Below are 57,671 nucleotides of genomic sequence, written 5' to 3' on the forward strand. Positions count from 1 at the left end.
TTCGATCGCGACCTGCGCTCCACCCAGATGTGGACCTTCACCGAAGTGCCGTTCGACAAGAGTGGCCGCTTCATCCTGCCCCCGCGCTTCTGCAAGGTTGGCGGCATTGGCGAGAACATCTGCTTCCTGGGTGGTGGCCAGTTCCTGACGATGTGGGACCTGGACCGGCTGGGCGAAATGGGCGGCGGCTGGGAAGACCAGTACGAGCTGTGCCTGGCAGAGGCTGAGGATGCCCGCGCCAAGTCTGCCGCAAAGGCGAAGCGATCATGACCGGCGCTGCACCCCATATCCCCGTGCTGCTGGATGAAGTGATCGACGCACTCGATCCGCAGCCCGGCGATGTCATCATCGATGCGACATTCGGTGCAGGCGGATATACGCGCGCCATTCTGGATCGCGGGGCGACGGTGCACGCTTTCGATCGTGATCCCGATGCGATTTCAGCGGGCAGCCAGTGGGCGGAGACGAAGGCCGATCCGCCGCGCCTCGTGCTGCATCAGCGCCGCTTTTCCGAAATGGCGCAATCCATGGCTGAGGCTGGCATCGCGCAGGTGGACGGCATCGCGATGGATATCGGCGTATCGTCCATGCAACTGGATCAGCCGGAGCGTGGCTTTGCCTTCTCCAGCAATGGCAAGCTGGACATGACGATGAGCCAGTCCGGCCCCAACGCCGCCGATTTCGTGAACGAGGCTGCGGAAAAGGACATTGCCGACGTTCTTTACCAATACGGGGAAGAGCGCCAGTCGCGCCGCGTGGCCCGCGCCATCGTGGCAGCGCGCCCGCTTACCACCACCGGCGAACTGGCTGCTGTGGTGCGCAAGGCGCTGGGCCATCGGCCGGGCGACAAAAAGGATCCTGCCACCCGGTCCTTCCAGGCCATCCGCATCCATGTGAACGGAGAGCTGGACGAGCTGGAGCAGGGGCTGGCAGCCGCCGAGCAATTGCTGGGCGAGGGCGGCCGGCTGGCCGTGGTCAGTTTCCATTCCCTAGAAGACCGGATCGTGAAGAAATTCCTGCGCGACGCCGCGAACGCCAATCCGCGCGTATCGCGCCATCTGCCCGACGTGCAGGACGATGGCACCGCGCGTTTTGCCAAGCTGTCCAAGGCGATCCGCCCCTCTCAGGCGGAAATTGACCGTAACCCACGGGCGCGCTCCTCCACGCTGCGCGCCGCCGTACGTACCAATGCACCTGCAAGAAAGGATGTCGCATGACACCGCAAAGCCGCATCCGCCGCATCGGCTGGCTCGCCGCTCTGGGCACCTGCATCGTCCTTTATATCCTGCTGCATGTGAAGGTGAACGCGGTGCATGCCGAGGTCATCCGGGCAGAGCGGGAGATCGTTCGGCTTGAAAACCAGAACATGCTGCTGGAAACGGAATTTCTCACCCGGTCCAGCCAGGTGCAGCTGGCCGCGTGGAACCGTGTGGACTTCGGTTTTGAAGCGCCGCGCGCGGAACAGTTCATCGACAGCCCGATCCAGCTGGCAAGCTTTGGCAGCCCGCGCAGCGCAGACGCCCCGGCCCCCATCTTGCTGGCGGGCATGACATCGGGCGAGGATATGCCCGATTTCCCGCAACTGGTATCCCCGCTCACCGGGAAGCCGGTGGATGAGCGTGTGCTGGCAGGCGATGAACCGACAGAGGGGCATCTGGCCGTTACACTTGCACCGGGGCCGCTGCGCGTTCCCATCGTCACATCCGTCGGCGCACCCCTGGCCAGCGTGGCCATCGCGGGGGCTGGCCAGCGGTGAGCACCTACGCCGCCCCGCACACTTTTATCACCGGGCAGACGCGGCGTGTCGATCATCGACGCCGCGCCTTGCTGGTGGCGCGCCTGCGGCTGTTGCTGATTGCGTTCGTCTTCGTGCTGGTTGCTGCGGCGGCGCTTGTCCGCATCGCCTGGATCGGCACGATAGAACCCGGCCCCAAGGAACTGTCCATGGCCGACGCGCTGCTGCCGCCGCGCGGAGAGATCACGGATCGCAACGGAGTGCCGCTGGCGCGCGCCTTCCCGGCCTATGCCCTGTGGTTCAATCCCGCCGCGATGACAGAGGGCGGTGACGGCGGCCCGCCGCTGGTGAAAACGCCGGACGAGGTGGCCGACGAACTGATCGCGATCTTCCCCGATCTGGACCGGCACGAAATTACCGAGAAACTGCGGTCCGGCAGGCCCGGCTATCTTCGCCGGCGCGTTCTGCCTGAAGATGCGAACCGCGTGATCGCCATCGGCGAACTGGCGCTGGAACTGCCGCGCGAGGCGGATCGCCATTATCCGCAAGGCTCTCTTGCTGCGCATATCCTCGGCTATGTGGGTGCGGACGGGAATGGCCGCGTGGGCATGGAAGCTGTGCTGAACGAACAGCTGCTGGATCCCGTGCGCCGCGCAGAACCCGTGGCATTGTCCATCGACATGCGCGTGCAGGGTGCGTTGGAGGATGAGCTGCGCAGCGGGATGAAGGCCGTGAATGCCGTGGGCGCGGCGGGCATCGTGCTGGATGTGGATACAGGAGAGGTGATGGCGCTTGCCTCCCTGCCGGAATTTGATCCCAACGAAGTGCAATCCTCCGACGTTCGCGTGACGCAGGAACAGTATGAGCGCGGCATCGTGGCGCCTGCGTTCAACCGCGTGACCAATCAGGTTTACGAGCTGGGCAGCACGTTCAAGCCGCTGACCGTTGCCGCCGCAATCGACAGCGGATCGATCACCAACCTGGCGCGCCGTTACGATGCAAAGCCGTATAAGGTGCAGGGCCACACGGTGCGCGATTCCCATGAAATGGGCGCTTCGCTGAACGCGCCTGAAATGCTGATCCATTCCTCCAACGTGGTGACCGGCCACATCGTGGACGAGATGGGCGCGGCCACCTTGCGCAAGTACATGGTGGATCTGGGCATGAACGAGCGGCCCTATATCGAATTGCCGGCGCGCGGTTTCCCGCTGTGGGCGTCTGGCGAATGGTCGCGCATCAGGGGCATCACCGTTGGCTATGGCCACGGCGTTTCCGTCACCCCGCTGCATCTGGCCAGCGCCTATGCCGCGATGGTGAACGGCGGCATCTGGCGTCCGGCCACATTGCAGCGGCTGAAGCCGGGCGGTGCTCCACGTGGACGCCGCGTGTTCAAGGCCAGCACCAGCGCGCGCATGAACCAGCTGCTGCGCATGATCGCCGTCTATGGCACGGGCCGTAATGCCAATGCGCCGGGCTTCCGCGTGGGCGGCAAGACGGGCAGCGCGGAAAAGCCCGGCAACGGCGGATATCGCCAGACGACGCTGGTTTCCACATTTGCCGCCGCCTTCCCCATGGACAATCCGCGCTTCGTTGTGATTGCCATGCTGGATGAACCAAAAGGCACGGTCGCCAGCTCTTTCCAGCGGACGGCTGCGTGGAACGCGGCGCCTATCGTGGGCCGCCTGGTGCCACGCATCGGCCCGCAACTGGGTGTGTTGCCCGATGCCAATCGCGATATTGATCTGACGGACCTGCGCCCGTTGGTGGGGGACTGAGCCATGCGAATTGCCGAACTTGCCAGCCAGATGGGTATCGACGCCGGAGAAGCCGCAGATACCCGCGTCACCGGTTTTGCCATCGATCATCGCAAGGTCGCGCCGGGCAATGTCTTCGGCGCGTTCCAAGGTGCGGCGGTAAACGGGGAGGACTATATCCCCGCCGCCATCGCCAGCGGTGCCATCGCGATCGTTGCCCGGCCAGAGGCCAAGGTGGAAGGCGCCGTGCATCTGGCGGATGACAATCCCCGCCGCGCCTTTGCCCGCGCGGCATCGCTGTTCTTCCAGCCCACGCCCGAAACCGTGGTTGCCGTCACCGGCACCAACGGCAAGACCAGCTGCGTGGAGATGACGCGCCAGATCTGGCGCATGTGCGGCGAACGTGCGGCCAGCATCGGCACGCTGGGCGTAACCACGCCCGATGAAAGCGTATCCACCGGGCTGACCACGCCCGATATCGTCACCTTCCTTTCGAACATGACGGGCCTTTCGCGCGAAGGCGTGACGCATGTGGCCTATGAAGCATCCAGCCACGGCCTGTCCCAGTACCGTAACGAGGGATTGTCCGTGCAGGCGGGCGCATTCACCAATCTCAGCCGCGATCACCTCGATTATCACAAGGACATGGACGATTACTTCGCGGCCAAGATGCGCCTGTTCACCGAAGTGGTGGATGACGGCGGCACCGCAGTAATCTGGGCCGATGATGAATGGTCCGCCAAGGTGATAGAGATTGCCAAGGAGCGCGGGCTGACGCCGTTCACCGTGGGAGAGCAGGGCAAGGGTATCAACCTGATTGCTCGCAATCCCAGCCCATTGGGGCAGGAACTGAAATTTGTTCACGGCGGCAAGGCCTATGCCATCCGTCTGCCGCTGATCGGTGCGTATCAGGTTGCCAATGCGCTGACCTCTGCCGGTCTGGCGCTGGCTACAGGAGCGGAGGCGGACCGGGTTTTCGATGCGGTTTCGCGGTTGCAGCCCGTGCGCGGCCGGCTGGAGCGGGCGGTGATTTGTGCCAGCGGAGCGCCGGTTTATGTGGATTACGCCCACACCCCCGATGCCCTTGCCGCTGCAATTGCTGCATTACGCCCACACGTGAATGGTCGCCTCATCACAGTTTTCGGCGCGGGCGGGGACCGCGATACCGGCAAGCGCGCACCCATGGGGGAGGCAGCGGCTGCGGGCAGCGATCTTGTGTTCGTGACGGATGACAATCCGCGCGGCGAGGACGCGGCCAGCATCCGCAGCGAAGTGATGCGCGGTGCGGGGGACAAGGCCAGGAATATCGGCGGCAGGCGCGATGCCATCACCGCCGCCATTACAGAGGCGAACAGTGACGACATCGTGCTGATCGCGGGCAAGGGACATGAGCAGGGACAGATCGTGGGATCGGGAGAGAACATGAAGGTATTGCCGTTCGACGATGTGGACGTTGCTCGTGAATGTGCAGCAGCGCTTTCATCGGGTGGCGCACGATGAGCGCGGCACTGGATCTGCTGCGCTGGCCCCGCCGCAAAAGCGACCCTGCGCGTCTTGCCCTGTGGACGGCTGACGAGATCGCGGCCGCTACAGGCGGGACTGCTTATGGTGAATTTCAGGTTAGCGGCGTTGAGATGGACAGCCGCGACGTGCGCGGCGGGGACCTGTTTGTAGCGCTGAAGGGCGAGGCCATGGACGGCCATCGTTTCCTTGAAAAAGCCTTTGCCAATGGCGCGGCGGCAGCCCTGGTGGATCGGGAAGTCGATTACCCCCATGTTCGCGTGGAAGATACGACCAAGGCTTTGGAAGCATTGGCAAAAGAGGCGCGGCGGCGTAGCATTTCCAGGATCGTCGGGGTGACGGGTTCTGTCGGCAAGACCGGCGTGAAGGAAGCCATTTTCGCCGCGCTGGAACGCACCAGCCGCGGTGCCGCCCATCGCAGCGTGCGCAGTTATAACAACCACGTCGGCGTTCCGCTCAGCATGGCGCGCATGGCACCGCGCAGCCGCTATGGTGTGTTCGAGATGGGCATGAACCACGCGGGAGAGATTTCAGGCCTTACCGCGATGGTGCGCCCGCACGTGGCCGTCATCACCACGATTGCGCCCGCCCACATCGAAAATCTTGGTTCGATGGAAGGGATTGCCGCTGCCAAGGCAGAAATTTTCGAGGGGCTGGAAAAAGGCGGCACCGCCGTCATCCCCGCCGATATTGAGCAATTTGCCCAATTGCGCGATGCGGCAAAGGCTGCCGGCGCAAAGGTGATTGCCTTTGGTCGCAGTGAACAGGCAGACCTGCGCCTGCTGGACGCTATTCCCGATGGCACCGGCGGCTCTCTGGTGACGGCGGCGATGGGCGAAACGCGGCTTTGCTTTACCGTGGCGGAACCGGGCGAACACTGGATCGACAATGCATTGTGCGTGATGGCCGCTGTCTACGCGGCAGGCGGCGATCTGGGTGCGGCAGGGCTGGCGCTGGCCGAAATGGGCGGCCTGAAGGGGCGCGGTGCGCGTGTGCGGGCGAAGGTGCCCGGCGGCTATGCATTGGTGATAGACGAGAGTTACAATGCCAATCCCGCTTCCATGCGCGCCACGCTGGCGCAGCTGGGGCAAACGCCTGCCACGCGGCGGATCGCGGTGCTGGGCAGCATGAAGGAACTGGGCGATTTCGCGCCCGCTTTCCACGCCCAGCTGGCCGAGCCGGTGGAAGCTGCCCGCATCGATCACGCCATCCTGGTGGGTGAAGAGATGACTGCCCTTGCACGTGAGATGGGGAAAGACGCGAATCGGGCGCTTGGCAACGCCCCAAGCTTTGCCCATTGCGATAATGCGGGCGAGGCAATCGCAGCCTTGCAGGAATTCGGCCTTGCCGGTGGAGACGCCGTGCTGGTGAAGGGTTCCAACTCGGTAGGGCTTGCCCGCGTTGTGGCCCACTTCACGGCCAGGGAAGGCTGACGCGCGAACACATGCTGTATTTTCTTGCCGAGATGATGAATTTCGAAGGGGCGTTCAACCTCGTCCGCTATCAGACCTTCCGTGCTGGTGCGGCGATGATGACGGCCCTTTTCATCGGACTGATCATCGGCCCCAAGTTCATCAACATGCTGCGCGTGCGCCAGGGCAAGGGTCAGCCGATCCGTGCAGACGGCCCTGAATCGCATCAGAAGAAGGTGGGCACCCCCACCATGGGCGGCCTGATGATCCTGACCGCGCTGACCATTTCCATGCTGTTGTGGATGGATCTTTCCAACCCGTTCCTGTGGGCATGCCTGGCCGTGACGCTGGGCTTTGGCCTGATCGGTTTTCTGGATGATTACGACAAGGTGACGAAGCGTAGTCATAAGGGCGTTTCGGGCAAGGTCCGCCTGCTGGCGGAATTCTTCGTTGCCGGGATCGCCACCTACATCATCGTGCAGGAGGTGGGGTCTACCGCGCTATACCTGCCCTTCCTTTCCGACACCGGGCTGGAACTGGGCTGGCTGTTCTATCCCTTTGCCGCCACGGTAATCGTGGGCGCGGGCAATGCCGTAAACCTTACAGACGGGCTGGATGGCCTTGCCACCATGCCGGTGGTGATCGCCGCCGGTGCCTTTGCGTTGATCTGCTACCTTGTGGGCCGCGCCGACTTTTCTGCATATCTTGGCATTCCGCATGTTCTGTCTGCAGGTGAGCTGGCTATCATGTGCACCGCCATCATGGGCGCAGGGCTGGCCTTCCTCTGGTACAACGCCCCGCCTGCAGCCGTGTTCATGGGTGACACCGGTTCGCTGGCCCTTGGCGGCGCGCTGGGCGCGATTGCCGTTGCCAGTCATCACGAGATCGTGCTTGCCATCATAGGCGGCCTGTTCGTGCTGGAGGCTGTCAGCGTGATCATTCAGGTTTTCTGGTTTAAACGCACTGGCCGGCGGATTTTCCGCATGGCTCCTATCCACCACCATTTCGAACAGCTCGGCTGGAGCGAGAGCAAGGTCGTGATCCGTTTCTGGATCATTGCCCTGGTCCTCGCCGTCATCGGGCTGGCCACGTTGAAGCTCAGGTGATCACGGCAAAGGCCTTCTCCGGGAAAAATTACTGTGTGCTGGGCCTTGCGCGTTCGGGCCTGGCCACGGTGGAAACGCTGCTGGCCAGCGGCGCGCGCATAACCGCGTGGGATCGCCGTAACGAGCCGAAGCAAAAGCTGGCCAGCCGTTGCACCATTGCCGATCCGCTGGAGATTGACCTTACTGGCTTCGATGCCATCGTCGTTTCACCAGGCGTGCCGCTCAACACCCATCCCATCGCGGACAGGGCGCGCGCGGCGGGTGTGCCCATTATCGGCGATATCGAATTGTTTGCGCTGGCCCGGCCAGAACTGCCGCCCCACCGCGTGGTGGGCATCACCGGCACAAATGGCAAATCCACCACCACCGCGCTGGTCCATCACCTGCTGCGCGAGGCCGGAGTGCCAACGCGCATGGGCGGCAATATCGGCCTTCCCGTGCTGGGGCAGGAGCCGCTGGAGGAAGGCGGCGTCTATGTGTTCGAACTGTCGAGCTATCAGATTGACCTGACCCGTTCGCTGGCGTGCGAGGCGGCGGCGCTGATCAATATCACGCCCGATCACCTCGACAGGTATGACGATTTTACCGCCTATGCCTTTGCCAAAGGGCGGCTGTTCACCATGCAGGGCGCAGGCCAATACGCCGTGTTCGGTTGCGAGGATGCGCCCACCAGAGCCATCCAGCAGGCCGAGGCTGCGCGCCGTCCCGATGGTCTTGCGCATTGCGTGGATGCCTGGGCGTGGGAGCCGTTCCAGAAGGAATGGCCCAGCCTGCAAGGGCCGCACAATCTACAGAACGCGGCAATCGCTGCGGCACTGGTGCAGCGCCTTGGCGTTTCGCGCGATGCCGTGTTGACGGGTTTTGCCAGCTTTGCCGGATTGCCGCACCGGATGGAGCGCATGGGCGAGGCAGGCGGCGTGTTGTTCGTGAATGACAGCAAGGCCACCAATCCCGCTTCCACCGCGCCTGCCCTGGCGGCTTATCCGCCGGTTGACGGCAAACCGCGCGTTCACTGGATTTGCGGCGGACTGGCGAAGGAAGACAATCTGAACGATTGCGCGCCCTATTTCGGCAATGTCGCCTGCGCCTACACTATCGGAGAGGCCGGCCCGATGTTTTCGGACCTGCTGGAATCCGTTGTTCGGGTGGAGCGGTGCGAGCTGCTGGCCGAGGCGGTATCGCGCAGCATCGCCGCTGCGCAGCCCGGCGAAGTCATCCTGTTCAGCCCGGCTTGCGCCAGTTTCGATCAGTTTCGCGATTACGAGGCTCGGGGCGATACCTTCCGCGATCTTGCCGCCAGCATCGGCTGCGATGCGACCCCGGCTGAATGCGGGTTCGATTCAAGGTCTGCTGCATGAACACGCCGCCGATCTATATTCCGCGCGGCGGGCAAGAGAGCGAGAAACGCACCCCGCGCTACCAGCAGGATCGCAAGCGCGAACTGCGCATCTGGTGGCGGGAGATCGATCGCTGGCTGCTGTTCTTCGTGCTGCTGCTGATGGCGGTTGGCACGCTGGCCGTGGCCGCGGCATCGCCTGCCAGCGCCCACCGCCTTTCCACCAGCGAAGAAAGCTTGCCCGATCTCTATTTCTTCTGGGCGCATATCCGCTGGCAGGCTCTGGGTCTGCTGGTTCTGATCGGCACATCGCTGTTGCCGCGTGAACTGATGCGCCGGGGTGCCATCGTCATGGCGGGCTTCATGCTGCTGCTCCTGTTCCTTGTACCCTTCGTCGGGTACGAGGTGAACGGTGCCAAGCGCTGGATCAGGTTTGGCATGGGCGTGCAGCCCAGCGAATTCTTGAAGCCCGCATTCGCCGTGACGCTGGCCTGGATCCTGTCCTGGAAGCTGCGCGATCCGAAACTGCCGGTGATCGGCATATCGGGCGCGCTGGTGGGATTGGTGACCGTGCTGCTGATGGCGCAGCCCAATCTGGGCGCGGCCATCCTGTTTATCGGCACGTGGCTGGTGATGGTGATGCTGGCAGGCCTGCCCTTGCAGCGCATCGGCATGCTGCTGGGCGCGGGCGTTGCCGGGATGCTGGCCGCCTATCTGTTTTATGACAATGCGCGCCACCGCATCGATTCCTTTTTCGGTGGCCCCACCGCCTATGATCACGTGGACCTGGCCAATCGCACGCTGACCGCAGGCGGCTGGACCGGCAGCGGTTTCTGGCTGGGCGAGAACAAGCTGCGCCTGCCCGAAGCGCACACCGACTATATCTTCTCCGTCATCGGGGAAGAGCTGGGCCTGATCATCTGCGCGCTGATCGTGCTGCTGTATCTCGCCATCATCCTGCGCGTGCTGATCCGGCTGGTGGATGAGGACAGGCTGTTCATCATCCTTGCCGCCAGCGGGCTGATCGCTTTTTTCGGCGGGCAGGCTTTCATCAATATTCTCGTCAATCTGCAGCTTTTCCCCAGCAAGGGCATGACCTTGCCCTTGGTGAGCTATGGCGGATCGTCAACAATAGCGCAGTGTTTCACGATAGGCCTTCTGCTGGCGGTAACGCGGCGCAATCCTTTCCTCGCGCGGGAACCTTTCGATGTGCGTGACGCACTGGAGAAGGAGGACGATTTATGACCAGCTCTACGCGCCACTTCGTTTTGGCTGCCGGTGGCACCGGCGGACATCTGACGCCTGCCTTTGCCCTTGCGCATGAATTGGAACGGCGCGGCCATCACGTCGCGCTGATTACCGATGAACGCGGGGAAGCCATTCCCGGCAAGCCCGATTTCCTCACCGCGCATGTTCTGCCCGCAGGCCGCTTCGGCAAGAACCCCTTGCGCTGGCCCGCCGCGATCAAGGCCGTGCTGCAAGGGCGCACCATGTCGCAGCGGCTTTATGAAACGGTGCAGCCCACGGCCGTGATCGGATTTGGCGGCTATCCCGCCCTGCCTGCCTTGCTGGGCGCACAGGCCATGGAAATTCCTACCATCGTGCATGAACAGAACGCCGTGCTGGGCCGGGTCAACCGGTTGCTGGCGGGCAGGGTGGATGCCATTGCGCTGTCCTATCCTGATGTCGATCGGCTGAAGGCGAAATACGAGAAGAAGACGCACCTTGTCGGCAATCCGGTGCGCCCCGCTGTGCTGTCGTTGCGGGATCAGGAATTTCCTGCCTTCACCGAAGAAGGGCTGTTTCGCGTATTGGTAACAGGCGGCAGCCAGGGCGCGCGCGTGCTTTCCGAAGTGGTGCCCGATGGCCTTTCCATGCTGCCACCCGCGCTGCGAAATCGCCTGCAGGTAACGCAGCAATGCCGGCCAGAAGATCTGGACGCGGTCCGCGCGCGCTATGCCAATCACGAGATTCCGGCAGAGCTGGCCACCTATTTCGAGAACATGTCCGCGCGCCTTGCCGATACGCACCTGTTTATCGGGCGCGCAGGCGCATCCACCATCGCCGAACTCACCGCCGTGGGCCGCCCTGCCATTCTGGTGCCGCTGCCCATTGCAACGGACGATCATCAGGCGGCCAACACGCGCGAAATCGTGAAGGCCGGGGGCGCGCGCTCTATTCGGCAGACGGGTTTCACGGCGAAGGAACTGGCCAAGCAGATCGCCGCCATGGCGCAGCGACCGGAAACGCTGGCTAACGCCGCGCATGCCGCGTGGAATTGCGGCAGGCCCGATGCGGCCAGCGATCTTGCCGATCTGGTGGAAAGCTTTGGCGGGGCAGACATGATGGATGTGATCCGCGTGGGCGAAAACAATGCGCGCGGCGCTTCGCAGGAAGCCGCGCCCAACCGCGCAACGCGCGATACGCCAAGGGGTAAGGGCGCATGAAAGGCGTAGGTACGGATATCGGAACGATCCATTTTGTCGGCATTGGCGGCATCGGCATGTCCGGCATTGCAGAGGTGATGGATAACCTTGGCTACAGCGTACAGGGATCGGACCTGAGCGACAGCGCCCGCGTGCAGGCATTGCGCGACAATGGCATCACCGTGTTCATCGGCCATGATGCCGCCAATATCGGCGATGCTGCCGTGGTGGTGACGTCCACCGCCGTGAAACGCACCAATCCCGAAGTCGCCGCCGCGCTGGATGCGCGCATTCCCGTGGTGCGCCGTGCGGAAATGCTGGCGGAACTGATGCGGTTGAAACGCACGGTGGCCGTTGCCGGCACGCATGGGAAAACCACCACCACCAGCATGGTTGCCACACTGCTGGATGCGGGCGGCGTTGATCCCACCGTCATCAATGGCGGCATCATCGAAAGCTACGGCTCCAACGCGCGGCTGGGCGACAGCGAGTGGATGGTGGTGGAAGCGGACGAGAGCGACGGCAGCTTCCTGCGCCTCGATGGCACCATCGCTGTTGTCACCAATATCGATCCCGAACATCTGGATCATTACGGCAGTTTTGACGCGGTGAAGGATGCCTTCGTCCAGTTTATCGAGAATGTGCCGTTTTATGGCGCGGCGGTTCTCTGCATCGATCATCCCGAAGTGCAGAATGTGATCGCCAAGGTGCGCGATCGCCGCGTGATCACCTATGGCTTTTCTCCCCATGCCGATGTGCGGGCGGAGAATGTGACGCCCGACGGCGGCGTGACGCGCTTCGATGCGATCCAGCGCCTGCGCGATGGCAGCGAGCTGCGGGTGGACGATATCGCCTTGCCCATGCCGGGTCGCCACAACGTGCAGAATGCCTGCGCGGCAATTGCCGTGGCGCTGGAAATGGGCTGCTCTGCCGATGCCATTCGCGATGGCTTTTCCCGCTTTGGCGGGGTGCGGCGGCGTTTCAGCCATGTCGGCACCATCGGTTCCGATATCAGGGTGATTGACGATTACGCCCATCACCCCGTGGAAATCCGCGCCGTATTGTCCGCTGCGCGCGACGCGGCGAGTGGGCGCGTGGTGGCTGTGATGCAGCCGCACCGCTATACCCGCCTGCGCGATCTGCTGGCGGATTTCCAAGGCGCGTTCGGCGATGCAGACCTAGTGTATGCAGCGCCAGTCTACCCCGCCGGCGAAGAACCAATCACCGGGGTGGACGAACATGCACTGGTGGAAGGGTTGAAGGCGCGCGGGCATCGCCACGCTGTTGCGGTGGAAGGCCCGGCTGACCTTGCGGCCCGGTTGGCTGAGGACATTTCGCCCGGCGATATCATCGTGTGCCTTGGTGCTGGCGATATCACCAAATGGGCTGCCAGCCTTGCGAAGGACGTTTCGAATTACCGCGCCGCGGAGGGCGCAAGAAAATCATGATGCAACCCGGCGAACAGATGCACGGCGACGAAGCGCCCGGCGCTGACGAGGCCCCCGGCGTAACGGCAAATGTGCCGCGCAACGTGCGCGGCGAACTGACGGCGCGTGCGCCGCTGGCCAAGCTGGTATGGTTCAAAAGCGGCGGCGCGGCAGACTGGTTGTTCGAGCCTGCCGATCTTGAAGATCTTGTCACCTTTCTGGGCCAGCTCGGCAGCTCTACCCCGGTGATGGCGCTGGGGCTGGGGTCCAACCTCATCATCCGCGATGGCGGGGTGCCGGGCGTGGTGGTGCGCCTGGGCAAGCCATTCTCCAGCGTGGAGGCAAAGCGCGGCGAAGTTGTGGAATGCGGCGGCGGCGCGCCGGGCATACTGGTCGCCTCCACCGCGCGCGATGCGGGTATTGCGGGGCTTGAATTTCTGCGGGGTATTCCCGGCACGGTGGGCGGCTTCGTGCGCATGAACGGCGGCGCCTATGGCCGCGAAGTGGCTGATGTTCTGGTGGATTGCGACGTGGTGCTGCCCGGCGGCAATCTGGTGACGCTGCCGGTGCAGGACCTGGATTATTCCTATCGCCACTCGCGCCTGCCCGAAGGTGCCATCGTGGTTGCCGCGCGTTTCAAGGGCACTCCGGGCGATCCGCACGAAATCGGCGCGGAGATGGACCGGATTGCAGAGGAGCGCGAGAATTCGCAGCCGCTGCGCACCAAGACAGGCGGCTCCACCTTCAAGAATCCGGAAGGCACCAGCGCCTGGAAACTGGTAGACGAGGCCGGGTGCCGCGGCCTTACCATGGGCGGCGCGCAGGTGAGTGAGAAGCATACCAATTTCCTCATCAACACCGGTGATGCAACCAGCGCCGATATCGAAGGGCTGGGCGAGGAAGTGCGCCGCCGCGTGGCGGAAAAGACCGGCAGGGCGCTGGAATGGGAAATCAAACGAGTGGGACGTCCATGACAACGAACTTGCCAGCAGACCTGCACATTCTTGTCCTGATGGGCGGCTGGGCGAATGAGCGTGACGTATCGCTGATGTCTGGCAACGGCGTGGCCGATGCGCTGGAAAGCGCGGGCCACCGCGTTACGCGGCTGGATATGGGACGCGATGTCGCGGCAAAGATTGCCGAGGCTGCGCCCGATGTGGTGTTCAACGCCTTGCACGGCGCTCCGGGCGAAGATGGCACGGTGCAAGGCATGCTGGATCTGATGGGCATCCCCTATACCCACGCCGGCCTTGCCACGTCTGTTATCGCGATCGACAAGGAATTGACCAAGCACGCACTGGTGCCGCACGGCATCCCCATGCCCGGCGGGCGCGTGGTGCGATCGGAAGAATTGTACAATGGCGATCCAATTGCCCGGCCATATGTCCTGAAGCCCGTTAACGAGGGGTCTTCCGTTGGCGTTGCCATCGTGACGGATGAGAGCAATTGCGGAAACCCCATCAGCCGGGAGGCCAAGGGCCCGTGGCAGGATTTTGCCACCTTGCTGGCCGAACCTTTCATTCGCGGCCGGGAACTGACCACCGCCGTGATCGATACGCCCAGCGGCCTGCGCGCGCTTGGCGTGACGGAGCTTGTGGTGGAAAGCGGGTTCTACGATTACGAAAACAAATATACCGACGGGAAGACGCAGCATATCTTCCCCGCGCAACTGCCGGACGAGATTGAGCGCCTGTGCATGGAATATGCGGTGCAGGCCCATCGGCGGCTGGGCTGCCGCGGCGTATCCCGCTCCGATTATCGCTGGGATGACGAGCGCGGGGAAGAAGGGCTGTTTCTGCTGGAAACCAACACCCAGCCGGGCATGACGCCGCTCAGCCTGGTGCCCGAACAGGCGCGGCATTGCGGGATCGAATATCCGCAGCTTTGCGAGATGATCGTCGAGGATGCCCTGCGCCGCGCAGGCAGGCTGGATGATGGCAGGTCGGGTGATGGCCAGAACTAACTCCCGCAATACCAAAGGCGTGCGCCGGCAGGCGCGCGCGCAGGGCACCAGCCGCAAGGTCCGCTCTGCGCGCAAGCAGGGCCAGTCCATCCTTGGACGCATGCTGGGGATGCTGCCGTTCACCGAAGAACAGCTGCAAAAGACCTTCACCGTCCTGATTCTGGGCGGCGTGGTGGTAGCACTGGCATGGCTGGCGCAGATTTCGGGCGCGACGGCGGTTGCGTCAGACCGTTTTGCCCATGTGGCCAGCAACGCAGGCTTCAAGCTTGCCCGCGTGGAAGTGCGCGGCACCGAACGCATGAATTCCATGCTGGTGCACGAACGCGCCTTCGGCCAGCGTGATCTGGCGATGACGCGCGTGGACATGCACGGCCTGCGCGAAGATCTGCTGCAATTGCCATGGGTGAAAGATGCGCGCGTTTCGCGCCAATTGCCTGATTTGCTGGTGGTGAACGTGGTGGAGCGTGATCCGCACGCCGTATTGCGCCGGGCGGATCGGCTGATGCTGATCGATCCCACGGGCGTTGAGCTGGAGCCGATTGCGGCAGCCGATGCCAAGGATTACCTGCTGATCGAAGGGCCGGGCGCGCAAGGCCAGGTGGAAGCCCTGGACATGCTGCTGGATTCAGCGCCCGCCCTGAAGGGCAAGGTTACCGGGGCCGAGTGGGTGGGCAACCGCCGCTGGAACCTCACCTTCGATACCGATCAGCGGCTGGCCCTGCCGCAGGGTGACGATCGCTCTGCCGCCGCGTTGATCAGCTTTGCCCAGGCCGATGGCGTGCATCGCCTGATCGGCGGGGAAGTGGCCAGTTTCGACATGCGCAATCCGCCGCGCATGTACATGCATGTGCCGGGGCGTGCCGAACGGCAGGAATTATCCATGCGCGAACAGCAAAAGGGGGAAGAAACCTGATGGCCTCCAACCAGAGAATTGCGCGTGTATTCGGCGCGGTAAATGTCGGTTCGTTCAGCGTGTCTGCCATGATCGCCGCCTTGACCGAGGACGGCGAGATGCAGGTGCTGGGCAGCGGTCATCGCGCCAGCCAAGGAATAAAGCGCGGCTATGTGGTGGATATGGCGGCGGCAACCTATGCCGTGCGCGATGCACTGGAGCGGGCTGAGAAGCTGGCGGGCACCAGTGTCGACAGCGTGTGGATCGGATGTTCGGGCGCGGGCCTGGCGAGCGAAATTCGACCCGTGGAAATCGGCATCGGTGGCCGCCGTGTTGAGGAGGAGGATATCGAGGCGCTGCTGATCGCCGCGCGAGAGAGCCTTGGCCCCGATGGTCGCACCGTTCTGCACGCGCAGCCGGCCTGCTACTTCCTCGATGGCGCGCATGGCGTTTCCAACCCCAAGGGCCTGCATGCAGACAGGCTGGGCGTGGATGTGCACGTGATGCTGGCCGATGGCGCGCCTGTCCGCAATGTGACGGAAGCGGTGCAGAATGCGCACCTCGATGTGGAAGGGTTGGTGGCATCGCCGCTGGCCACGGGTTATGCCTGCCTGTCCGAGGAAGAGCGCGATCTTGGCGTTGCGCTGGTGGAACTTGGCGGGGAAGTGACCAATGTTTCCGTCTATGCTGGCGGCATGCTGGTTGGCCTAACGGCATTTCCCCGCGGCTCTGCCGATATCACCGATGCCATCGCGTCGGCCTTTTCGATCCGGCGGTTTCAGGCAGAGCGGCTGAAATGCGTGTGCGGCTCTGCCATTGCCAGCCCGGCGGACCATCGCGAGATGATCCCCATTGCTTCCCCCGCAGAGGAAGGGGAGCGCCCGGTTGCGCGCGGCGGCGACGGCACCGGCCAGGTTCCGCGTGCGGAATTGATCGGCGTGATCACGGGTGAGCTGGACATGCTGATGAGTGATGTTGCCAAGGCGCTGGATTCAATGGGTTTTACCGGCGGTGCCCCCGGCTCGAAAGCGCGGCAGGTGGTGATCACCGGCGGCGGGGCAGAGCTGGCCGGGCTGGCGGACCATGCGCAGGGCGTGCTGGGCGTGCCGGTGCGGATCGGCAGGCCGGTTGCGTTGAAGGGGCTTCCCGAAGCGCACAGTTCGCCTGCCTTCTCCACGCTGGCGGGGCTGGTTCTTTATGCAGCGGAAGACCCGGTGGATATCCGCGCGGTTGGATCACGTTTTACGACGACAGGCAGCTATGGCCCGTTGACAAGCCTGATGCGCGCGTGGACCGCCATGCGCGAATATTTTTGAAAAGGCGCAATCTGTGGATAGTGCTGGCAAAAGCATCCTTTAGATTTACCCTTTATGGCAAAGACACCAATGGCAGATTTCCTAGGCCTGCCGAGGAGACGATAAGATGAGCATCAATATTGGCCCGCCTTCTGTGGACGAACTGCGTCCCCGGATTACCGTGATCGGCGTTGGCGGAGCAGGTGGCAATGCCATCGCCAACATGATCGAAGCTGAGATCGAAGGTGTGGACTTCATTGTCTCGAACACCGATGCGCAGGCGCTGAACAGCTCCACCGCAGAACACCGGATACAGCTTGGCCCCGATATCACGCAGGGCCTTGGTGCAGGCTCGCGGCCCGAAGTCGGTCGCGCCGCTGCCGAGGAGACGGTGGAAGAGATCGAGCGCGCCCTGGAAGGCGTGAACATGGTGTTCATCGCCGCTGGCATGGGCGGCGGCACCGGCACCGGTGCGGCACCCGTCATCGCGCAGATCGCGCGCGACAAGGGCATCCTGACAGTCGGCGTGGTAACCAAGCCATTCCTGTTTGAAGGCACGCGCCGCATGCGCGCCGCCGAAAGCGGCATCGACGAGCTGCAAAAGCATGTCGACACGCTGATCGTTATCCCGAACCAGAACCTGTTCCTGGTGGCGAAGGCGGAAACCACCTTCAAGGAAGCCTTCATGCTGGCGGACGAAGTGCTGCAGCAGGGCGTGCGGTCCATCACCGATCTGATGGTGATGCCGGGTCTCATCAACCTCGACTTTGCCGATGTGCGCTCCGTCATGGGCGAAATGGGCAAGGCGATGATGGGTACAGGCGAAGGCGAGGGTGAAAACCGCGCGCTGGAAGCTGCCGAACATGCCATCGCCAACCCGCTGCTGGACGGTGTTTCCATGCAGGGCGCCAAGGGCGTGATCATTTCCATCATCGGCGGCGAAGACATGAAGCTGCTGGAAGTGGACGAGGCTGCAAACCACATTCGCGAACTGGTGGACCCGGAGGCGAACATCATCTGGGGCAGCGCGTTCAATCCCGATCTCGATGGCAAGATCCGCGTTTCCGTGGTGGCCACCGGCATCGAACAATCCGGCGATATGCCGCGTGAAAACTCGCGTCCGCTGGATCTGTCGGCCGCGCGCGGTCCGCGCAAGCCAAGCTTGACGATCCCATCGGACAGTGCCGAGGTAGCAACCGAGGCTGAGGAGCAGACGTCTGCTTCCGATACGCTGGATCTGGGCGCTGTTGACGAGGCCGATACCGGCTTTGAAAGCTCTGACGATAATGAGCCTGCCGCTTCTGCATATTACGCGGATGACGAGAGCGAAGGCCTGGTCACCCCGGCCGACGACAGTGAATTCGGCAGCGACGGCGGTTTTGGCGATGACGGCGATGACGCATCTTCGGCCGATAATGGCGCGTTCGATCTGACCGAAGAGATTGCCGACGGCAATGCCGATGCTGATGACGACGGTAGCGCCGATCAGGACGAATTGCTGCTTGATGCAAGCCGTCTGGCCGAAGGTGACGAGCCTGAGCCCTCACAAGGCGGCCGGCGCGCACGTATGCTTGGCGGCGCGAGTGATGATGCGGGCAGCGGCGATGATGCAGGTAGCAAAGCTGCCGCACCGGCCGCCGCAGCATCATCCGGCAGTACGCTCTTCGAACGCATGGCCAATCTTTCCCGCCAGGCGCCCGAAGCCAGCGACGACGATGATGATGACGACGACGATGACGATGGCGGCGCCATGCGCATCCCGCGTTTTCTTGGTCGCCAGAACAACCAGTAGGCCTGTCATCGCGCTAGACAATAAGTCGGTCAGGAATTTGGACGAGGTGTTTTCGCATCATTCAGCGAAGGCGGTATAATGGTAAACGAATGACACGTTCGCTTTCCATTTCATCGGCACAATTTCTGGCCACCCTTTCTGCTTCTGTCGCATTTGCGCTGGTGCCGCTCGCGGCCCCGGCGCATGCGCAGGAGGTGGTGCAGGCGCTGCCCGAACCCGCCGCAGAGGAACTGAACGAGGCGCTGCGGCGGTTGTCCCGCAATCCTGAAAGCGTGCCTGCACTGGTGGCGGCGGGGCGGGCATCGCTTACCCTCAATGATGTGGATGCCGCGCTTGGTTTCTTCTCGCGCGCGCAGGCGGTGGAGCCTGACGATACGCGTGTGTTGATCGGCCTTGCCCTGGTGGCGGTGCGCCGGGGGGAGGCGGTTACCGCGCTGCGATTGTTTGAAAACGCGGCGGCCGGCGGCGTACAGATGATGCCTTATGAGGCGGAGCAGGGGCTGGCCTACGATCTGGTGGGCAGAAATGCCCGCGCGCAGCGACTGTATCGCCGGGCACTGGCGCGGGAGGATAACCCCACGGTGCGGCGCCGCCTTGCCTTAAGCTATGCCATCAGCGGCAATGCCGAGGAATCCGAAACGACGCTGCTGCCTCTGCTGCAACGACAGGATCGTGCCGCCTACCGCACCCGCGCCTTTGCGCTGGCAATTCTGGGCAATCAGCAGGAGGCTATCTCCATAGCCGAGACGATGCTGCCCCAACGCCTGTCCATGCGGCTGGCACCGTTCCTGCGGTATATGCCGCGGCTCACCCCGGCGCAGCAGGCCGCGGCGGCCAACCAGGGCCGCTTCCCGGCCGCGCGCGAGATCGGCAACGATAGCTCGCAGATCGCGGCCTATACCGATAGCGCGCCCGCCCAGCCTTCCGCCACCCGCGCCAGCAGCGCGTCCAGTCGGCTTGCGCCGCAGGGAGAACCCCTTGGCCCTGCTCCCAGTGCGCCTCTGTCCAATTCCCCAGTCGCTGCGGTTGAGAGTTCCGGCGAATTGCCGCCGTTGAATGCGTCGCCCACTACAGTCGCCGCATCCCAGCCTGCTCCTGCACAGCCAGAGCCGGTGGTGGTTGCTACAGCCGCGCCGACCCCTGCCGCAAGCCAGCCATCGCCCGGCATAACAACGGCCATGCAAAGCGAACCGGCGTTCGCCGATGCGCAGGATGCGCGGCCATCCTTCACCTTGACGGAAACCGCGCCGCAGCCCGCGCAGGAACAGGAGGCGGAGCAGATCGACCTGGCTGAAGCCTTTGCAGACTTCACACTTGAATCGGCGCAGGTGCCATCCCGCAGTGGCGCAGTCGATATCACCGCGATCGATCCGCCGCGTGAAAAGCCCGCGCCGGTAAAGCCGAAACCGCCGGCACATCCCGCGCGCCACTGGGTCCAGGTGGCGACGGGGCAGGACACATCGGCATTCCGTTTCGACTGGCGGCGCATCGTGCGCAACGCCGGTGGTCTGCTGGATGATGTGGACGCCTTCACCGCTAAATGGGGGCAGACCAACCGCCTTTTGACGGGGCCTTTCGATACGGCGCGCGCCGCGCAGGAGAGGGTTAGCGAGCTGGCAGGGCAGGGCGTGGACAGTTTCCGCTTTGCCAGCGAAGAAGGTGAAGAAATTCAAAAGCTTGATTGACGGTTGTGCCGGGTTTTCCCCAAGTCATCCCAAGCCTTGTTCACACCTTGCCAACAGGCGAAACAGGTTTTGCCCGGAGAACTGAGGCCGCGCGATTGCGCCGCAAGTGGTTGCCGCTGCATTAAGCATGGCATGACGAATTTGCAGGCACTCTCGCGATGAACACCGGACACGACATGATCGAGGAAGGGCAGGACGCGGCCCCGGTGGAAATGCTGGCCGCCCTGTTCGAGGCGAACGGCTGGGCCACGCAGCAAGCCAGCGATGATGAGGTGAGCGGCGAGGTTCCCGGAGCCTGGACCACATATCAGGTGCGCGGCATCTGGCGGGTGGAGGACAAGGTGCTGCAGATTCTGTGCCTGCCCGAAATCCGCGTGGCCGATGAGAAAAAGCGCGCCGCACATGAATTGTTGGCACGCATAAACGAACAGTTGTGGCTGGGCCATTTCGACATGTGGTCGCAAGGCAGCGTGATCCTGTATCGGCACGGCCTGATGCTGGGTGATGACGGCATGCTAAGCCTTGATATGGCGCAGTTGGCGGTGGAATCCGCGATTGCGGAGTGCGATCGTTTCTATCCCGCATTCCAGTTCGTGCTGTGGGGAGACAAGTCCCCCGGCGAGGCACTGGATGCCGCATTGGTGGATGCCGCGGGCGAGGCTTGATTTCATCGCTCAACATGCCAAGTGACCCGGCATGACTTATCAATCCATACTGACGATAGGCTGTGGCAACATGGCCGGTGCAATGCTTGAAGGTTGGATGCGGGCGGGAATACCCGCCAGCGCTTTCAAGGTGGTGGTTCCAAACCGTGACAGCCTGCCGGGCGGCATCCCGCCGCTGCGCGAGATTCCGGCAGAAGGCCAGTTCGATGCCATCCTGCTGGGCGTAAAGCCGCATATGCTGGGCGATGTCGCTCCGCAGCTTCAGGCACTTGCCGGACCGCAGACCACCATCCTTTCCATCCTTGCCGGCACGCAGTTGGATACGCTTGAAAAAACCTTTCCCAATGCCGGCGCCCATGTGCGCGTAATGCCCAACCTCGCCGTGTCGCTGGGCAAGTCCCCCGTCGCCCTCGCGGAGAGCGGTCTGGACGAAAAGGGCCGCGAAAGCCTGTATGATTTCATCGCCCATCTCGGCACGCCGGGCTGGGTAGGGGAAGACCAGTTCGATCTCGTCACCGCGCTGGCGGGCAGCGGGCCGGGCTTCGTATATCGCTTCATCGATGCGCTGATCACCGGTGCCACAGAGCTTGGCCTGGATAAGGAACAGGCGACAAAGCTTGCCATCGCCATGACGGAAGGCGCATCTGCCCTGGCAGCCCAATCGGAGCATGATCCGGGCATGCTGGCGGACATGGTTGCCTCTCCCGGCGGCGTCACCCGCAAGGGGCTGGACGTGCTTGACGAGGACGAGGCGATGAACAAGCTGATGACGAAATGCCTTCGCGCCGGTCGCGATCGCAGCGTTGAAATGTCACGCGAAGCGCGCAAATAAGCCGTTTGCAAGGTTAACCTGTGACAACCGGAGCATCATCCGGTTTCACTTGAAAATCTTGCGGAAAATCCCGATATTGTAGGCAATCCGGTCCGCTATGTGAGGCCGGGCCAAAGGAGTTTTGGATAACATGGCAAACTGGAACGACAACCGTTCGACCCGCAGCGGGTTTGGGGTGTCGCCTAGCCAGACGGGTGATGTCGCTGGCGGTACGACCTTCGATGCCGGACTGCGCAAGCACATGCTTTCGATTTACAATTACATGGCCTCGGGCGTTCTGCTCACGGGTATTGTCGCGCTGTTGACGGCGCGCTCTGGCCTGGCGGTGCAATTTGCACAGGGCCCGATGATGTGGCTGGTGGCGCTTTCGCCGCTGGCTATCGTTTTCGCGATGAGCTTTGGCCAGAACAAGTTCTCTACCGGTACGCTGCAGGCAATGTTCTGGGGCTTTGCCGTGCTGATGGGCCTCTCGCTGTCGACGATTTTCTTGGTCTACACCGGTGCGTCCATCGCGGTGACGTTCTTCGCAACCGCGGGTGCCTTCGCGGGCCTCAGCCTGTTCGGCTACACCACGAAAAAGGATATCTCGGCCTGGGGATCGTTCCTGATCATGGGCGTGATAGGCCTGATCGTTGCCTCGTTGCTGAATGCCTTCCTGATCGGTTCGCCCGGTCTTGAACTGGCGATCTCTGCGCTTGGCGTGCTGATCTTTGCAGGTCTTACCGCTTACGATACGCAGCGTCTCAAGAACGACTATCTGGCGATCCAGCAGGTGAAGATGACCAACCCCTCTGCCGCAGCTGCTTACCCGCTAGGCAAGATGGTGGTCATGGGCGCGCTTTCGCTCTATCTGGACTTCATCAACATGTTCCTCTTCCTGCTTCGCTTCATGGGCGCGGCACGCGAATAGGATTTCTACGTAACTGCCTGTTCCGGCAGGCTGAATCGAAAATACGGTGCCCGGAGTGCAAATATGCATTCCGGGCATTTTCTTTGCCTTCAGTCCCGGCTAAGCCAGCGTACAAATAACTGTGCTGACAGTGGAACAACTGTGGCATGAGAGGGATTTAACCTGCACTTATGACAAAACCACCCCTTGGTATCCGCGCCATCGCAGCGGCCACCGGTGTCGCTCTGCTGGCTGCTTGCGCAACACCGCCCCCTCCACCGCCACCCCCTCCGCCGCCGCCACCGCCGCCGGTGGTTGAAACCACGCCGTATCGGCCCCTTCCGCCGCCACAGGCATCCTACGGAATGGTTATCCCGGCGAAGGATGCGATGGGTTACCGGCAGACGATCAACACCGGCCTCACCACTGACGAGGCAATCTGGCACTTCCGTTCCGGGTGGAACGTGGCCGCGCTCAACTGCACGCGCGATGTGCACGCACCGATCTTGGATGCCTATGGTCAGATGCTGCTTGCGGAAGATAGCCGCCTGGATGCTGCGAACGCAGCCGTGGAAAGCCGTTTTCGCAAGGATGCGCAGGATCAGTTGGCCAATGCGGGCGAATCCACTGCCCGTGCGAAGGTGAACCGCACCGCGCTGCTGATGCGGGAAACGCATTCCACCGGCCTTTACAACTACTTCGCCTCGCCCCCGGCGCGATCGCATTTCTGCAATATGGCGCTGGCTGTGGCCAATGATTATCTCGCCACTCGGCCCACTGACTTCGATCTGTTCGCAACCGCAGGGCTGCAACGCTATGAAATGGCGTTCGAGCAGTTTTACACTGCGTATGAGAAGTATCAGGCGGAATCGAGCGCCTGGGATGCCCGCTATGGTGACATGTACGGCTATTCGCAGCCGGGCTGGGTCGCGCTTTACGGCACGCCGGAGCAGCAGCGCGCAATGGGTGTGGCTATACAAAGCGTCGTCCCGGAACAGACCGTTGGCGTGCCTGACACGGCAACCGGCGCACTGATCCCGGTGATCAATGTGGATGATAGTGTCGCCAGCACTCCTGTGGTGCAGCCGATACCAAACGACGCACAGGATTGAAGATAAAGGGGGAGCGTTCCCCATCCAGACCCTTGTTTAAAGTTCGCTGGCCCAGTCTCGCTTTACGCGCGGCTGGGCCGCGACGCGTTATGGCAGCAGCGACACGTCGGCCAAATCATCGGCCAGCCTCGGCGCAGCCATCCTGTTTATCCCGTCCACTTTGGCCCAGGATTGCCGAGTAGCTGGCGCGAAGGCGCAAAAGCGCATATGGGCGCCCCATGCATTTTCTCGATCAAGCCAAGATTTACCTGAAATCCGGCGGGGGCGGACCCGGCGCGGTCAGCTTTCGGCGTGAGAAATATATCGAGTACGGCGGCCCCGATGGCGGCAATGGCGGCAAGGGTGGTGACATCATCCTGGTTGCCGTGCCCGGCCTCAACACGCTGATCGATTTTCGGTACAACCAGCATTTCAAGGCCAAGCGCGGCAGCCACGGCATGGGCCGCGATCGCACGGGCGCAGGTGCGGAAGACTTGGTGATAGAGGTTCCCATCGGCACGCAGGTGCTGGATGAGGACAAGGAAACCGTGCTGGTCGACTTTACCGAGGAGGGCCAGAGCGTCGTCCTGCTGGAAGGCGGGATGGGCGGGCGCGGCAATGCCAGTTACAAGAGTTCCACCAACCGTGCCCCGCGTCAGCACCAGCCGGGCGTTGCGGGGCAGGAAATGTGGGTCTGGCTGCGGCTGAAGCTGCTGGCCGATGTCGGCCTTGTCGGCCTGCCCAATGCGGGCAAATCCACCTTTATCAATGCCGTATCCAATGCCGGGGCGAAGGTGGGCGATTATGCCTTCACCACGCTGATCCCGAAGCTGGGCGTTGTGCGCCACAAGGGCCGTGAGTTCGTGCTGGCAGATATTCCCGGCTTGATCGAGGGCGCGGCAGACGGCGCCGGTATCGGTGATCGCTTCCTCGGCCATATCGAGCGTTGCCGCGTGCTGATCCACCTCATCGATATCAGCCATGACGATCCCCCTTCCGCCATGCGTATCGTGGAGCAGGAGCTGGAAGCCTATGGCGCAGGCCTGGAAGACAAGCCGCGCCTGGTTGCCCTTAACAAGGTGGATCTGGCCGATGCGGAATTGGCCAAGGGCTTTGGCGAGGAGCTAATCGCGGCCGGGGCGAGCAAGGTCTTTCCGGTTTCCGGGGCAACCGGGGAGGGCATCAACGAATTGATGGATGCGGTATTATCATACCTTCCTGATCGCACGGCGACGGAGCAGCCCGGAACTCTTCCTTCGGATGATGTTGATTCCCCGGAAGAAAAGCCATGGACGCCAATCTGACCTAGCATCCGCGCCAGACAGCCTCTATCTGCCTGCCCATGCCAATTGAAACACTAGAAGACTTCCGCGATCCTGAAATCTGCCGCCGCCTTGTTATCAAGATCGGCAGCGCCCTGCTGGTTGATGGCGCAGGCCAGGTGCGGGTGGAATGGTTGCGCACCATCGTGAACGAAATCGTGACCGCACAGGAACGTGGTCAGGAAGTGGTGGTCGTCAGCTCCGGCGCGATTGCCATCGGTGGCAAGCAGCTTAACTTCACCCATGGCGGCAGGCGCACGCTGGCAGAGGCGCAGGCCTCTGCATCGGTGGGCCAGATTGCGCTCGCCTCCACATGGTCTGACTTGCTGACAGAGCGGCGACTGGTGGCCGCGCAATTGCTGCTGACACTGGATGATTTCGAACATCGCCGTCGCTATCTGAACATCTCCGCCACGCTGCGCCGCCTGCTTAAATCGGGCGTGGTGCCCGTGGTGAACGAGAATGACACGATTGCCACCGGCGAAATCCGCTTTGGCGATAATGACAGGCTGGCCGCCCGCGTGGCGCAGGCCTGCGATGCCGACGGCGTGATGCTGCTGACCGATGTTGACGGCCTGTATGATCGCCACCCGGACCATCCCGATGCGGAGCGATTGGAAGAGGTTCGCGGCGTGACGGATGAAATCCACGCCATGGCCGATGGCGGATCGGGTTCCGGCCTTGGTTCGGGCGGCATGACGGCAAAACTGCTGGCCGCTGAGATCGCCGAACGTGCCGGCATCGCGCTCGCCATTATCGACGGGCAGCATGAAATGCCCATGGCCCGCGCGCTGGCCGGGCAAACCGGCACGCTGTTCCTGCCCAAGCGGGAAGACACCGGGCGGCGCGCCTGGATCGGCGGGCGCATGCGCTTCAACGGTGCATTGACCGTGGACGATGGCTGCGTTGAGGCCTTGCAGAACGGCAAGAGCGTGCTCGCCACCGGCATCATCAAGGTGGAAGGCGAATTCGAACGCGGCGATATCCTGCCCGTTTACGACGAAAGCCGCCGCATGATCGCCAAGGGCGTGGTGGAATATGACTGGTCCGACGTGATCGCTATCCGTGGCCATTCGAGCGAGGAGCATGAAGACATCCTCGGCCACACGCCGCGTTCGGCGGTGATCCACAGGGATCATCTGGTGTTGTTATGACACTTGCCGTCACCGGCGGCACCGGCTTTGTCGGACAGGCCGTTCTGGATGCGGCAAGCAGGCAGAGAATTGATGTATCGGCGCTAACGCGGCGGCCACAGGAAAGCCGCACGCATGTGGCGTGGGTGCGCGGAGATCTGTCGACGCAAGATGCGCTGGTCGAAATGGCCAGCGGCGCGCGCGCCATCATCCATATTGCTGGCGTGGTGAATGCGCCTGATTCAGCCGGCTTTCACAGCGGGAACGTGGCGGGGACAGAAGCAGTGACTGCCGCGGCGAGGGATGCCGGGGTAAAACGCTTCATTCACGTGTCGTCCCTTGCCGCGAGAGAGCCCGGACTATCCGATTATGGCCATTCCAAGCGGCTGGCGGAAGAAGTGGTGCAGACCAGCGGTCTGGATTGGACCATCGTGCGCCCGCCCGCGGTGTACGGGCCGCGCGATACGGAGATACTGGAGCTGTTCAAGGCGGCGCGCTGGGGCATTGTGCCCATGCCGCCAGCGGGCCGCGCATCCATGATCCATGTAGACGATCTGGCGCGGCTGTTGCTGACGCTGGTCGATGCAGGGTCGGACAGCCACGCCCGCGTTTTCGAACCCGATGACGGGCGCGATGGCGGCTGGACGCATGCGGAGCTGGCTAAAGCGATAGGGCAGGCGATGGGGAAGCGCGTATGGTCCCCCAACGTGCCGCGATCCGTGCTGCTTGGCGCGGCGCGGCTGGACCGGTTATTTCGCCGGAAGAGCGCCAAGCTGACACCCGATCGGGCGCGCTATATGGCGCATCCCGATTGGATCAGCGCAGTGGAGCGCCGCGTACCTGCGGGCATGTGGCAGGCTGAGATCGAAACCCGCGATGGCCTGGCCGAAACCGCGCGCTGGTATGCGCAGCACGGCTGGTTGTAACCCGGCAATTGACGCGGTGCGCCCGACGCGCCCCTCCTAGAGAAAAGGCTCGTAACCCGGCGGCAGTTCACCATCATCGCCCTTGGGCACGGTGGTTGAATGGATGCCGCATTCGGTCTTGTCCCACCCACGCCAGCGCCCGGCGCGCGGATCTTCGCCCGGCATTACGGTGCTGGTGCACGGCGAGCAGCCCACCGAAGGATAGCCCAGCGCTTCCAGTGGATGGCGCGGCAGATCATGCTCCTCGAAATAGGCATCGAGATCGGCCTTGGTCCAGTCACCCAGCGGGTTCACCTTCATGCGGCCATCCTCCACCTCGAACCGGGGCAGGTTCTGGCGGGTCTGCGACTGGAAAGCCTTGCGCCCGGAAATCCAGCTGTCGAGCGACTGCTTGGCCCGGCGCATCGGCTCCACCTTGCGGATTTCGCAGCAGCCATCAGGGTCGTATGACCAGCGCATACCGGTTTCGTCCTTGGCTTCCAGAACCCTGGGATCAGGCTGCACGACGCTGGCATTGGTGAAACCCAGGAGATCGATCACCTGTTCGCGATAGGCCAGGGTTTCATCGAACATCTTCATCGTATCGACGAATATCACGGGCACGTCCCTGTTGGCCTGCGCCACCAGGTGCAGCAACACGATGGCCTCGGTGCCAAAGCTGGAGACCACTCCGATGCGGCCCAGCGTATCCTCTGCCAGCAATTCGGACAGCATTTCAGGCGCTGTCACGCCCTCGAACCGTGCATTCAGGGCATCGGCATCGGCCTGGGTAAAGTCAGGGGCGGTGTCTATCCGGTCTATGTTGCGGGCCGCTTCACCCATGCCGCAAGGTCCAGATGGGAACAGCCTCATCCGCGGCGGGCTGATACACGTGATCAAACCGTTCCAGAGCGGCTGCGGCGTCGGCCTCGTTGATCGGTGCGTCCGGCGCGAAGGCATCGAAGCCGCAGCGGCGCATGAAACGCAGTTGGTCCACCAGCACGTCACCCACGGCGCGCAGTTCGCCGGTATAGCCATGCTCACGCAGCGTGCGTGCCGAGGAATAGCCGCGCCCGTCGGTAAAGGCGGGGAAGTTCACTTCCACCAGGCGCAGGCGCGAAAGATGCGGCAACAGGTCCAGCGCGTTATCGCCGGGCTCTATCCGAACGGCTTCTGCATCGGGCTGATCAAGGAAGGAATCCACCGTCACTGCGGCGATCCCGGCCTGCTCATCACTGCGAAAGCGCAGCTGCACGTCGTCCCGACCGGTGCCGAGGTCCACAGGGTTGCGATCAGCCATAAAGTGCCTCCTTGAAGGTATCCATGCCAAGGCGGCGATAGGTATCGAGGAAGCGTTCCCCGTCCTCGCGCCGCTCCAGGTAAAGGTCGGCCACGGTTTCTACCGCGTCCACGATGCCGTCTTCGTTGAAACCGGGTCCGGTGATCTTGGCCAGCGAAACGTCCTCCGCCTCGCTACCGCCAAGCAGCAGCTGGTAATTCTCAACGCCTTTGCGATCGACCCCGAGGATGCCGATGTGGCCCGCGTGGTGATGACCACAGGCGTTGATGCAGCCGGAGATTTTCAGCTTCAGCTCGCCCAGCAATTCACCCTTGCCGTTTGCAGCGAAGCGTTCCGAAATCTTCTGCGAAACGGGGATGGAGCGAGCGTTGGCGAGGCTGCAATAATCAAGGCCGGGGCAGGCGATAATGTCACCCACCTGATCCAGATTGGCAGTGCCAAGACCGGCTTCGTCCAGCTTCTCCCACAGCTCGTACAGGCGGCCCACTTCCACATGCGGCAGGATGATATTCTGCGCATGGGTGACGCGGCATTCGTCGAAGCTGTAATCCTTCGCAAGCTCCGCCATCAGGTGCATTTGCTGCGCCGAAGCATCGCCGGGAATGCCGCCAACGGGCTTCAGGCTGATCGCTGCCGAGACATAGCCCGGCACCTTGTGGGGCGAGCAGTTGCGATCGATCCACAGGGCAAAGTCCGGGTCCGACCGGTCTGCCTTTTCAGCAAGGCCGGTGGCAAATTCGGGCGGCTGGAAATAGCTGCGAATGCGGTCCAGTTCTGCGATGGGCGGTTCGATATCCTGTTCCAGCAGGTGAGCGAATTCCTCCTCCACCTGGCGCGTATATTCCTCCGCGCCCATTTCATGCACCAGGATCTTGATGCGGGCCTTGTACTTGTTGTCGCGCCGTCCGTGGCGGTTGTAGACGCGCAGGCACGCCTCGGAGTAGGTCACCATCTGGTCCAGCGGAACGAATTCGCGGATCAGCGGGGCAATCATCGGGGTACGGCCCATGCCGCCACCCACGTAGAATGCCACGCCCAGCGTGCCCTCGGCGTTCTTCACGATGTTGATGCCGATATCGTGCAGACGCATGGCCGCGCGATCCTTCTCGGACGCGATGACGCAGATCTTGAACTTGCGCGGCAGGTGGGCGAATTCCGGGTGGAAGCTGGACCACTGGCGCAGCAGTTCTGCATAGGGGCGCGGGTCTACCAGTTCATCGGCGGCGGCACCGGCGTATTGATCGGAACTGATGTTGCGGATGCAGTTGCCGCTGGTCTGGATGGCGTGCATTTCCACCTTGGCAAGATCGGCCAGGATGTCTCCGCAATCTTCCAGCTTGATCCAGTTGTACTGGATGTTCTGCCGCGTGGTGAAGTGGCCATAGCCACGATCATACTTGTCCGCGATATCGGCCAGCGCGTGCATCTGCTTACCGCTCAGCGTGCCATAGGGAATAGCGACGCGCAGCATGTAGGCGTGCAGTTGCAGGTAGAGGCCGTTCTGCAGCCGCAGCGGCTTGAACTGGTCCTCTGTCAGCGTGCCTTCGAGGCGGCGACGGCACTGGTCGCGAAATTCCTCGACACGGGCGTCGACCATGGCCTGGTCATATTGGTCATATTGATACATGTCAGATTACCCAGTCCCAGCCCATCTTGTCTGCCGCTGGAACGGCGAGATCGGGGCGAATTGTGGGGCCGAGCGCGCGCACCCGGTCCTTGATGTGTGCCGGGCGAGGGCCGTCCTCGGTCTGCTCGGCATCGATGGCGTAGGCGGCGTTCACGCGGCGGGCGGCGTCTTCGGTGGCGATGATGCTGTCGGCATTCTCGCCCGCGTCCACGGCCTCGGTAATGTGGGTCGACCATCCCTGGCCGTCCCACCATACGACGGCGCCGGATTTCAGGTCGTTTCCTGTAAGGATCTTCACGATGCAGTTTCCCCAGTGGTCTCTCGGGTGGTTTCTTGGGCGATTTGAACAAGCGCAGCATCGCCGCGCGCAGTGACATGGCCGATCACGATCAGCGCAGGGCTTTGCACCGCCTCGCGCTCCACCAGATCGGGAAGGCCGGCCAGCGGCCCGCGCAGCACGCGCATATCGGCGCGGCAAGCCTTTTCGATCACGGCAATTGGCATGTCGGGCGCTAGCCCGTCAGCCATCAGCTTCTCGGCAATCTGCGGTGCGGTTTTCACGCCCATATAGATCACCAGCGTGCGGCCCTTGCCGGCAAGGCCTGCCCAGTCCTGCTCCGACAGGCCCTTGCACTGGCCTGCCACGAAGCTGACGATGCTGGCGTCTTCCCGGTGGGTGAGGGCAATCCCGCTGGCAGCCGCTGCGCCGTTCGCGGCGCTGATGCCGGGCACAACCTGCACTGCCACACCAGCGGCCTGCGCTGCTTCCATCTCTTCACCGCCGCGCCCGAAAACGAAGGGATCGCCGCCTTTCAGGCGCACGACGTCGCGTCCGGCCAGAGCTTCGCGCACCAGCAGGGCGTTGATATCCTCTTGCGGAAGGGTGTGCCTAGCCCGCTGCTTCGCAACCGAAACCAGCGTTGCTTCCTTGCGCGCCATGGCGAGGATGGCATCATCCACCAGTCCATCGTGAACGATAAGCGTCGCGCTCTCGATCAGGCGCGCTGCGCGCAGCGTGAGCAAGTCGGGATCGCCGGGGCCTGCGCCCACCAGAAAGATCGTGCCATTTTCCATGACGCCAAAATGCGCGCCGCATGGTGGGTCTGCCAGTGAGAAAGCTTTGGCGGTGCCCTAGGTCAGCTTTATGCGGACATGGTCTGGGCCAGCGCCAGCACGGCATAGACGGGCCAGAACCACACGATGTTGCGCGTAAAAAGGACGGCGGAGAAGAGGCCGAGGCCGATGGCAAGATGCACCAGCACCGGCCCCAGCCACGCAGCGGAGAGGCCGCTCTGCATGATCTCCGGCACATGGAAAACCACGATTACAAGAGAGGAAAGCGTTAGCGCCAGCCTTGCGGACCAGCCTTCGCTGATCATCGCCAGGAATGCGCCAAGCGCCAAGGTTTGCATCAGGGTTTGCGTGACTATCACGATGCTGTCCGCAGCGGAAAACGATGGCGTAGTAACCGTGCTGGCGCCGGGCATGAAGGTGGACAAATACGCGACCAGCGCCAGGATCGCCAGGCCGACGCCTATCAGCAGCGATCGCAGCGCGCCCCTTTCCGGTACGAACGCGGCCCGGCGGCCACCGCATAGCAGGATGTAGCCAAGGAAAGGCAGATAGATCACGACCTGGATCAGCACAGCCAAGAAGAGCGTTTCGCCAATCTGCACAAGCCAGAACCCGCGAAGATATTCCAGAACGACAAACGTAAGCGCGGCAAGGGCGAACAGGCCGGCCCTTCGCCAACGCCGATCCGTGCCGCAACCCAAGGCGGCGGGGATCAGGCGCGGGTACAGCAGGGCCGAAAGCCAGACCAGGATGGCGACCGCACCGTAGGCGGTAATGATAGCCAGATACTGTGTCATAAACCCCGACTTCGTGACCGCGGGGTATATCACTGGTGCTTAGAGGCCCGAAGGAAGCTCGTCGGACAAAATCAACCGTTGGTGGAATCCTTTTCCAGCCGTTGACCGATTGCGGCGACCAGCTGTTCGAAAGGCTCGTTCCTGCGCAAGTTTATATCGTTTTGAGGGAACGGGATCTCGATGTCGTTTTCCTTGAACAGCTGCCAGATGCGCTTGTAAACGTCAGACCGGATGTTCGCGAGGCCGCCTTCGGGATCACTGATCCAGAAGCGCAGTTCGAAATCGACAGAACTGTTGCCGAAGGCCATGATATTCACGCGCGCCTTTGGCGTTGGCAGAATGCGCGGGGTTTCCTCCACGGCCTTGTAAAGCAGCTTTTCCACCAGATCGAGATCACTGTCATAAGCAACGCCGACAGGGGCCTTCACCCGCACATCGCGAGAGCTGTAGGACCAGTTGACCACTTGGTTGATCATCAGGTTTTCGTTCGGGATGAGATATTCCGTCTGATCCCGCGTCACCACCGAGATAGCGCGAATGCCGATCTTGCGGATCTGGCCGAACCCCTCGTTGCCGGCGGAATCCGCCACGGAGATCACGTCTCCCGGCTTGATAGACTTGTCCATCAGCAGGATGATGCCCGCGATCAGGTTACCGAAGGTTTTCTGCAGGCCGAAACCGATGGCGAGGCCGAATGCGCCCGAAAACACCGCCAGCGCGGTAAGATCGATGCCCAGCAGGTCTATCCCGATGAGGAAGGCCACCGCCCAGATGACGATGGTGGAAATCTTCTCGGACAGCAGCCTTTGCGAACTGTCCAGTTTCGTCATCCGGCGCAGGGCATAGCGGCTGAGGCGGGTCACGCCCCAGGCGATGAATAGCACCAGCGCGATGACCAGCATCAGCACCACGAAATCCCACATCGAGAAACTGATGGAGCCGACTTCAAGCTTTGCGCTATCCAGCGTGTCGACGATGCCGCCCACGGTTTCGCTGCGCTCGGTAACCGCTTCGCGAAGATCATCAGAGGTGGTGATCGCGGTAACGGGTTCGGGATCGGCAGCGGGCGTTTCGATCGCGTCGGGGATGGCCATCAGCGGCTCCCCCGTGTCAGGATCGATAATCGGTTCGCCCGTTTCCGGGTCCATGATCATAACCGCTTCGGGCTGAGCGGGTACGCCCATCAGCGGTTCACCGGTCTCAGGATTGATCAGCGGTTCACCCGTCTCCGGATTGCGCAATGTCACGGCATCGGGGTTTGGTTGTGCCTCGGCCGTGCTTTGCGCTTCCGGCATTGTGGCATTCGTCGCGCTCATGAAATTCCCATCGCGTCCAGACCCTGGGCGAGATCGCCGATCAGGTCGCTGGCATCTTCTAACCCGATTGACAGCCGCACGCCAAGCCCGCTGCCTGTATCAATACCCGGAGGCCACGGGCGCAGCGTGTGCACCGGTGCCGGATCGAAGGGGATGGCTAGGCTTTCAAAACCGCCCCAGCTGAAGCCCACGCCGAACAGATCCAGCGCATCAATGAAACGGGCACGGGCCGCTGCATCGACGTGATTGGCCATCACGAAACTGAACAGGCCGCAGCCGCCGGAAAAATCCCTGCGCCACAGATCATGGCCTGGTGCACCGGGCAACATGGGGCAAAGCACTGCGGCAACCGCGGGATGGTTGCTCAGCCATTCGGCAATCTGGACGGCTGTGCCGGTCGATTGCCGCAGCCGTACCTGCATCGTGCGCAGGCCGCGCATGGCAAGGGCCGCATCATCGGGGGAGACGACCTGACCCATGAACTGGGCTTGCCTGCGGATACGGTTGATAACGGGCTTGGCTGCAGAGGCGCTGCCCATCATCACGTCCGAATGGCCGCCCACATGTTTTGTCAGACTCATCACCGAAACATCGCAGCCGTGCTGCAATGCCGGGAAGCCGAGCGGGCTGGCCCAGGTGTTGTCGATGATGGATAGCATGCCGTGCTTGCGGGCGATGGCGGCAAGGGCGGGTATGTCGCACACTTCCATCGTCAGGCTGCCGGGGCTTTCCAGCATAACGGCCTTGGTATTCTCGCCTATCAGGTCCGCCAGGCTTTCAGGCGCAAGCGGATCGAACGGCTTCGCGGTTATGCCGAACTGCTTCAACATCGACAGCGCTATGCTGCGCGTCGGTTCATAGGCGTTGTCCGTCACCAGCAATTCATCACCCGGACGCAGCAGGGCCATCAAGGTGCAGGCAATGGCTGCAACGCCGCTGGGGAACAGTTCCGTCCCGTCCGCGCCGGGTTCCAGCGCGGTCAGCGCATCGGCCAGCGCCCATTGCGTAGGCCCGCCGCGCCGACCGTAGTAGAAATGGCCATCTTCGTTGGGACGTCCTCGTGCCAGATCCTCGCAATCCTCATACAGATGCGTGCTGGCGCGCCAGACAGGGGGGCTAACCACGCAGCCCTTTGCGCCTGGAATGCTGGTCCATTCGCGCTTGCGCCCGACTTCTATCAGGCGCGTGGCCGGCTTGTGATCCTTCCCGCTCAAGCGCCTGCTCCGCCATTCGCGCCATTTGCACCATTCGCACCGTGGCCCGTTTCCTTCGGCGTATCGGGATCGGTGCCCCAATCGCTCCAGCTGCCATCATACAGAGCCGTGTCGTTTTTGCCGATCATCTCCAGCGCCAGCAGCAGAACCGAAGCCGTCACGCCGCTGCCGCAGCTGGCGGTGAGGGGGCGATCAAGATCAACGCCAGCCTCGATAAATGCTGCGCGCAGGCCGGCCGCGTCCTTGAACGTGCCATCGGGGTTCAGCATGCTGTCGAACGGGACGTTGTACGATCCCGGTATATGGCCGGAAGCAACTTCGGGGCGAAAGTCAGGTTCCTTGCCGGTGAAGCGCGGATTATCCCGAGCATCGATGACCTGTTCGGCGTGCGTCTCCAGATTGGAAAGAACATCGCGCTTGTCACGCAAGTCCCCCATCCCTCCGGTGGATACGAAGGTGGACGGCGTGAATTGCCGCCGGCCGCTTTCCACGGGTCTGTCTTCCGCCAGCCATTTCTGCATGCCGCCATCGAGGATCGAGATATTGGAAACGCCGTAAAGCCGGAAGATGAACCAAGCGCGGGCAGATGTGCGCATCACGCTGTTATCGTAAAGCACCACGTCATCGGTATCACGCAGGCCCAGCCTTCCCATATGTGCATCAAACTGCGCGCGGGTGGGCAGGGCGGCCATCACATCGCCATCGGGATCGATCAGGTTTTTCAGATCCAGATAGCGGGCTCCGGGAATATGCGCTTCTGCATATTCGGCAGATGCATCTCGGCCGGCCATGGGTAGGTGTGAAGAGGCATCCAGAATTACCAGATCCTGCGCGTCCAGCTGCCCGGATAGCCATTCCGTCGTCACGAGTAAGGTCATGCCGGGGGCGTAACCTGTGCCACCCCTTTCGTAAATGGCCACGGGCGCTGTTAAAGCCATGCGGCTTGCACTCCGCGCCGTCTCGCGCCATTTGGCGGGCCATGAGCGACAGAGATAATCCGGTGAATCCGCTTCACCTCGGCCAGACCAGCGCCTTGCCTGCATCTCCGGAGGAGGCCGTGCTGGATTACGTGCCCAATCCCAGGGCGGGCACACTGTATCTGGTGCGCTTCGCCGCGCCGGAGTTCACCTCGCTTTGCCCGGTAACAGGCCAGCCCGATTTCGCGCATCTGGTGATCGATTATGCGCCGGGGGAAACCATCGTGGAGAGCAAGAGCCTGAAGCTCTTCCTGGGCGCTTTTCGCAATCACAACGGCTTTCATGAAGATGTGACGGTTGGCATCGGTCAGCGACTGTTCGAAGAAATGAAGCCGCGTTGGCTGCGTATTGGCGGCTATTGGTATCCGCGCGGTGGCATCCCGATCGACGTTTTCTGGCAAAGCGGCGCGCCGCCCGAAGACTTGTGGCTCCCTCAACAGGGGGTTTCGTCCTACCGCGGACGGGGTTGACCAAAATAGTTATATTGCGGACGTGGCTGTCCAATATAGTTTAACCATTGTCTGACTTCAGCGCGCTATAAGCCGCGCGGATTCGAACAGAATGATTTGGGGATTTCCATGCGTATTGTAATGATTGGCACAGGCTACGTCGGCTTGGTTTCGGGCGCTTGCTTTGCCGATTTCGGGCACGAAGTGATTTGCGTCGACAAGGATCAGTCGAAGATCGACGCGCTGCTGAACGGCGAAATCCCGATTTTTGAGCCGGGCCTGGACGAGCTGGTGGCCAAGAACGTCGAAGCGGGTCGGCTGTCCTTTACACTTGATCTGAAGCAGGCGCTGCCCGGTACGGACGCGGTGTTCATCGCCGTGGGCACGCCCAGCCGCCGCGGTGATGGCCACGCGGATCTGTCCTATGTCTATGCCGCCGCGCGCGAAATGGCGCCCCTGCTGCCCAAGGGCGTTGTCGTGGTCGACAAGTCCACCGTGCCCGTTGGTACAGGTGACGAGGTGGAACGCATCATTCGCGAAGCAGCGCCGGAGCTGGAATTCTCCGTCGCATCGAACCCGGAATTCCTGCGCGAAGGCGCGGCCATCGACGATTTCAAGCGGCCTGACCGCGTGGTGATCGGCGTGAACGATGCCCATGCAGAGCAGGTGCTGGAAGAGATTTACCGCCCGCTGACACGCAACGAGTCGCCTTTGGTGGTGATGAGCCGCCGTGCAGCCGAGCTGACGAAATATGCAGGCAACGCATTCCTCGCCACCAAGATCGGTTTCATCAATGAAATCGCGGACCTTTGCGAAAAGGTGGGTGCCGATGTTCGTGATGTGGCCAAGGGCATTGGCCTCGACAACCGTATCGGCAACCGCTTCCTGATGCCGGGCCCCGGCTATGGCGGCAGCTGTTTCCCGAAGGATACGCTAGCCCTGCTGAAGACCGGGCAGGATTATGAAAGCCCGCTGCGCATCGTCGAAAGCGTCGTAGCCAGCAATGATCAGCGCAAGCGTGGCATGGGTCGCAAGGTCATCAACGCGCTTGGCGGTGGAGACCAGCATGGCAAGACAGTTGCGGTACTGGGCCTCACCTTCAAGGCCAACACCGACGACATGCGTGACAGCCCCGCCATCAGCGTGGTGCAGGCCCTGCAGGATGCCGGCATCCAGGTGAAAGCCTTCGATCCCGAGGGCATGGACCAGGCGAAGAAGGTGATGAACAACGTCACCTATTGCGATGGTCCTTACGATGCGATGGAGGGCGCCGATGCCGCCGTTATCGTGACCGAGTGGGACACGTTCCGCGCGCTTGATCTTGATCGCGTGAAAGGCCTGCTGAGCGAGCCGTTGCTGGTGGACCTGCGCAACCTTTACAGCCGCAGCGATGTGGAGCGTCACGGCTTCACCTATATCGCCGTCGGGCGGTAACACCGCAGCATCTGAATTAGGTACGAAAAGCCCGTCGGGTCGGCAGAACGCTGATCCGGCGGGCTTTTTCTATTTCCGATCCGTGCTGAAGACATACTGGGCGTCAACACTCCGAAGAGAGCGGCACCGGTAAGGGCGGTCCTGCGCCCGATGGGATGACAAAGCCTTTCACCCTTCCATAGAATTCGGGAGCGCGTTGGCATGCCCCTGTGGCAAAGCTGCCGCAATCACGCCCAGTTTTTCAGATACGCGAAAAATATATTTTCAGCTTGAAACAACTGGTCTACCTCTGCCGAAGAATTAAGTTCAAGTTTGAAATAAATCGACTTGGCCAGCGGAGGAAAGTATGATGAACGAAGTCTCGGTTCTGCAAAACGGGTTGAAGGCTCTGGCGGCGGCGGCTCTTTGCAGCACGTCATCAATCGCTCTTGCGCAGGATGCGCAGTCTCCCGCAGCCGAGGAGCAGGCTGCCAGCAACGAGATCGTCGTCACCGCACAGCGCCGTGCAGAGCCGCTGCAGAAAGTCCCGATTTCGATCACCGCTTATGATAGCGAGGGGCTCGCCCGCTCCCAGATCACCGATACCCGCGCACTGGCGGTTGCCACGCCGGGTTTGCAGGTTGCGGGCTCTTTCCAGTTTTCAAAGCCGGTCTTCGCCATTCGCGGGATCAGCTTCAAAAGCTTCAACGCGACGGACCAGCAGGCCGTCGGCGTTTATCAGGACGAAGTCTATATCGCGGCCCGATCCGGCCAGCTTTCACAGATGTACGATCTGGAAAGTGTCGAGGTGCTGCGCGGCCCGCAGGGCATTCTCTATGGCAAGAACACCACCGGCGGCGCGATCAATCTGAATTCGAAACAGCCGGGCTACGATCTTGAAGGCCAAGTAACCGCGCGTGTCGGCAACCTTTCGCTGAAGGGCGTGGAAGCGGGTGTGACTCTCCCGCTGAATGATCAGGCGGCGGTGCGCCTTGCCGGCACCTTTGAACGTCGCCACGGTGCGGAATTCAATGAATTCGTTGGAGAACGCACCTATGGCTATCGCAATTATGCGGGCCGCGCGATCCTGCGCTATGATGTGAGCGAAGCGGTAACGGTGACGGCAAATGTGCATGCCGCCAACACCAGGGCCAATCCCAATTATTACTACAGCCGCGGCCTGATCCCCACCGGCAACGGCAAGCTGGGCGATATCAACGGCTATGTCGCCAGCGATGACTTTTTCACCATCGCAAGCGACCTTGTGGATGAACGCGAGCGCATTCGCCAGAACGGCGCGATCCTGCGGATCGAGGTTGAGCTTGATGCCGTGGACATCGTCTCCGTTTCCGCCTTCGATCGTACGAAGTATTCGCTGTGGGAAGATACCGATGCCAGCGGCGCCGATATCGCGACGGTCGATTACAACGATCTGAGCCGCCAATTTTCGCAGGAACTGCGGATGGCCTCCACCGACGGCGGCCCGCTGTCGTGGCTAGCCGGCCTCTACGTATTTGACGAAAAACTGAAGGCCGCCAATATCACCACCTTCTTCGGCGGGACGAGTGACCAGAACTATACCCAGAACACCACTGACTATGCCGCCTTCGGACAGCTGACCTATGATGTGACGGACCGGCTCAGCCTGATCGCCGGGGCGCGTTATACCTATGAGGAAAAGAGCATCGAATTCCTCACCATCGATGATGGCGTGTATGATTTCTCCGGTTTCCCGGTCACCCTGGTGGATGATTATACGAAGCGCACGTTCAAGGCGCCGACATACAAGCTGGGCGTGAACTTCCAGATGGAGCCGACGAAACTGCTGTACGCCAGCTACAATCGCGGCTTCAAGACGGGCGGATTTAACGGCACCGTCTTCGTGCCGGGCGAATTCACAACCGTGAACCCGGAATATGTGAACGCCTATGAAGCTGGCTTCAAATCCACCTGGCTGGACCGTGCGATCATCTTCAACCTTGCTGGCTTCTACAATGATTTCAGCGATCTGCAGGTGTTTAACTTTGTCGACGGGATCGTGCCGGTTACGCAGGTGGTGAATGCCGCTTCGGCGCGTACCTATGGCGTGGAAACGGATCTGACATTGCGGCCCGTGCGCGCCATTACGCTGGCACTGGCAGGCACCTGGTTGAACGCCAAGATCACGGATGTGGAGATCCAGAACCTGGCATTCCTCGAAGGCAATCGCCTGCCGCTGGCTCCGAAGCTCAATTTGACGGGTTCAGCGCAATATGAGTTCGACATCAGCAACACGTCTACGCTCACCCCGCGGGTAGAAGCGATTTACAACAGTCGCCAGTATCTCGATAACAATCAGGATCTGCTCGCCAGTCAGGGGCGTCACACGATCGTCAATGCATTCCTGCGGTATGAGCAGGAAGATGCAGGTCTGGTCGTTTCGGCATTCCTCAAGAATGCGTTCGAAACCGAATATCTGAACGAGTCCTTCCCGTTCCCGCCCATCGGTGCCTACCTCACCAAGCATGGCGAGCCGCGCACCTATGGCGTCTCGGTAACGAAAAACTTCTGAGCGGGTTAGAAAGCGGGCGGGCCACGATGGCTCGTCCGCTTCTTACTTCCATCGGGAGATGGCGGTTTGCGGGCCGCCCGAAGCGGTTGCCCAAATTACAGCCGTGCGGCTGCCATCCGGCGTTGCCGCCAGCGCGCTGCGATCCCGATACCCAGGACCGAGAGCGCGGCAACGCCAGCAGGCAGCGCGAACGATGACATTATCGAGGTTTCGGCAATGCCGGCATCCAGCCCGATCCCGATCATCACCGGCGCGACGAATGTTCCGACGCGGCCCACGCTCTTGGTCAATCCGATCCCGATGGCGCGCAAGGCTTCCGGGTAATAGGTGGCGAGCACCACATTCACTCCGCCATAGGCACCAAGGAAGAAGAACCCGCCGATACCGAGCAGGACCATCAGCATCGTACCTGACGCGCTGGCCAGGACCTGTCCGATGATGAACAGCATCGTGGTCGCGATGAGCAGCAAGGTCACTAGCACCTGGGTCGCTCCAAAACGGTCGATGAGTATGCCGACGCCAAGCGCGGCGATAATCCCGCCCAACGAGAAGATGGTCACGGACAGGGCCGCAAAGGACTGGTCACGCCCGACTTGTACCAGCAGCGTGGGCAGCCAGGAGCTGAGGCAGTACTGGATTGTCAGCATGCAGATGAACAGGGTCCACAGCAGCAGCGTGCCAGCCAGCAGGCGCGGGCGCACGACATCCAGGATCCTGTCCTTGTCAGCAGGCTGGCCATCAGTGCCGACAGATTGTTCCGGCGGCCCGTCCACGCCGTGCAGGTAACGGATCGCAACCAGTGCCGTCAGTGCCGAGACGCAACCGATCAGACCGACGGCGATGCGCCAGCCGCCTGCATCGAGGAATGCCGAAGCCACGATGCCGGATGCGGTCGCGCCCGCTCCGTAGCCGGTGAAGAGCATGCTGACGGCAAGGCCGCGCCTCGCCTTGGGAGCGACCTTGGCAACGATGGCGAGGCCACTGGGCATCGCGCCGCCCAGGAAAATCCCGTCGATGAACCGGAATGAAAAGAGCGAAGTGGCATCCCAGGCCAGCGCCGTGGCAAATTGCGCAAGGCAAAAGCCGATGACTGCGATAATCACCGCCACGCGATGGCCGTATCGCCCGGCGATGATCGGAAAGCTGAGCAGGCCAATGGTCTGGCCCATCAGGTTGGCGGAGAAAATCGGGCCGAGCGTCGTGTTATCGAGGCCCATTTCGCGCGAGATTTCCGGGGCCATTGGACCCAAGATCGTGTGGATCAGTCCGTCAAGAAAGAAGATCGCGGCGGCTATCCCGATTGCGGTTAGCTGCGCTTTGCTAAATCGCCTTTCGTCATCCGTTCGGCCATTGTTGGTATCGGCCATGAACTCTCCCATCCGGCAAACTCATCGTTCGCTCTAGCAGGCGCATGTTCTGACAAATCGCCCGCTCACGCCTTGTCCTCTCAGCAGAGGACAAAGAAGCGGGCCCAAGCGGAAAATGCGGCGAAGACCGTCGGCCTTGTCCTCTCAATTACGGACAGACCCCTGAAGATGGCCACCATATTTTGGTGCCAACTAATTCGAGATGGGGAGGAATTCTGCATGACAAAGATGCTTTTTGCGAGCGTCTCTTTCGCCGTGCTCTGCACGATGTTGCCGACGATTGGATACGCTCAGGATACTGGCCCGTCGGCGGACCCGGCGAGTGCCGAGGGCAGGCTTGGCGATATCATCGTGACTGCCCAGCGCCGTTCGGAAGACCTGCAGAGTGCCGCCCTGGCAATCACCGCGGTTTCCGGCGAGGATTTGATGGACCGGGGTGTGACACAGGTCGAGGATCTCGGCATCCTTTCACCCGGCTTCCAGGTCAACACCTCGGCGGGGCCGTATGCCACGTTCTCGGTCCGGTCGATTAGTTCGCTGAGCGGCAACGCCTTTGCCGATTCTGCTGTCGCGGTAAATCTCGACGGGGTCTACCTTGCGACCCCCACGGTGCTGCATGGCCTCTATTACGATCTTGAGCGGATCGAAATCCTGAAGGGGCCTCAAGGCACATTGTATGGCCGCAATGCCACGGCTGGCGCGATCAATATTATTCCGCGCCGCCCTGAGTTTCGCAATGGCGGCAATGCCAATTTGATGGTTGGAAACCTGGACCGGTTCAATATCGGTGGCGCGCTCAATCTGGCGGTATCCGATACCGTCGCCTTGCGCGTGGCGGGCCAGAGGGTGCGCCGCGATGGTTACATGAGTGACGGAGCATCGGACGATAATGGCGAAGCGATCCGCGCATCGCTGCTGTTCGAGCCCACGCCCGAACTTTCGATCCTGATAACGGGCGATTACGCACACCAGGGCGGCGTTGGCCCGGGGGCAACCATCCGCAAGGAATGCGCCAACATCCCCGGCAACACGCAGACCGGCGCGTGCTTCGTGGCCGATGATCCGTACACCGGCATCGCCGATCTTGCCGAGCAGTACACATCGGTAGGCGAAGCGCCGCCGACGCAAAATCAGTTTATCGAGGGCGACTATTACGGCCTCGCGCTGAATGTGAATTACGAAACCTCGATCGGCGATCTCACCTTCATCGGCGCCTATCGCGAAGCCGACAGTGCCTATGTCGGCACCGGCACAAGCTGGCAATTGCGCGAAATGCAGATGCCGACACAGACTTCGGCGGAATTGCGGCTGGCATCGAACAACGACGGCCCTCTGCAATATGTCTTCGGTCTCTATTACCTCGATACGACCATGGAATCCCGGTCGCAGAGTGAAAGCCTCAACAACAGGCGGTTCAGCGACTCCTTCACGAACAACGAGGGTTGGACCTGGGCGGCCTTTTCCCAGCTCACCTATTCGCTGACCGACAACTTCCGCGTTACCGGCGGGCTGCGCTACACTTACGAGAACAAGGAAACGGATTCAGAGCGTTACAATCTGCTGAACCTCGTCGGCCCCGATCCGGTGATCCCTGACGGCCCCAGCGGCGTGAAGACCATCGACCTAGAGGAGGAGGAAAGCTGGAATTCGGTCAACTGGAAGCTGGGCGTGGAATATGATGCCACACCTGACAGCCTGCTCTACGCCAACGTTTCCACGGGCTTCAAGGCAGGTGGTTTCTACTACGGTCCTCCGGGCTCCAACACATACGATCCCGAAAACGTGACGGCATATGCGATTGGCACGAAGAACCGTTTCGCAAACGATACGATCCAGCTGAATATCGAGGCGTTCTACCTCGACTACACCGACCAGCAGATATCCTTCGTGAAACTGATTGGCCCAGGATCGGTGGTGCTTGTCACCGAAAACGCCGGCAGTACCACCGCCTACGGCATCGAACTGGAATCGGAATTCCTGCTGGCCGAAGACACGCGCATCGGCTTTGCCGCCAGCTGGATAGATGCCGAGTATGACGAGTTCAGCTACGACACCGTAGCCCCGCCAAGCTCCACGACCCTGTGCGTGGTAGGTCCGCCATTCCCGTTCAATGTCGATTGCTCCGGACTGGAGCCGGTCAAGACGCCCCAATGGACGTTGAGCGGTTCGTTCGAACAGGGGTTCGAACTTGGCAATGGCGGGCGCATTTTCCTTGATGGACGCGGGCAGTACAAGTCGGCCTTCTTTCCTTCGACCGCCTACACCGTCGAAACGGTGGCAGACGAATCCTTCCGCGCGAACTTTGGGCTTGGTTACGAAGATCCGGCGGGCCGGTTTCGCGTCCGTGCATTCATCGACAATGCGTTCGACGAAGTTACGATCAACAATTCGACTGTGAATACAGCCTACAGCGAGAACCAGATAGTCGGGGTCAACTTGCTCGCCCCGCGGACCTATGGTGTGCAACTATCGGCAGATTTCTAGGAGGACAGCGTGAGCGAAGACGACAAGGATCTGGAACAGCAGGGCCTCGAAGTCCTCGCGAAGCTCGGCTGGGGTCAGAACGAGGGCACTCGCGAGCTAGATGAGGATATGTGGCGGATCATCACCGAGACGAATTTCGGCACGATCTGGTCACGCCCCGGCCTCTCCTTGAGAGAGCGCGAACTCATCTGCATCTCGATCCTGATCGCGCGCGGGGCGCATGGGGTGGCCATGCATTTCAAGAACGCTCACCACGTCGGCTTCACCGAGGAAGAGCTGAAGGAGATCGTTCTTCAGACAATTCCCTACGCCGGTCTGCCCCGCGCACTGGGTGCGATGGCACAGCTCAAGAAAACGCTATCCGGGGAAGAGCCGAAGCTATGAGTGCATTGGACAACGAAGCAGCTGGCGAGGGCAATATCGTCGAATCCAGGGCTGGCTTGGGTGCAGACGACATGATTTCTCCCGAAGAGTGGGCGGTACGTGTCGATCTTGCGATCGCGTACCGCCTGCTCGACTGGCTGGACATGACCGATCTCATCCACACCCATGTTTCCGTGCGCGTGCCGGGTGAGAGCGAACAGTTCCTTCAACTGCCCTACGGCCACCTGTTCGGCGAGGCGCGGGCATCACAGATGGTGAAGGTGGATCCGGAAGGCGGTATCATCTCCGATCCCACGGGGCTGGGTATCAGCAAGGGCGGCTTCTGCATCCACTCGGTAATTCACATGAACCGCGACGATGCGGCCTGCGTGATGCATGCCCATACCGAGGCCTCCATCGCGGTGGCCAATTACAAGCAGGGCCTGCTCCCGCTTACCCAGCATGCCCTGCGGTTTTACGGGCGTACGGGTTACCTCGACTATTGCGGCTTTTTCGATTCTTCGGAGAAGCGCGATCGCATCCCGGCAGCGCTGGGCAAGGGCGACGTGCTGATGCTGCGCAATCACGGTCCGCTGGTCGTCGGGCCGAGCGTCCGCATCGCGTTTTCGCGCATGTATTACCTTGAGCGGGCCTGCCGTATGCAGGTGGCATCGCTTTCGCAATGCACTGATCCAGCCGAAGAGCTTGTCTATGTCGAGGCCGGGGAATGCGAAACGCTGTCCAACGCCTTCCAGGGTGGAAGCGATGTGATCGATCGCGAATGGGAAGCGCTGGTGCGCATGCTCGACCGGACCAATCCCGGCTACGACGAATAGCGGTCAGGTAAAATATGGCGTCAGCAGTTCCTCGCCGGAAATGCAGCGCCGCACATTTTCGCGCAACTGGCCGAACATGTCTTCGCCAGCCTCCTGTGTGAAGCCGGCAATATGCGGGCTGAGAACGCAGTTGGGCACGTCCTTCCAAAGGGCCGCGTCGGTTGGCTCTTCAAGGAAAACGTCGAGCCCGGCCCCGCCAAGCTGGCCCGACATCAGGGCACTGCGCAGGGCACTTTCGTCAACGAGCATGCCCCGCGTGAAGTTTATCATAATACCCCTGGGGCCGAGCGCATCGAGGACCGAACGGTTAATCATGCCGGCATTCTGTGCACTAGCCGCGCAGGCGAGGAACAGGACGTCCGCCCATTCGGCGAGAGCGCCCAGCGATCCGACGCGCTCGTAAGGGGCATCCGGCTTCTCTCGCGGTCCCCACCAGCGCACGTCCATTGCATGGGCGGCAGCGCGCGTCGCGACTTCAGATCCAATCCTGCCAAGCCCGACGATACCCGCCCGCTTTCCCTTCAAGGAGGGACGCGGCGCCAGGCCCTGTAGGAAGCCCTGCTGCCAGCCACCGTCGCGGACAAGCGCATCTGCCTGCAACACACTGTGCCACTGCGCCAGCATGAGCGCGAAGGCCTGATCGGCCACATCATGCGCATTGACCCCTGCCGCCGTAGTAAGCTGGATGCCGCGCCGTTCGAGTAGATCGCAATCGATGGCCTCGATCCCCGTGGAGAAGCAGGCCACCAGCTTGAGGGCAGGCAGCTTTGCGACCAGATCCGGATCGAACGTGCTTCCCGCCGTCACCATGATCTCAACACTCGCCAGCACATCGTCTGACAGGCCATCGGCGATCTCGTCCGGTCCGATCATTGGCCAGCCGGAGTTCCACTCGGCGGAGCGGTCATACAGAAACCTGGCCGGGACTATGATCGGTGCAGTCACTGCCTAGATTCCAAAGCGTTCGCGCGCTTCCTCGACGCTCGCGGGTTCCATACCGAACAGGGCGCCGATCTCCTTCGCCTTTGCCACCATGTCGTGATTGTGCGTCGCGACCGATCCATCGGGCAGGTGAATGCTGTCTTCAAACCCGACGCGGACCAAGTCGCATTGCATGGACAGGCCAAGCGTAATCATCTTGAACATCTCGCGGCCGGTCGACGTGATGCCGAAAATCGCTTGCGGAAAATAGCGCAGCCCCTCCTCGATATTGAAGAGCAGGTTGCGGGTAATTGCCGGAACGGCGCCGAAGCCGCCTCCGTGAAGGAGCCAGATGTTCTTCTGGTGGCGATCGAAAAGTCCTTCCTCGGCATAGCGCATCAAGCGGTGGATCACGCTGGCTTCGACCACTTCATATTCAAGGGCCGATCCACGCTTGTAGACTTCCTCGATCGTGGAGCGGAGGAATTCAGGCGAATTCACGTAAGGCGTTTCCTTGTGATATCCGCCTTCCGGGTGATAGAAATCGGCCGATCCCGCTGCCACGCCGAACACATCGGGCTTGGGCTCGATATTCAGCAGTCCAAGCCGCTCCTTGTCCGTTGGCCAGATAAAGCCGCCGGTCTTCGGATCGCGACGCACGCCGATGCCATTGGTGGTCTGCACGAGGACGGGAGAACGCTTGCGGATTTCCGAGATGATTTCCGAATAGACAGCCGTATCGCTGGTGTTCTTGCCGTCGGGCCCGCGCGCGTGGATGTGGATCAGGGACGCACCGGCTTCGTAGCATCGCGCCGCGGCTTCGCCCAGTTCAACGGGCTGCTTGGGCACGATCGCCCCGTCGCGATCCTGCTGCATCCCGCCATTAAGGGCAGCCGTGATGATGAACTTGTTGCCTGCAAACATTGCCTTGGAGCCCCTCGTGTCTTCTGGTGGCTGAACATTGCCGGTCCGCCGAAATTCGTCTGTCCTCTCCCCGCGCGACTTGCGTGCTCCGGGGTATGACCATGGCGAAACTTGGCGATCTGGCTCGTTTGCGGCTGTCCTCTCAAGAGATGACAAACTTCCGCGACAGAGCGTGAAATCATCGTTATCAATAAAAAGCGTGCTGCACACGGTCAAAACCGGCAGCGCCTGAATAGCGGAGAAGGGAAATGCCTGAAATCAGGCAGATCAATGATTGGCGGTTGCCGGGCACAACTGGCGACGCATACGAAAAACTGCTGGCTACGGTGGGGACCGAGGAATTCGGTTCCACGGTTCGCGACTGCATCGCATCGGCCACTGCGGGCGTTCGCCGCGTCTACCTGTTCGAGGCGACCGGCAGGGAGCACAGCGAGCTACAATATTCTTTCTGCGAACCCAGCCTGACAAGCCTGCTGCCGTCATACCATAAGCATTACCTGCAACTGGATCCGGTTTGGGATGCCTATCGCGCGGCGCCTGCCGATCACGACATGGCGCTGCTGCGCATCCGCCCTGGAGACATCGCATCTGCCGGATTTCGCCGCACCTTCTTTGACGATTGCGGCATAGTTGAGCGGGTATCCTTCATTCAGCGCGGTGCGCAGCAATGGCGCATCATGAATGTGGCAAGACATAAGAACGTGGGATGTTTCAGCGACGTCGAACTCTCTTCACTGGTGGCAATTGCCTCGCTGGCCTTGCCCATGCTTCCGCTCAACAGGAAGAGACAAAAGGCACATCCCCAGTTGACCGTGCCGCAGATGGAGGATCGTTTTGCCAGCCGCTTCGAAGCTTTGACACCGCGCGAATGTCAGGTCTGCGCTCGGGCAGCCATTGGCATGAGCGTCGAGGCAACGGCGATCGACCTTGCGATCGCCAAGACTTCGGTCCTGACATATCGGCGCCGCGCATATGGACGTCTTCAGGTGACCAGCCCATATGAATTATGCGCTCTTGTGACGCAGTGACAGCACATAATCCCTCACGTGAAATTGAAAACTTATGATCTGGCGCGCCGTATCTGACTGAATGAAATAATCCGCATTCTGACAGAAACCCTAGTCCTGACCTTCCATCTCGTTCGCCTCGGGCGGGGTGAGTTCGATGTGGATGCCGTCCTGGTCAGGGCCATTGGGCGGCATCTGGTATCCGTTCGCGATCAGTCTCGATTGCGGCAGGCCCAGGCCGGGCACGCTGTCGGGCCAGTAATATTCGGGCACACGGCCCGAGACCGGGTTCTTGTAATGGAACCACATCGGCAGGATGTCCGGCCAGGCATAGGTCACGCCCGTGCCGCCGCGAAAATGTTCGGCGCGTCGGCCAAGTTCGGTCATCAATATGTCGGGTGGCAGCCTTTCGACAAGCGGGCTTTGTCCAGCCGCCTGGCCGGGCTCGACCGGGGCGACGCCGGCCCAGCCTTCGCGCCAGTTCTGGGTGACCATGTAATGCTCGTCGATCGTCAGGCTCCACAGGCGCCAAATGCCGTCTTCCAGCACGGCCTGATCATTGGGATACATCCCGGTATTGAACCCGGCTGACGAAAGGTAGTTCGGAGTTTCCCCTTTTTCCAGCGGCAGGCCGGTGCGCGGCTGGAACAGGCGGGTGCGCAGGTTTGCGGATCGTCCATCGTGCGAGACGTCGATCACCGGCTGGAACCGCCAGTGGAACGCGATGCTGTCGCGATATTCAGGCGGCTCTCCCCACATGGTGGTGGCGGCGGCCTGGATCCTGTCGCGGCCGAGGTAGAAGCCGGCAAAGGGCGAATGCTTGTTTCCGTTCTCGGCGAAGATGGATGCCAGTTCGACCCAGTAGAAATCGTCGAGATAATAGCCATAGGCGGAAGACACGTTGACCACCCCGTCATACGCCCATGACCGCTGCAATTTTCGCTTTGCATCGATGTAGCGTTCGGCCTCGCCGGTGCCGGTCTGCACAGCCAATGGCGGGTCAAGAGCCTCGCCATGCTCGTTCGCACCGGAAATGGTGAAACCAGCGATCTCTACGGGTTGCCCGGTGATCGGATGTGGCTCGGTAAATGCAGGGAGTACTCCGTGTTGGAGGCGCCACGTGCCGCCATTCCCCCACCCGTCCGCATAGTCCGCTTCCATCAGCGGGAAGATGCGCATCTCGGCGATTTTCCAGAGGCCCTGGTGAAGCACGAACTTGTTGCGTAACACCGCAAAGCTCCACCCGGCGCTGTCGCTCGTCCCCTTCATCCCCAGTTCCAGGCCGCGCGTGTGCGCGGTCTGTTGTCCGGCATCCACCGTCACGATGGTGTCGAACAGGGGGTGCTCGTTGAAATCGCCCTGTTGCAGTCCCTGCGGTCCCATCCGCTCCATCGCCTGGCGCACGCCATTGGCGCCTTGGAACGTGCCCACGCCGAAGATCTCCACCCGTGCATCGGGCGCGAAGAGGTCGAGCACGTCGTCCCACATCTTGCGGTCGACATAGTAGCCGTAGGCGTTCTGCAAATTGCGCACCTCGTCCTCGACATTCAGCGCGCCGATCCGCTGCTCCAGCGTGGCGAGGGTCGCGTTGGTCGCAGGGGCCGCGCCTTCGGGCGGAGGGATCGGAATACCGGTTTCATCAACGGTGAAGTGGAACGGGAATTGTTTCAGCGGCGCATCGTTCACATTCGTCCAGCCGTCGGCATAACTGCCCTCGTACTGGGGATAGTAATGCATTCGGGACAGCTTCCAGCTGCCGCCCTGCAGCACGTACTCGTTCTCGTAAATGCCGCCCTCTATCGTGGCGGAACCCCGCCCGTCGCCAGCCATCGTCATCGACATCCAGCGGGACTTGGCGGACTTGCCGTCCGGGGACAGGTTGACGAGCGGGTCTTCGATAAATTCGGTGTGCAGGGCACCGTTCGAAAGTCCTCGCGGCCCGATGTGATCGGCAAGCCATTCCTGGATCGCTCGATGCCCGCGGATTGCCTCTTCGCCCCGGACGAACTCTGCGTCATCGGTGAAAAGGGCGGCCATTTCTGCGGTCAGCCCGAATTGCGCGAACTGGGCGTAGAAACGCTGCACGTCCTTCACCTCCCGCACCGATTCCACGCGTGAGACGTCTCTTGCCAGCTCGTCCAGTTGCGCCCGCGAAACATCCTGCGCGGCAAGTGCGTTGGGCGAGGAAACGGCCATCAGGGCTGCGAACAGCAGGCGGCGCTGCATAGGAATCTCCCGTGATTTTGTGCGTAGAGCGCGTGTTGTCGCCCAGCATGCTGCCAGCGCAGATGCTGTTCAAGGCCGCATCGTCGGTTCGGCACCAAGGGTGCGGTATCCGTGCCTTCTGGGTCAAACCGGCGGGTCGATTATGCGTTCTTCCGGACAATTGAACAGCGCGGCGACGATTGTTGACCGGCCAGCACTTTCAGCGCCGCAAAAGATGCCATGCACCGCTCGGCATCCAACTAAAATACCAGACAAGACAATGAAATAAGGGGGTTGTTTCAGGACATGTCTCTTATCCAGCTTGCCGTCTTGACGAAGGCGCCTGCTGTTCATCCAGTCAATTAGCGCCGCCTGCGCAGACAAGAGAACGCCGGACGCGCTGCCATATGTGGTTGCGCAACATCAAGGGAGTTTTGGGATGACGTTGAAAGCAACGCTTTACACAAGTTCGCTATTCGCTCTGTTCGCTTCACAGGCAGCATTTGCTCAGGATGCAGCAAACGATGCGGGCAATTCGCCTGATACTGTACAGGATGCCGCCAGCGATCGGGCCAACGCACGTGATGACGATGTCATCTTCGTTACGGGCACGAAGATCGCGACCGACGTTCAGGATGTTCCCATCGCCATCACTGCCGTGACAGCCGAAACGCTGCAAACGCGCGGGATCACGAGCACGGCGGACCTTGGCGGTATCGTCCCGAATGCCAGCTTCCGCAAATCGCAGGGTATTTATGGCCCTGCAGTGTCCGTCTACCTGCGCGGCATCGGCCAGACCGATCCCCAGTTCAATGGGGAGCCTTCGGTCGCCTACTATATTGATGACGTCTATTACCCCTTCCTCTTCGGTTCGAACTTCGACCTGCTCGATCTGGAGCGGGTGGAAGTCCTGCGCGGTCCGCAGGGAACGCTGTTCGGTCGCAACTCCATCGCCGGTGCAATGAACCTCGTCACCCGCCAGCCAAGCCTGACGGAAGCAACCGGCTTCGTGGAAGTGACCGTGGGCGCATATAACCGGAAGGATCTGCGGGCAGGCTTCACCGTGCCTCTTACCGATACGCTGGCCGTCGGCGCTTCGTTCATTTCGAAGAAGCGCACCGGCTATCAGGAAATGCTCGATTTCTCTTGCCAGATGTATCTTAACGGCACGCCTGAGCTTGCCGGCACATTCCCGTTCCAGAGCCCGGAAACCAGTTTCGGGGGAACGCGCGAACCGGATAACTGCGTGATTGACCACCTGGGCGGGGAAAATACGAGAGCGGTGCGTGGCTCGCTTTACTGGGCGCCGACCTCGACGGTCGAAGTCTCGATCTCAGCCGATTACACCGATCAGAATGACGAAATCCCGGCGGAATACATCTTCGAAACCGATTATTCGCAGACCCTGACGCGGCCCAATTTCGTGACCGCAGCAGACCAGTTCTCGATCCCCGGCACGCCATTCCGCTGGGATGAAAGGTTCCAGACGGGCGATCCGTACAAGACCTACGACAACTACTGCGATCCATTTCCCGCAGGTACCAACATTCCGGGCAACAGCTATTACAACGGCTCCATTTACAAGGGCGGCTATTGCCACGGTAACACCGTTCCGCTCACCAGCCAGGGCGTGCAGGGCAAGATCATCGTCGGTCTGACCAACAACATCGATTTCACGGCGATTGCGGGCTACCGCAAGCTTGACCTGAGCTTCGGTGCGGCATCGGACGGCACCGTACTCAACGATTCCATTATCTATCACGAATTCCACGAGGACCACATCACGGGCGAATTGCGCCTGACGGGCCAGTTCGACTGGTTCGATTTCGTGACCGGCGCCTTCTACTACGACGGCAAGGCGGACCACTTCGGCAATCCCACGGGCGTGCGCGCCGGTACGCAACGGTTCCAGAACGACGTTTACGAACCTTCGGCCCTTGCCGGGTACGTCAATGTCAACGTGCGGCCCACGGACCGGTTGAGCCTCATCGGCGGCCTGCGCTATTCGCACGACAAGAAGGGCGTCTATTTTGAAAGCCTCACCGACAATACGCCGCCTGGATCGACGGAATTCGTGCCCTCTGCCGCCAGCACGATTTTCGATATCGAACTGGAGAGCAAGCGTTGGGACTGGAAGGCCGGCGTCGATTTCGAGCTTAACGACAACCTGTTGCTGTATGCATCCGCAGGGTCGGGCTATCGCCTGCCGGGCTTCAACGTGCGTCCCTCGCAAGCCGGGCAGGAGGGCCAGACTCCGGGTGAATCGCTCATCAGCTACGAAATCGGCGCGAAAGCCGAGTTCTGGGATCGCCGTGTCAAGTTAAACGTCGCAGCGTTCAAGATGGACTTCACGGAACGTCCGGCAGGATTCACCGGCCAGGAAGGCCAGTGGAACGACAATCTCACCGGCCTCGTCCCCGGCAATTCAACAGTGGTCAGCGCAGGACCGGAAGGATCCGAATTCGCCAACGCCTTCACCACGTGCCGCCCCTACAATGCGGCCTCCGACGGCCCCCCGCAGCTGAACACCACGCCGGATCAGGGTGTGGGCGTGAACTGCGTGGCGCGGGCCTTCAGCTACGGCGTGGCTGACGGCACGATCAAGGGCTTCGAAGGTGAGCTGGAAGCAGAGCCCATCGACTTCCTGACGATCAACGGCTCGATCGGTTACAACAAATACACGTCCGAAGATAACGCGCAGCGCACCATCGTGCCGGACTGGACCGCCAGCGCCGGTATCCAGTACGAGGCGCAGGTGCCGATGCTGGATGGAACGATCACGCCGCGCCTCGACTGGTTCTATTCCGGCACGATCTTTTACAGCACGCTGCCGCAATACCAGGAAAGTACGAAGCAGGAAGCTTTCAGCACCTTCAACGGTCGGATCACCTATCGCAACGATCCGCACGATTTCGAAGTCGCGCTGGGTGCCACCAACCTGTTCAACAACTTCTACTATCGCCAGAAAATCATTTTCCGCGGCTTCGGCTTGCCGACCAACCTCGGCCAGCCTGCCCCGCCGCGCGAATGGTATCTCAGCTTCAAGAAACGCTTCTGATTGGAGACGATGCCGGGCCGGGCAAGAATTGTCCGGCCCGGTTTCGCAACGCTTGGAGATATTGAAGCCGGGAAGGGACCGGGCGGCATGACCACTAGACTGCTCGATACGCATGCACATTTGATTGCCGACGACTGGGAAACCTATCGTGCTCGGCCGTTCACGCCGGACCTGCCTATGCCAGATCGGCCGGATTTCACCATGACTGCAGAGCAACTGCTGGCGCATATGGATCGGCATGGCGTGACCAGTGCCTGCCTGGTGCAGCGCGGCCATGTCTACGGGTATGATAATAGCTACATTCTCGATTCGGCGGCCCGCTATCCGGACCGTTTCCACCCGGTGGTGATCCTCGACACGCAGGACCCCGGCACGGCCCTGCGATATCGGGATCTGGCAAAGAACAGCGGCGTCGCGGGGTTCCGCATGGCCAACAGCAGGCCATGGATCCTCGATACCGCGTGGCTCAGTTCGCCCAGCGCGATGGAGGTGTGGAAGGCCTGTGCCGACCTTGGCACGCCGATGACGCTGATCGTGTTCGACAACCAGCTGTCTTACGTGCTGCCGCTGATCAGGATGATCGCGGGCATGTATCCGGACCTGCCCATCATTCTCGACCACGGGGCCATGCCTTTCGGCATTTCCCAATACGAGGTGGCGCTGCGCGAAGAGGCCGGGGAGACGGTGGTGATGCCGCCGCCGCCGGACTACGGCATGGACGGGACGATCTCTATCTTCGAGGATTGCCCCAACGTCTATTTCAAGATCACCGAGATCAACATGGAGCGGCTGGTGAAGGCCAACGTCCGCGCTGCCGATCTGCTGCGCCACATGGTTGACCGTTTCGGTCCGCATCGCATCGTGTGGGGATCGGACGTGGGGCAGAGCATGCTGTGGACCTATGACGAGAAGGTGGCGATGGCGGTGGGCGCTTGCGAGCTGCTTAACAAGGAGGAGAGCGCCGCCTTCCTGCACGACAATGCCGCGCGGCTCTACGATCTTGAAAAGGCGGCCCCTTCTTCCGGGGCTGCGGCATGATCTGGCGGGCGCAAATGGACCGTAGAGGCGCGCATATTTTACCGAGCCGGACGCATCGTGCGCTTGCGATTGACCTGTCCGCGCACCGGGCACACCCTGAAATCATGATGATAAGCGAAACCGGAGAGCTGGTATGAAATTCCTGCCCGAGCTGTGTGGCCGTCCCGTTTCCCGCCGGTCGGCCATGGTCGGGGGCACTGCGATGGGCGGGGCGCTGTTCGCCGGAATGGCACGGGCGCAGGTTCCCGCTGGCAGCGATGCTTGGCTGCCGCCGCGCAAGCTGACCGATGTGGATCACATGATCGTCTACCGCCGCGAGGACGAGATGGTCGGCTGGCCGCACGTCATGGGATACTGGAATTTTGATGACGGGGAGATCCTGCAGCAGGCGCGCTCCACCACCACGCGCTATGGCAATGCCGACGATATCAGCCATGACAATCTCGGGCGAGAGGGGCTGGGCACGCGCACGATCGGCCTGCGCAGCATGGATTACGGTGTCACCTGGCAGGACCCAATCGTGGACATCATGGAGAGGGCCGACCCGGCGCAGGCCGGCGCGGAAAGCATGGGCGACCTGCAACCGATCGACTTTCTCGACAAGAACGTGATCATCGCCAACTCGTCCCCCGGTTTCGGCACGCCGGAAGGGCGGACACTGGTGCGGGTATCGCGTGATCGCGGCCATAGCTGGGGACCGTCCATCGACATTCCGCTGGACGCGCTGCATTCGCTTTCCGGCATGAATTCCTCGCTGGTCCGGCCTGACGGAACGGCACTGATCTGGCTTATGGAAGTCGATGAGACAGGATGGAACCGCCACCCATGCGTCTTCGCGCTTCCGCCACGCGGCATGGATTTCCATTTCCTCACCTTCATCACGCCCAATCGCGATCCCAAGGGCGCGGCCGACGGGGTTTACGATACGACTTTCCGCTTTGGCGGGCATCGCTGGTTCTATCCGCGCGGCTATCTTCTGCCGAGCGGCAGGATCTTGTGCGCGCTACGCTCCCAGCGCGATCCGCGCGGGGCCATGTGGACGGAAATCTTCTCCAGCGATGATGCCGGGCGGACCTGGCAGTTCTTCAGCCGCGCGAATGATTTCGGCGCGCCGGGCAGCCTTGTGCAGATGTCGGACGGTCGGCTGGTGCTGGTCTACGGCTATCGCCTCGCCCCGCAGGGCATTCGCGCGCGGGTGAGCGAGGACGAAGGGCGTACATGGGGCCGCGAGCTTATCATCCGTGACGATGGCGGCAGCTGGGACCTTGGCTACCCCAACGCCTGGGCGATGCCCGATGGCAAGGTTGGCGTGATCTACTATTTCAACAGCAAGGACGATCCGGTGCAGGTGAACGGCGGCGTGCGCCACATCCAGCGTTCGATCGTCTCCATTGACTGAACCGATGGGCGCAGCCTTTTCCAAACCCACCCGCCGCAACCTGCTGACCGGGATCGGGGGCGCGGCGGTTCTGGCCTCCACCAAGGTCGCGGCGCAAGCGACCAGCGTGCTGGTACGCACCGACTGGAAGCCGGAAAAGGAAACCACTGCGCGGCACAGCGTCGTCTATCGCAACGAGGCCGAATTTGCCGCTTGGCCCTATTACTGCGGCCTGTGGAAGGTGGCCGACGGGTCCATCGTGGCGGGCTTCAAGCGGGTCCCCTCCGATTACGGACAGCCCGATGCCGTCGATCACACGAACCTGACGCGCAACATGGGCGAGATCGTCGTGATCCGCTCCACCGATGACGGGGCCACATGGGACCGGGATTCCATCGTCCCCGTCTTCGACATGCTGATCAAGGAAGAAAGCGACTTTCCCGGCGGAAAGGCGGATGACTGGTCGGACCTCCCGGCGCTCAATTTCTCGGACCGTGACACACTGCTGATGGGTGGCGGTATCCCGGCGCTGTTTGCCAATCCGGCGCAAGGCTGGATGCGCGCATCGACCGATGGCGGGCGCAGCTGGCGGCCGCATCGGTTACTGGAGATGGACGATTTTCCCTCTGTCTCGATCCCCGGCAGTTCCATGTATTCATTGCGGGCTGACGGCACGATGCTGTTCGGCGTGCAGACCAATGCGCCCGGCGCGCAAGGTCCGCGACCTATCGTCTATGCAACCGCCAATGGGAGGGACTTTCATTACCTCGGCTCGATCATCGGGTTCGAGGAGAAGAACCCCTACTATCCCGGCGGATCGCCCTTTGCCGCCGCTCCGCATTTCTACCCGCGTCCAGTGGTGCTGAACGACGGCCGCGTCATTTCCGCGCTGAGATACCAGCGCGATGCCCGCTACAATATCTGGACTGAGGTACACGAAAGCCTTGATGGCGGGCGCACCTGGCGCTGGCTCAGCCGCGTCAACGACTGGGGTGCGCCGGGGGACATCGTGCCGATGGAAGATGGGCGCGTGTGCTGCGTCTACGGCTTCCGCAACGCGCCGCAGGGCATCCGCTATCGCATCAGCGCGGACGGCGGCCTCACCTGGGGCCGCGAGATGATTTTGCGCGACGACGGCGGCAGCTGGGATGTCGGCTATCCGCGCGTGATCGAGATCGCGCCGGGCAGGCTGCTGGCGACTTATTACATCAACCTGAAAAACGACCCGATCCAGATGAACGGCGGCGTCCGGCATATCGCCTGCACCGTCTTCGAACCGTGAGCAGGGCAAGGAGAGCGAACATGCGGATTGACCATATGATGCGCAATGCGCTGGCGCTGTTCGTCGCCGCCACATTGGCGGCCTGCGCGACTGCTCCTGCCGGCCCTGCCACGCCAGCGACACAGGCGGTGCAGGTGCAGGCCGCAGACGGCCTTGCCGGAGCGATCTTGGCAACGCCTGAAGATGGCGCGCGTCATCCTGCCGTGATCCTGTGGCCGGACCTGTCCGGCTTGCGCCCAGCCTATGCCGATATGGCGATAGAGATCGCGGAGGCGGGCTATGTGGTCCTTGTGCCCAACGCCTTCTACCGCAGCGTATCGCTGGATGGCTCCCCCGCGACGGCGCAACCACGCATGCCGTTTGGCGAGACGATGCAGCGCGGCGCACCGTGGCGAGAAGCTGCCAGTGACGCAGCGATCATCGCCGATACCCGCGCCTATGTGGCTTATCTCGACAGCCTGGGTTCGGTCGACGCGGCGGCGGGAATCGGGACGGTGGGCATCGATATTGGCGGGGCGCATGCCTTCGTGGCTGCGCGCGCTATGCCGGACCGGGTGAGAGCTGTCGCGGCGATCCATCCTTTGGCCATTGCAACCTCGCGCGATACCAGCCCGCACCTCTTCGTGGACCAGAGCAAGGCCGGCTATTTGATCGAGATCGCAAGCGCGGATGACGAACGTGAGCCGGGTGACAAGGATGACCTTCGCACTGCCTTTGCCGAGGCGGGGCTGACAGGACAGGTCGCCATTATCGACGCACCGCACGGGTATTACGTGGCCGACGATCCGGGTTATGACGAGACCGCCGCCAAGGCCGCCCGCGACGCCGTCATCGCGCTTCTGGATCAGGAATTGAAGTGACGGGATTTGATTTTTCGTAGCATATCCAGTGCCGCTCCAATCAAGCCGG

The 57,671-nt window shown here is 61.8% G+C and carries 49 protein-coding genes and 1 pseudogene (1 of these 50 running past the window's edge); 36 read left to right on the top strand and 14 right to left on the bottom strand.

The genetic code is table 11. The annotated features are described in order from the left end of the window. From GRF63_RS05635 to GRF63_RS05750, 24 genes are all read left to right on the top strand, one after another. On the top strand, positions 1 to 270 hold the 3' portion of the coding sequence (locus GRF63_RS05635; protein ID WP_160484954.1) for a division/cell wall cluster transcriptional repressor MraZ. The gene continues 240 nt to the left of window position 1, outside the view; the window shows 270 of its 510 coding nt (coding positions 241-510); the start codon falls outside the window, past its left edge; it ends in the stop codon at positions 268 to 270. Further along, positions 267 to 1,217 carry a 16S rRNA (cytosine(1402)-N(4))-methyltransferase RsmH gene (gene rsmH / locus GRF63_RS05640; protein WP_160484955.1) on the top strand — a complete coding sequence of 317 codons (951 nt, stop codon included), beginning with the start codon at positions 267 to 269 and terminating at the stop codon, positions 1,215 to 1,217. Before GRF63_RS05635 ends, rsmH begins: the two co-directional genes overlap by 4 nt. After that, positions 1,214 to 1,756, top strand: coding sequence for a hypothetical protein (locus tag GRF63_RS05645; protein ID WP_160484956.1), 543 nt, complete (start codon positions 1,214 to 1,216; stop codon positions 1,754 to 1,756). The genes rsmH and GRF63_RS05645 overlap by 4 nt, the downstream gene beginning before the upstream one ends. Continuing rightward, positions 1,753 to 3,510 carry a penicillin-binding transpeptidase domain-containing protein gene (locus tag GRF63_RS05650; protein ID WP_160484957.1) on the top strand — a complete coding sequence of 586 codons (1,758 nt, stop codon included), beginning with the start codon at positions 1,753 to 1,755 and terminating at the stop codon, positions 3,508 to 3,510. The genes GRF63_RS05645 and GRF63_RS05650 overlap by 4 nt, the downstream gene beginning before the upstream one ends. A 3-nt stretch (positions 3,511 to 3,513) precedes the next feature. Then, a complete protein-coding gene (locus tag GRF63_RS05655) occupies positions 3,514 to 4,989 on the top strand; it encodes a UDP-N-acetylmuramoyl-L-alanyl-D-glutamate--2,6-diaminopimelate ligase (protein ID WP_160484958.1) in 1,476 nt (491 codons plus the stop codon). After that, positions 4,986 to 6,443 carry a UDP-N-acetylmuramoyl-tripeptide--D-alanyl-D-alanine ligase gene (locus GRF63_RS05660; protein ID WP_160484959.1) on the top strand — a complete coding sequence of 486 codons (1,458 nt, stop codon included), beginning with the start codon at positions 4,986 to 4,988 and terminating at the stop codon, positions 6,441 to 6,443. Before GRF63_RS05655 ends, GRF63_RS05660 begins: the two co-directional genes overlap by 4 nt. Before the next feature lie 11 nt (positions 6,444 to 6,454). After that, positions 6,455 to 7,528 carry a phospho-N-acetylmuramoyl-pentapeptide-transferase gene (mraY, locus tag GRF63_RS05665; RefSeq protein WP_160484960.1) on the top strand — a complete coding sequence of 358 codons (1,074 nt, stop codon included), beginning with the start codon at positions 6,455 to 6,457 and terminating at the stop codon, positions 7,526 to 7,528. Continuing rightward, positions 7,525 to 8,886, top strand: coding sequence for a UDP-N-acetylmuramoyl-L-alanine--D-glutamate ligase (gene murD, locus GRF63_RS05670; protein WP_160484961.1), 1,362 nt, complete (start codon positions 7,525 to 7,527; stop codon positions 8,884 to 8,886). The genes mraY and murD overlap by 4 nt, the downstream gene beginning before the upstream one ends. Beyond that, positions 8,883 to 10,109, top strand: a complete 1,227-nt coding sequence (locus tag GRF63_RS05675; RefSeq protein WP_160484962.1) for an FtsW/RodA/SpoVE family cell cycle protein — start codon at positions 8,883 to 8,885, stop codon at positions 10,107 to 10,109. The genes murD and GRF63_RS05675 overlap by 4 nt, the downstream gene beginning before the upstream one ends. Further along, positions 10,106 to 11,311: an undecaprenyldiphospho-muramoylpentapeptide beta-N-acetylglucosaminyltransferase gene (gene murG, locus GRF63_RS05680; protein WP_160484963.1), complete on the top strand. Its 1,206-nt coding sequence runs from the start codon at positions 10,106 to 10,108 to the stop codon at positions 11,309 to 11,311. Before GRF63_RS05675 ends, murG begins: the two co-directional genes overlap by 4 nt. Next, positions 11,308 to 12,738 (top strand): UDP-N-acetylmuramate--L-alanine ligase, encoded by a 1,431-nt coding sequence (murC, locus tag GRF63_RS05685; protein ID WP_160484964.1) that lies wholly within the window; start codon positions 11,308 to 11,310, stop codon positions 12,736 to 12,738. The genes murG and murC overlap by 4 nt, the downstream gene beginning before the upstream one ends. Beyond that, entirely contained in the window at positions 12,735 to 13,691 is a 957-nt protein-coding gene (gene murB / locus GRF63_RS05690; RefSeq protein ID WP_160484965.1) for a UDP-N-acetylmuramate dehydrogenase, read from the top strand. The genes murC and murB overlap by 4 nt, the downstream gene beginning before the upstream one ends. Beyond that, positions 13,688 to 14,680 (top strand): D-alanine--D-alanine ligase, encoded by a 993-nt coding sequence (locus GRF63_RS05695; protein ID WP_237392300.1) that lies wholly within the window; start codon positions 13,688 to 13,690, stop codon positions 14,678 to 14,680. The genes murB and GRF63_RS05695 overlap by 4 nt, the downstream gene beginning before the upstream one ends. Then, positions 14,667 to 15,593 (top strand): cell division protein FtsQ/DivIB, encoded by a 927-nt coding sequence (locus GRF63_RS05700; protein WP_160484967.1) that lies wholly within the window; start codon positions 14,667 to 14,669, stop codon positions 15,591 to 15,593. The genes GRF63_RS05695 and GRF63_RS05700 overlap by 14 nt, the downstream gene beginning before the upstream one ends. Then, complete coding sequence (gene ftsA / locus GRF63_RS05705) at positions 15,593 to 16,888, top strand: cell division protein FtsA (protein ID WP_160484968.1); 1,296 nt, start codon at positions 15,593 to 15,595, stop codon at positions 16,886 to 16,888. The genes GRF63_RS05700 and ftsA overlap by 1 nt, the downstream gene beginning before the upstream one ends. 106 nt (positions 16,889 to 16,994) lie before the next feature. Then, on the top strand, positions 16,995 to 18,659 hold the full coding sequence (gene ftsZ / locus GRF63_RS05710) for a cell division protein FtsZ (RefSeq protein ID WP_160484969.1): 1,665 nt from the start codon (positions 16,995 to 16,997) through the stop codon (positions 18,657 to 18,659). Positions 18,660 to 18,748: 89 nt separating this feature from the next. Next, on the top strand, positions 18,749 to 20,344 hold the full coding sequence (locus tag GRF63_RS05715) for a tetratricopeptide repeat protein (RefSeq protein WP_160484970.1): 1,596 nt from the start codon (positions 18,749 to 18,751) through the stop codon (positions 20,342 to 20,344). A 158-nt stretch (positions 20,345 to 20,502) separates the two neighbouring features. Continuing rightward, complete coding sequence (locus GRF63_RS05720) at positions 20,503 to 21,009, top strand: type III secretion system chaperone family protein (RefSeq protein ID WP_160484971.1); 507 nt, start codon at positions 20,503 to 20,505, stop codon at positions 21,007 to 21,009. A gap of 31 nt (positions 21,010 to 21,040) precedes the next feature. Further along, on the top strand, positions 21,041 to 21,841 hold the full coding sequence (locus GRF63_RS05725; protein WP_160484972.1) for a pyrroline-5-carboxylate reductase family protein: 801 nt from the start codon (positions 21,041 to 21,043) through the stop codon (positions 21,839 to 21,841). A gap of 130 nt (positions 21,842 to 21,971) precedes the next feature. Further along, the gene (locus GRF63_RS05730; RefSeq protein ID WP_160484973.1) at positions 21,972 to 22,751 is read left to right on the top strand and encodes a Bax inhibitor-1/YccA family protein; all 780 of its coding nucleotides are present in this window, start codon (positions 21,972 to 21,974) and stop codon (positions 22,749 to 22,751) included. A gap of 170 nt (positions 22,752 to 22,921) precedes the next feature. Continuing rightward, on the top strand, positions 22,922 to 23,842 hold the full coding sequence (locus GRF63_RS05735; RefSeq protein WP_160484974.1) for a hypothetical protein: 921 nt from the start codon (positions 22,922 to 22,924) through the stop codon (positions 23,840 to 23,842). A gap of 218 nt (positions 23,843 to 24,060) precedes the next feature. Further along, positions 24,061 to 25,125 carry a GTPase ObgE gene (gene obgE, locus GRF63_RS05740; protein WP_160484975.1) on the top strand — a complete coding sequence of 355 codons (1,065 nt, stop codon included), beginning with the start codon at positions 24,061 to 24,063 and terminating at the stop codon, positions 25,123 to 25,125. Positions 25,126 to 25,163: 38 nt separating this feature from the next. Further along, complete coding sequence (proB, locus tag GRF63_RS05745; protein WP_160484976.1) at positions 25,164 to 26,297, top strand: glutamate 5-kinase; 1,134 nt, start codon at positions 25,164 to 25,166, stop codon at positions 26,295 to 26,297. Further along, positions 26,294 to 27,202 carry an NAD-dependent epimerase/dehydratase family protein gene (locus GRF63_RS05750; protein ID WP_160484977.1) on the top strand — a complete coding sequence of 303 codons (909 nt, stop codon included), beginning with the start codon at positions 26,294 to 26,296 and terminating at the stop codon, positions 27,200 to 27,202. Before proB ends, GRF63_RS05750 begins: the two co-directional genes overlap by 4 nt. A gap of 36 nt (positions 27,203 to 27,238) precedes the next feature. Here the strand turns inward: GRF63_RS05750 and GRF63_RS05755 are convergent, their stop codons facing one another. The 10 genes and pseudogenes from GRF63_RS05755 to GRF63_RS05795 form a co-directional block, all read right to left on the bottom strand. Further along, entirely contained in the window at positions 27,239 to 28,024 is a 786-nt protein-coding gene (locus tag GRF63_RS05755; protein ID WP_160484978.1) for a phosphoadenylyl-sulfate reductase, read from the bottom strand. Continuing rightward, the gene (locus GRF63_RS05760; RefSeq protein WP_160484979.1) at positions 28,017 to 28,481 is read right to left on the bottom strand and encodes a DUF934 domain-containing protein; all 465 of its coding nucleotides are present in this window, start codon (positions 28,479 to 28,481) and stop codon (positions 28,017 to 28,019) included. The genes GRF63_RS05755 and GRF63_RS05760 overlap by 8 nt, the downstream gene beginning before the upstream one ends. Continuing rightward, positions 28,474 to 30,108 carry a nitrite/sulfite reductase gene (locus GRF63_RS05765; protein WP_160484980.1) on the bottom strand — a complete coding sequence of 545 codons (1,635 nt, stop codon included), beginning with the start codon at positions 30,106 to 30,108 and terminating at the stop codon, positions 28,474 to 28,476. The genes GRF63_RS05760 and GRF63_RS05765 overlap by 8 nt, the downstream gene beginning before the upstream one ends. Position 30,109: 1 nt before the next feature. Next, on the bottom strand, positions 30,110 to 30,406 hold the full coding sequence (locus GRF63_RS05770) for a DUF2849 domain-containing protein (protein ID WP_160484981.1): 297 nt from the start codon (positions 30,404 to 30,406) through the stop codon (positions 30,110 to 30,112). Then, positions 30,403 to 31,182, bottom strand: a complete 780-nt coding sequence (cobA, locus tag GRF63_RS05775; RefSeq protein WP_160484982.1) for a uroporphyrinogen-III C-methyltransferase — start codon at positions 31,180 to 31,182, stop codon at positions 30,403 to 30,405. Before cobA ends, GRF63_RS05770 begins: the two co-directional genes overlap by 4 nt. Before the next feature lie 68 nt (positions 31,183 to 31,250). Further along, the gene (locus tag GRF63_RS05780; RefSeq protein WP_160484983.1) at positions 31,251 to 31,979 is read right to left on the bottom strand and encodes a hypothetical protein; all 729 of its coding nucleotides are present in this window, start codon (positions 31,977 to 31,979) and stop codon (positions 31,251 to 31,253) included. A gap of 71 nt (positions 31,980 to 32,050) precedes the next feature. Further along, the gene (locus GRF63_RS16820; protein ID WP_419865953.1) at positions 32,051 to 32,605 is read right to left on the bottom strand and encodes a mechanosensitive ion channel family protein; all 555 of its coding nucleotides are present in this window, start codon (positions 32,603 to 32,605) and stop codon (positions 32,051 to 32,053) included. 99 nt (positions 32,606 to 32,704) lie between these two features. Beyond that, positions 32,705 to 33,295: pseudogene (locus GRF63_RS16825) on the bottom strand (mechanosensitive ion channel protein); the annotation flags it as partial. Beyond that, a complete protein-coding gene (gene metC / locus GRF63_RS05790; protein WP_202131570.1) occupies positions 33,292 to 34,509 on the bottom strand; it encodes a cystathionine beta-lyase in 1,218 nt (405 codons plus the stop codon). The gene metC and the pseudogene GRF63_RS16825, both read right to left, overlap by 4 nt. Continuing rightward, positions 34,506 to 35,387 (bottom strand): sulfurtransferase, encoded by an 882-nt coding sequence (locus GRF63_RS05795; RefSeq protein ID WP_160484984.1) that lies wholly within the window; start codon positions 35,385 to 35,387, stop codon positions 34,506 to 34,508. Before GRF63_RS05795 ends, metC begins: the two co-directional genes overlap by 4 nt. 101 nt (positions 35,388 to 35,488) lie before the next feature. On the opposite strand from GRF63_RS05795, the gene queF reads away from it, so the two are divergent. The 3 genes from queF (at position 35,489) to GRF63_RS05810 (ending at position 39,899) form a co-directional block, all read left to right on the top strand. Continuing rightward, entirely contained in the window at positions 35,489 to 35,956 is a 468-nt protein-coding gene (gene queF / locus GRF63_RS05800; protein WP_160484985.1) for a preQ(1) synthase, read from the top strand. Positions 35,957 to 36,064: 108 nt separating this feature from the next. After that, on the top strand, positions 36,065 to 37,369 hold the full coding sequence (locus tag GRF63_RS05805; RefSeq protein WP_160484986.1) for a UDP-glucose dehydrogenase family protein: 1,305 nt from the start codon (positions 36,065 to 36,067) through the stop codon (positions 37,367 to 37,369). 346 nt (positions 37,370 to 37,715) lie between these two features. Beyond that, a complete protein-coding gene (locus GRF63_RS05810; RefSeq protein WP_160484987.1) occupies positions 37,716 to 39,899 on the top strand; it encodes a TonB-dependent receptor in 2,184 nt (727 codons plus the stop codon). Between the two features lie 95 nt (positions 39,900 to 39,994). Here the strand turns inward: GRF63_RS05810 and GRF63_RS05815 are convergent, their stop codons facing one another. Then, entirely contained in the window at positions 39,995 to 41,266 is a 1,272-nt protein-coding gene (locus GRF63_RS05815) for an MFS transporter (RefSeq protein ID WP_160484988.1), read from the bottom strand. A 219-nt stretch (positions 41,267 to 41,485) separates the two neighbouring features. Here GRF63_RS05815 and GRF63_RS05820 point away from each other — a divergent pair, with 219 nt between their 5' ends. From GRF63_RS05820 to GRF63_RS05830, 3 genes are read left to right on the top strand one after another with little or no spacing between them, the layout of a single operon-like run. Further along, complete coding sequence (locus GRF63_RS05820; protein ID WP_160484989.1) at positions 41,486 to 43,750, top strand: TonB-dependent receptor; 2,265 nt, start codon at positions 41,486 to 41,488, stop codon at positions 43,748 to 43,750. 9 nt (positions 43,751 to 43,759) lie between these two features. Next, the gene (locus GRF63_RS05825) at positions 43,760 to 44,134 is read left to right on the top strand and encodes a carboxymuconolactone decarboxylase family protein (protein ID WP_160484990.1); all 375 of its coding nucleotides are present in this window, start codon (positions 43,760 to 43,762) and stop codon (positions 44,132 to 44,134) included. Continuing rightward, complete coding sequence (locus tag GRF63_RS05830) at positions 44,131 to 44,949, top strand: class II aldolase/adducin family protein (protein WP_202131571.1); 819 nt, start codon at positions 44,131 to 44,133, stop codon at positions 44,947 to 44,949. The genes GRF63_RS05825 and GRF63_RS05830 overlap by 4 nt, the downstream gene beginning before the upstream one ends. 3 nt (positions 44,950 to 44,952) lie before the next feature. On the opposite strand, the gene GRF63_RS05835 is transcribed toward GRF63_RS05830, so the two are convergent. Continuing rightward, positions 44,953 to 45,894: an NAD(P)-dependent oxidoreductase gene (locus GRF63_RS05835; protein WP_337189619.1), complete on the bottom strand. Its 942-nt coding sequence runs from the start codon at positions 45,892 to 45,894 to the stop codon at positions 44,953 to 44,955. A gap of 3 nt (positions 45,895 to 45,897) precedes the next feature. Further along, a complete protein-coding gene (locus GRF63_RS05840; RefSeq protein WP_160484991.1) occupies positions 45,898 to 46,794 on the bottom strand; it encodes a beta-keto acid cleavage family enzyme in 897 nt (298 codons plus the stop codon). A 248-nt stretch (positions 46,795 to 47,042) separates the two neighbouring features. Between GRF63_RS05840 and GRF63_RS05845 the strand changes: the two genes are divergently transcribed. Continuing rightward, a complete protein-coding gene (locus tag GRF63_RS05845) occupies positions 47,043 to 47,822 on the top strand; it encodes a helix-turn-helix transcriptional regulator (protein WP_160484992.1) in 780 nt (259 codons plus the stop codon). A 90-nt stretch (positions 47,823 to 47,912) separates the two neighbouring features. Here GRF63_RS05845 and GRF63_RS05850 read toward each other — a convergent pair whose 3' ends face one another. Beyond that, the gene (locus GRF63_RS05850; RefSeq protein ID WP_160484993.1) at positions 47,913 to 50,027 is read right to left on the bottom strand and encodes a nuclear transport factor 2 family protein; all 2,115 of its coding nucleotides are present in this window, start codon (positions 50,025 to 50,027) and stop codon (positions 47,913 to 47,915) included. A 418-nt stretch (positions 50,028 to 50,445) separates the two neighbouring features. On the opposite strand from GRF63_RS05850, the gene GRF63_RS05855 reads away from it, so the two are divergent. The 5 genes from GRF63_RS05855 to GRF63_RS05875 all read left to right on the top strand — a co-directional run bounded on the left by GRF63_RS05855 (position 50,446) and on the right by GRF63_RS05875 (position 57,622). Next, on the top strand, positions 50,446 to 53,064 hold the full coding sequence (locus GRF63_RS05855; RefSeq protein WP_160484994.1) for a TonB-dependent receptor: 2,619 nt from the start codon (positions 50,446 to 50,448) through the stop codon (positions 53,062 to 53,064). A gap of 87 nt (positions 53,065 to 53,151) precedes the next feature. Further along, on the top strand, positions 53,152 to 54,102 hold the full coding sequence (locus GRF63_RS05860; RefSeq protein WP_160484995.1) for an amidohydrolase family protein: 951 nt from the start codon (positions 53,152 to 53,154) through the stop codon (positions 54,100 to 54,102). 133 nt (positions 54,103 to 54,235) lie between these two features. Then, positions 54,236 to 55,501 carry a sialidase family protein gene (locus GRF63_RS05865; protein WP_160484996.1) on the top strand — a complete coding sequence of 422 codons (1,266 nt, stop codon included), beginning with the start codon at positions 54,236 to 54,238 and terminating at the stop codon, positions 55,499 to 55,501. After that, entirely contained in the window at positions 55,494 to 56,762 is a 1,269-nt protein-coding gene (locus GRF63_RS05870; RefSeq protein ID WP_160484997.1) for a sialidase family protein, read from the top strand. The genes GRF63_RS05865 and GRF63_RS05870 overlap by 8 nt, the downstream gene beginning before the upstream one ends. A gap of 20 nt (positions 56,763 to 56,782) precedes the next feature. Continuing rightward, positions 56,783 to 57,622 (top strand): dienelactone hydrolase family protein, encoded by an 840-nt coding sequence (locus GRF63_RS05875; protein ID WP_160484998.1) that lies wholly within the window; start codon positions 56,783 to 56,785, stop codon positions 57,620 to 57,622. Positions 57,623 to 57,671 lie beyond the last annotated feature (49 nt).

The sequence above is a fragment of the Aurantiacibacter rhizosphaerae genome (genome assembly GCF_009807005.1).
Classification (GTDB): Bacteria; Pseudomonadota; Alphaproteobacteria; order Sphingomonadales; family Sphingomonadaceae; genus Alteraurantiacibacter; species Alteraurantiacibacter rhizosphaerae.

Excerpts from the sequence above, each read along its gene's own strand:
- GRF63_RS05855 (WP_160484994.1), top strand. The coding sequence starts at position 50,446 with ATGACGTTGAAAGCAACGCTTTACACAAGTTCGCTATTCGCTCTGTTC.
- GRF63_RS05845 (WP_160484992.1), top strand. The coding sequence starts at position 47,043 with ATGCCTGAAATCAGGCAGATCAATGATTGGCGGTTGCCGGGCACAACT.
- GRF63_RS05655 (WP_160484958.1), top strand. The coding sequence starts at position 3,514 with ATGCGAATTGCCGAACTTGCCAGCCAGATGGGTATCGACGCCGGAGAA.
- GRF63_RS05780 (WP_160484983.1), bottom strand. The coding sequence starts at position 31,979 with ATGACACAGTATCTGGCTATCATTACCGCCTACGGTGCGGTCGCCATC.
- GRF63_RS05730 (WP_160484973.1), top strand. The coding sequence starts at position 21,972 with ATGGCAAACTGGAACGACAACCGTTCGACCCGCAGCGGGTTTGGGGTG.
- ftsA (WP_160484968.1), top strand. The coding sequence starts at position 15,593 with ATGGCCTCCAACCAGAGAATTGCGCGTGTATTCGGCGCGGTAAATGTC.
- GRF63_RS16820 (WP_419865953.1), bottom strand. The coding sequence starts at position 32,605 with ATGGACAAGTCTATCAAGCCGGGAGACGTGATCTCCGTGGCGGATTCC.
- GRF63_RS05850 (WP_160484993.1), bottom strand. The coding sequence starts at position 50,027 with ATGCAGCGCCGCCTGCTGTTCGCAGCCCTGATGGCCGTTTCCTCGCCC.
- murC (WP_160484964.1), top strand. The coding sequence starts at position 11,308 with ATGAAAGGCGTAGGTACGGATATCGGAACGATCCATTTTGTCGGCATT.
- GRF63_RS05765 (WP_160484980.1), bottom strand. The coding sequence starts at position 30,108 with ATGTATCAATATGACCAATATGACCAGGCCATGGTCGACGCCCGTGTC.
- GRF63_RS05645 (WP_160484956.1), top strand. The coding sequence starts at position 1,214 with ATGACACCGCAAAGCCGCATCCGCCGCATCGGCTGGCTCGCCGCTCTG.
- GRF63_RS05660 (WP_160484959.1), top strand. The coding sequence starts at position 4,986 with ATGAGCGCGGCACTGGATCTGCTGCGCTGGCCCCGCCGCAAAAGCGAC.
- GRF63_RS05755 (WP_160484978.1), bottom strand. The coding sequence starts at position 28,024 with ATGGGTGAAGCGGCCCGCAACATAGACCGGATAGACACCGCCCCTGAC.
- GRF63_RS05725 (WP_160484972.1), top strand. The coding sequence starts at position 21,041 with ATGACTTATCAATCCATACTGACGATAGGCTGTGGCAACATGGCCGGT.
- rsmH (WP_160484955.1), top strand. The coding sequence starts at position 267 with ATGACCGGCGCTGCACCCCATATCCCCGTGCTGCTGGATGAAGTGATC.
- GRF63_RS05715 (WP_160484970.1), top strand. The coding sequence starts at position 18,749 with ATGACACGTTCGCTTTCCATTTCATCGGCACAATTTCTGGCCACCCTT.
- cobA (WP_160484982.1), bottom strand. The coding sequence starts at position 31,182 with ATGGAAAATGGCACGATCTTTCTGGTGGGCGCAGGCCCCGGCGATCCC.
- GRF63_RS05675 (WP_160484962.1), top strand. The coding sequence starts at position 8,883 with ATGAACACGCCGCCGATCTATATTCCGCGCGGCGGGCAAGAGAGCGAG.
- GRF63_RS05695 (WP_237392300.1), top strand. The coding sequence starts at position 13,688 with ATGACAACGAACTTGCCAGCAGACCTGCACATTCTTGTCCTGATGGGC.
- proB (WP_160484976.1), top strand. The coding sequence starts at position 25,164 with ATGCCAATTGAAACACTAGAAGACTTCCGCGATCCTGAAATCTGCCGC.
- GRF63_RS05865 (WP_160484996.1), top strand. The coding sequence starts at position 54,236 with ATGAAATTCCTGCCCGAGCTGTGTGGCCGTCCCGTTTCCCGCCGGTCG.
- mraY (WP_160484960.1), top strand. The coding sequence starts at position 6,455 with ATGCTGTATTTTCTTGCCGAGATGATGAATTTCGAAGGGGCGTTCAAC.
- queF (WP_160484985.1), top strand. The coding sequence starts at position 35,489 with ATGAGCGACAGAGATAATCCGGTGAATCCGCTTCACCTCGGCCAGACC.
- GRF63_RS05720 (WP_160484971.1), top strand. The coding sequence starts at position 20,503 with ATGAACACCGGACACGACATGATCGAGGAAGGGCAGGACGCGGCCCCG.
- murB (WP_160484965.1), top strand. The coding sequence starts at position 12,735 with ATGATGCAACCCGGCGAACAGATGCACGGCGACGAAGCGCCCGGCGCT.
- GRF63_RS05760 (WP_160484979.1), bottom strand. The coding sequence starts at position 28,481 with ATGGCTGATCGCAACCCTGTGGACCTCGGCACCGGTCGGGACGACGTG.
- GRF63_RS05805 (WP_160484986.1), top strand. The coding sequence starts at position 36,065 with ATGCGTATTGTAATGATTGGCACAGGCTACGTCGGCTTGGTTTCGGGC.
- GRF63_RS05820 (WP_160484989.1), top strand. The coding sequence starts at position 41,486 with ATGACAAAGATGCTTTTTGCGAGCGTCTCTTTCGCCGTGCTCTGCACG.
- obgE (WP_160484975.1), top strand. The coding sequence starts at position 24,061 with ATGCATTTTCTCGATCAAGCCAAGATTTACCTGAAATCCGGCGGGGGC.
- GRF63_RS05810 (WP_160484987.1), top strand. The coding sequence starts at position 37,716 with ATGATGAACGAAGTCTCGGTTCTGCAAAACGGGTTGAAGGCTCTGGCG.
- ftsZ (WP_160484969.1), top strand. The coding sequence starts at position 16,995 with ATGAGCATCAATATTGGCCCGCCTTCTGTGGACGAACTGCGTCCCCGG.
- GRF63_RS05750 (WP_160484977.1), top strand. The coding sequence starts at position 26,294 with ATGACACTTGCCGTCACCGGCGGCACCGGCTTTGTCGGACAGGCCGTT.
- GRF63_RS05840 (WP_160484991.1), bottom strand. The coding sequence starts at position 46,794 with ATGTTTGCAGGCAACAAGTTCATCATCACGGCTGCCCTTAATGGCGGG.
- GRF63_RS05830 (WP_202131571.1), top strand. The coding sequence starts at position 44,131 with ATGAGTGCATTGGACAACGAAGCAGCTGGCGAGGGCAATATCGTCGAA.
- murG (WP_160484963.1), top strand. The coding sequence starts at position 10,106 with ATGACCAGCTCTACGCGCCACTTCGTTTTGGCTGCCGGTGGCACCGGC.
- GRF63_RS05860 (WP_160484995.1), top strand. The coding sequence starts at position 53,152 with ATGACCACTAGACTGCTCGATACGCATGCACATTTGATTGCCGACGAC.
- GRF63_RS05815 (WP_160484988.1), bottom strand. The coding sequence starts at position 41,266 with ATGGCCGATACCAACAATGGCCGAACGGATGACGAAAGGCGATTTAGC.
- GRF63_RS05700 (WP_160484967.1), top strand. The coding sequence starts at position 14,667 with ATGGCCAGAACTAACTCCCGCAATACCAAAGGCGTGCGCCGGCAGGCG.
- GRF63_RS05875 (WP_160484998.1), top strand. The coding sequence starts at position 56,783 with ATGCGGATTGACCATATGATGCGCAATGCGCTGGCGCTGTTCGTCGCC.
- GRF63_RS05795 (WP_160484984.1), bottom strand. The coding sequence starts at position 35,387 with ATGACCTTACTCGTGACGACGGAATGGCTATCCGGGCAGCTGGACGCG.
- GRF63_RS05735 (WP_160484974.1), top strand. The coding sequence starts at position 22,922 with ATGACAAAACCACCCCTTGGTATCCGCGCCATCGCAGCGGCCACCGGT.